Source organism: Nonlabens dokdonensis (genome assembly GCF_002162835.1).
Taxonomy (GTDB): Bacteria; Bacteroidota; Bacteroidia; order Flavobacteriales; family Flavobacteriaceae; genus Nonlabens; species Nonlabens dokdonensis_B.
In genome coordinates this window covers 1-42926 of the sequence record NZ_MAAX01000014.1, presented here as the reverse complement: position 1 = coordinate 42926, position 42926 = coordinate 1, and the positions used below count along the sequence as shown (strand labels likewise).

At 36.0% G+C, this 42926-nt stretch carries 40 protein-coding genes; 18 read left to right on the top strand and 22 right to left on the bottom strand.

The annotated features are described in order from the left end of the window. Window positions 1-648, bottom strand: a 648-nt coding sequence (locus tag A9Q93_RS00750; protein WP_303685466.1) for an HD domain-containing protein, incomplete at its 3' end; no start/stop codon positions are given. Between the two features lie 147 nt (window positions 649-795). Between A9Q93_RS00750 and A9Q93_RS00745 the strand changes: the two genes are divergently transcribed. The 4 genes from A9Q93_RS00745 (at window position 796) to A9Q93_RS00730 (ending at window position 3477) form a co-directional block, all read left to right on the top strand. Beyond that, entirely contained in the window at window positions 796-1302 is a 507-nt protein-coding gene (locus A9Q93_RS00745) for a GbsR/MarR family transcriptional regulator (protein ID WP_303685465.1), read from the top strand. A gap of 56 nt (window positions 1303-1358) precedes the next feature. Next, window positions 1359-1694, top strand: coding sequence for a hypothetical protein (locus A9Q93_RS00740; protein WP_303685464.1), 336 nt, complete (start codon window positions 1359-1361; stop codon window positions 1692-1694). A gap of 68 nt (window positions 1695-1762) precedes the next feature. Beyond that, window positions 1763-2590 carry a hypothetical protein gene (locus A9Q93_RS00735; protein WP_303685463.1) on the top strand — a complete coding sequence of 276 codons (828 nt, stop codon included), beginning with the start codon at window positions 1763-1765 and terminating at the stop codon, window positions 2588-2590. Continuing rightward, entirely contained in the window at window positions 2587-3477 is an 891-nt protein-coding gene (locus tag A9Q93_RS00730; RefSeq protein WP_303685462.1) for a TIGR01777 family oxidoreductase, read from the top strand. The genes A9Q93_RS00735 and A9Q93_RS00730 overlap by 4 nt, the downstream gene beginning before the upstream one ends. Here the strand turns inward: A9Q93_RS00730 and A9Q93_RS00725 are convergent. After that, the gene (locus A9Q93_RS00725; RefSeq protein ID WP_303685461.1) at window positions 3469-5133 is read right to left on the bottom strand and encodes a M1 family metallopeptidase; all 1665 of its coding nucleotides are present in this window, start codon (window positions 5131-5133) and stop codon (window positions 3469-3471) included. The genes A9Q93_RS00730 and A9Q93_RS00725 overlap by 9 nt on opposite strands. Window positions 5134-5175: 42 nt before the next feature. After that, a complete protein-coding gene (locus A9Q93_RS00720; RefSeq protein WP_303685460.1) occupies window positions 5176-6219 on the bottom strand; it encodes a glycoside hydrolase in 1044 nt (347 codons plus the stop codon). 378 nt (window positions 6220-6597) lie between these two features. Between A9Q93_RS00720 and A9Q93_RS00715 the strand changes: the two genes are divergently transcribed. From A9Q93_RS00715 to A9Q93_RS00705, 3 genes are all read left to right on the top strand, one after another. Next, on the top strand, window positions 6598-7938 hold the full coding sequence (locus A9Q93_RS00715; RefSeq protein ID WP_303685459.1) for an NAD(P)/FAD-dependent oxidoreductase: 1341 nt from the start codon (window positions 6598-6600) through the stop codon (window positions 7936-7938). Window positions 7939-7968: 30 nt separating this feature from the next. Then, window positions 7969-9597, top strand: coding sequence for a 4Fe-4S binding protein (locus A9Q93_RS00710; protein WP_303685458.1), 1629 nt, complete (start codon window positions 7969-7971; stop codon window positions 9595-9597). A gap of 85 nt (window positions 9598-9682) precedes the next feature. Next, entirely contained in the window at window positions 9683-10093 is a 411-nt protein-coding gene (locus A9Q93_RS00705; RefSeq protein WP_303685457.1) for a DUF1801 domain-containing protein, read from the top strand. A 3-nt stretch (window positions 10094-10096) separates the two neighbouring features. Here the strand turns inward: A9Q93_RS00705 and A9Q93_RS00700 are convergent, their stop codons facing one another. The 5 genes from A9Q93_RS00700 to A9Q93_RS00680 all read right to left on the bottom strand — a co-directional run bounded on the left by A9Q93_RS00700 (window position 10097) and on the right by A9Q93_RS00680 (window position 16313). Continuing rightward, on the bottom strand, window positions 10097-11080 hold the full coding sequence (locus tag A9Q93_RS00700; RefSeq protein WP_303685456.1) for a YpdA family putative bacillithiol disulfide reductase: 984 nt from the start codon (window positions 11078-11080) through the stop codon (window positions 10097-10099). A gap of 69 nt (window positions 11081-11149) precedes the next feature. Continuing rightward, window positions 11150-11584 carry a DUF4174 domain-containing protein gene (locus A9Q93_RS00695; protein WP_303685455.1) on the bottom strand — a complete coding sequence of 145 codons (435 nt, stop codon included), beginning with the start codon at window positions 11582-11584 and terminating at the stop codon, window positions 11150-11152. Window positions 11585-11715: 131 nt separating this feature from the next. Beyond that, window positions 11716-12579 (bottom strand): acetyl-CoA carboxylase, carboxyltransferase subunit beta, encoded by an 864-nt coding sequence (gene accD, locus A9Q93_RS00690; RefSeq protein WP_303685467.1) that lies wholly within the window; start codon window positions 12577-12579, stop codon window positions 11716-11718. Between the two features lie 56 nt (window positions 12580-12635). Continuing rightward, window positions 12636-13703, bottom strand: a complete 1068-nt coding sequence (gene fbaA / locus A9Q93_RS00685) for a class II fructose-bisphosphate aldolase (protein WP_303685454.1) — start codon at window positions 13701-13703, stop codon at window positions 12636-12638. Window positions 13704-13760: 57 nt separating this feature from the next. After that, window positions 13761-16313, bottom strand: a complete 2553-nt coding sequence (locus A9Q93_RS00680; protein WP_303685453.1) for a BamA/TamA family outer membrane protein — start codon at window positions 16311-16313, stop codon at window positions 13761-13763. Window positions 16314-16341: 28 nt separating this feature from the next. On the opposite strand from A9Q93_RS00680, the gene A9Q93_RS00675 reads away from it, so the two are divergent. Next, window positions 16342-17079: an RNA methyltransferase gene (locus A9Q93_RS00675; RefSeq protein ID WP_303685452.1), complete on the top strand. Its 738-nt coding sequence runs from the start codon at window positions 16342-16344 to the stop codon at window positions 17077-17079. Here the strand turns inward: A9Q93_RS00675 and A9Q93_RS00670 are convergent. Both A9Q93_RS00670 and ubiE read right to left on the bottom strand, forming a co-directional pair. After that, window positions 17066-17767: a porin family protein gene (locus A9Q93_RS00670; protein ID WP_303685451.1), complete on the bottom strand. Its 702-nt coding sequence runs from the start codon at window positions 17765-17767 to the stop codon at window positions 17066-17068. The genes A9Q93_RS00675 and A9Q93_RS00670 overlap by 14 nt on opposite strands. A 1-nt stretch (window position 17768) precedes the next feature. Continuing rightward, entirely contained in the window at window positions 17769-18503 is a 735-nt protein-coding gene (ubiE, locus tag A9Q93_RS00665) for a bifunctional demethylmenaquinone methyltransferase/2-methoxy-6-polyprenyl-1,4-benzoquinol methylase UbiE (RefSeq protein WP_303685450.1), read from the bottom strand. Window positions 18504-18665: 162 nt separating this feature from the next. Between ubiE and trkA the strand changes: the two genes are divergently transcribed. Next, window positions 18666-20015: a Trk system potassium transporter TrkA gene (trkA, locus tag A9Q93_RS00660; RefSeq protein WP_303685448.1), complete on the top strand. Its 1350-nt coding sequence runs from the start codon at window positions 18666-18668 to the stop codon at window positions 20013-20015. After that, window positions 20015-21511 (top strand): TrkH family potassium uptake protein, encoded by a 1497-nt coding sequence (locus A9Q93_RS00655; RefSeq protein ID WP_303685447.1) that lies wholly within the window; start codon window positions 20015-20017, stop codon window positions 21509-21511. The genes trkA and A9Q93_RS00655 overlap by 1 nt, the downstream gene beginning before the upstream one ends. A 131-nt stretch (window positions 21512-21642) precedes the next feature. On the opposite strand, the gene A9Q93_RS00650 is transcribed toward A9Q93_RS00655, so the two are convergent. Next, window positions 21643-22830: a pyridoxal phosphate-dependent aminotransferase gene (locus tag A9Q93_RS00650; protein WP_303685446.1), complete on the bottom strand. Its 1188-nt coding sequence runs from the start codon at window positions 22828-22830 to the stop codon at window positions 21643-21645. A 96-nt stretch (window positions 22831-22926) separates the two neighbouring features. On the opposite strand from A9Q93_RS00650, the gene rsmG reads away from it, so the two are divergent. Continuing rightward, on the top strand, window positions 22927-23568 hold the full coding sequence (gene rsmG, locus A9Q93_RS00645; protein ID WP_303685445.1) for a 16S rRNA (guanine(527)-N(7))-methyltransferase RsmG: 642 nt from the start codon (window positions 22927-22929) through the stop codon (window positions 23566-23568). A 56-nt stretch (window positions 23569-23624) separates the two neighbouring features. Here the strand turns inward: rsmG and pruA are convergent, their stop codons facing one another. The 3 genes from pruA to A9Q93_RS00630 form a co-directional block, all read right to left on the bottom strand. Next, entirely contained in the window at window positions 23625-25253 is a 1629-nt protein-coding gene (pruA, locus tag A9Q93_RS00640; RefSeq protein WP_303685444.1) for an L-glutamate gamma-semialdehyde dehydrogenase, read from the bottom strand. 139 nt (window positions 25254-25392) lie between these two features. Next, a complete protein-coding gene (gene apaG / locus A9Q93_RS00635) occupies window positions 25393-25779 on the bottom strand; it encodes a Co2+/Mg2+ efflux protein ApaG (RefSeq protein ID WP_303685443.1) in 387 nt (128 codons plus the stop codon). A gap of 3 nt (window positions 25780-25782) precedes the next feature. Beyond that, window positions 25783-26982, bottom strand: coding sequence for a DUF3667 domain-containing protein (locus A9Q93_RS00630; RefSeq protein ID WP_303685441.1), 1200 nt, complete (start codon window positions 26980-26982; stop codon window positions 25783-25785). Window positions 26983-27177: 195 nt separating this feature from the next. On the opposite strand from A9Q93_RS00630, the gene A9Q93_RS00625 reads away from it, so the two are divergent. Then, a complete protein-coding gene (locus tag A9Q93_RS00625) occupies window positions 27178-27801 on the top strand; it encodes a hypothetical protein (RefSeq protein WP_303685440.1) in 624 nt (207 codons plus the stop codon). 320 nt (window positions 27802-28121) lie between these two features. Here the strand turns inward: A9Q93_RS00625 and A9Q93_RS00620 are convergent, their stop codons facing one another. Continuing rightward, window positions 28122-29381 carry a DUF5103 domain-containing protein gene (locus tag A9Q93_RS00620; RefSeq protein ID WP_303685439.1) on the bottom strand — a complete coding sequence of 420 codons (1260 nt, stop codon included), beginning with the start codon at window positions 29379-29381 and terminating at the stop codon, window positions 28122-28124. A gap of 183 nt (window positions 29382-29564) precedes the next feature. Here A9Q93_RS00620 and A9Q93_RS00615 point away from each other — a divergent pair, with 183 nt between their 5' ends. Genes A9Q93_RS00615 through nqrF form a run of 6 tightly spaced genes read left to right on the top strand, consistent with a single transcriptional unit; the run spans window position 29565 to window position 35506 of the window. Then, window positions 29565-30908 (top strand): Na(+)-translocating NADH-quinone reductase subunit A, encoded by a 1344-nt coding sequence (locus tag A9Q93_RS00615; protein WP_303685437.1) that lies wholly within the window; start codon window positions 29565-29567, stop codon window positions 30906-30908. Window positions 30909-30911: 3 nt separating this feature from the next. Beyond that, a complete protein-coding gene (locus A9Q93_RS00610) occupies window positions 30912-32087 on the top strand; it encodes an NADH:ubiquinone reductase (Na(+)-transporting) subunit B (RefSeq protein WP_303685435.1) in 1176 nt (391 codons plus the stop codon). Between the two features lie 2 nt (window positions 32088-32089). Then, complete coding sequence (gene nqrC, locus A9Q93_RS00605) at window positions 32090-32815, top strand: NADH:ubiquinone reductase (Na(+)-transporting) subunit C (protein ID WP_303685434.1); 726 nt, start codon at window positions 32090-32092, stop codon at window positions 32813-32815. A gap of 40 nt (window positions 32816-32855) precedes the next feature. Further along, window positions 32856-33557 carry an NADH:ubiquinone reductase (Na(+)-transporting) subunit D gene (locus A9Q93_RS00600; protein ID WP_303685432.1) on the top strand — a complete coding sequence of 234 codons (702 nt, stop codon included), beginning with the start codon at window positions 32856-32858 and terminating at the stop codon, window positions 33555-33557. 17 nt (window positions 33558-33574) lie between these two features. Further along, the gene (gene nqrE / locus A9Q93_RS00595) at window positions 33575-34189 is read left to right on the top strand and encodes an NADH:ubiquinone reductase (Na(+)-transporting) subunit E (RefSeq protein WP_303685431.1); all 615 of its coding nucleotides are present in this window, start codon (window positions 33575-33577) and stop codon (window positions 34187-34189) included. Between the two features lie 15 nt (window positions 34190-34204). Further along, window positions 34205-35506 (top strand): NADH:ubiquinone reductase (Na(+)-transporting) subunit F, encoded by a 1302-nt coding sequence (gene nqrF / locus A9Q93_RS00590; protein ID WP_303685430.1) that lies wholly within the window; start codon window positions 34205-34207, stop codon window positions 35504-35506. Between the two features lie 464 nt (window positions 35507-35970). Here the strand turns inward: nqrF and A9Q93_RS00585 are convergent, their stop codons facing one another. From A9Q93_RS00585 to A9Q93_RS00555, 7 genes are all read right to left on the bottom strand, one after another. Then, the gene (locus tag A9Q93_RS00585; RefSeq protein ID WP_303685428.1) at window positions 35971-37287 is read right to left on the bottom strand and encodes a sugar MFS transporter; all 1317 of its coding nucleotides are present in this window, start codon (window positions 37285-37287) and stop codon (window positions 35971-35973) included. 37 nt (window positions 37288-37324) lie between these two features. Then, window positions 37325-38305 (bottom strand): isoaspartyl peptidase/L-asparaginase family protein, encoded by a 981-nt coding sequence (locus tag A9Q93_RS00580; RefSeq protein WP_303685426.1) that lies wholly within the window; start codon window positions 38303-38305, stop codon window positions 37325-37327. Window positions 38306-38418: 113 nt separating this feature from the next. Then, window positions 38419-38901, bottom strand: a complete 483-nt coding sequence (locus A9Q93_RS00575; RefSeq protein WP_303685425.1) for a hypothetical protein — start codon at window positions 38899-38901, stop codon at window positions 38419-38421. Window position 38902: 1 nt separating this feature from the next. After that, on the bottom strand, window positions 38903-39307 hold the full coding sequence (locus A9Q93_RS00570) for a RidA family protein (protein WP_303685424.1): 405 nt from the start codon (window positions 39305-39307) through the stop codon (window positions 38903-38905). A gap of 14 nt (window positions 39308-39321) precedes the next feature. Beyond that, on the bottom strand, window positions 39322-40716 hold the full coding sequence (locus A9Q93_RS00565) for an NAD(P)/FAD-dependent oxidoreductase (RefSeq protein ID WP_303685423.1): 1395 nt from the start codon (window positions 40714-40716) through the stop codon (window positions 39322-39324). A 115-nt stretch (window positions 40717-40831) separates the two neighbouring features. Beyond that, the gene (kynU, locus tag A9Q93_RS00560) at window positions 40832-42094 is read right to left on the bottom strand and encodes a kynureninase (protein WP_303685422.1); all 1263 of its coding nucleotides are present in this window, start codon (window positions 42092-42094) and stop codon (window positions 40832-40834) included. Then, window positions 42094-42777, bottom strand: coding sequence for a selenophosphate synthetase (locus A9Q93_RS00555; protein ID WP_303685421.1), 684 nt, complete (start codon window positions 42775-42777; stop codon window positions 42094-42096). The genes kynU and A9Q93_RS00555 overlap by 1 nt, the downstream gene beginning before the upstream one ends. Window positions 42778-42926 lie beyond the last annotated feature (149 nt).

Genomic DNA, 42926 nt, shown 5'->3' with positions numbered 1-42926 from the left:
CTCACCATTCCACTCGGCATAAAACTGATCTAAAAAGTCCTGCATAAAGTAGTGACGTTGCTGTGCAATTTTCTTCCCAGTTTCAGTATTCATTAAATCTTTGAGCAATAGCAGTTTCTCATAAAAATGATTGATAGTGGGCGCAGTGCTGTTTTTGTACTGTTCTTTAGTCATGTTTAAATCTGGAGCAATCTCAGGATCATAAATAGCTCTGTTTTTAAAACCTCCATAATTAAAAGTACGAGCAATTCCTATAGCACCTATCGCATCCAGTCTATCAGCATCTTGAACTACGTGCAGTTCTATGCTGGTAAAATCTTTGCTTTGATGACCACCTTTATAAGAAATGTACTTAATGATATTTTCTACATGGAGAATTAGATCTTCTGGAACTTCAAGAGATTCCAGAAACTCTCGTGCTACTTTTGGGCCAACGGTTTCATCACCATCGTGAAATTTAGAGTCGGCTATATCGTGTAAAAGTGCGCCTAATTCTACGATGGCACGATCGCACTTTTCGTTTTGCGCGATCAATTTGGCATTTTTCCATACACGTTCTATGTGGAACCAGTCGTGTCCACCTTCAGCATCTTTTAATTTGTCTTTTACAAATTCTACCGTTTTATCTATGATTTGTTGTTGGGTCATTGGGTAAAAATAGGAAGCTTTTCTGTTCCGCTTTCGCGAAAGCGGAATTAAATATAAACTTTAAGCTCTTACATGAAAATTGATCATAATTAGTACAAAACTTTCAATAATTATTGAAAGGTTAAAAAGTAGTTGTATATTTGACGTATGAAATTAGAAGAAGGTAGATCAAAATTTATTCAGGCTTGGGGTTCTTTAGGGAGCTCTTGGGGAATATCTAAGTCCATGGCGCAAATCCATGCACTGCTGCTTTCTCATCCTGATGGATTAAGTACGGACGAGATCATGAAAGAAGTACAACTTTCTAGAGGTAATGTAAATACCAACGTACGTGAGTTGATCAACTGGAGGCTGGTAAGAAAGGAAACCGTTCTAGGCGAACGCAAAGAGTTTTTTATAGCACTTCATGATGTACATTCTATTGCTCAAAACATTATGGAAGAGCGTAAAAGAAGAGAGCTGGAGCCAGTAAGACGTTTACTTAATGAATTAAAAGCTGCTAAATTTGAAGGAAACAAAGAAGAAATAGAACATTTTCAAACCTTACTTTCTGACCTATCAGACTTTGTAAGTCAGATGGAAAACTTAACCAACTTAATGACTAAAATAAATAGTAACAATTATATGAAAAAGCTGATCAAAGCGATCTCATAGCTTTTTTATTTGAATTAAACTTTCAGTTTTTATTGAAAGTTCTAAAAATATAAATTATGAAAAACCTATTTAACCTTAATGTGTTGCTTCTATTGATTTGGGTACTTACAATAATTATTGATCCTGTATACAGTTTTTTAGGTTTTGTAATTCATGGATTTATTCAAGTAGGAATGAGCCTAGTTATGATTTTTAATAATAATTACAAGAAAGAAATCAAACAGTTAAGCATTATACATTTCATTGGATCTATCGTAGCGTGTTGTCTCATTTTTACAATTGGCATTCATTTAAAAACAGGACTCTTTGTGATAGGCTTATTGATGGCAATCATTCTATTTTTCTTTTCCATTTACAGCACCTATAGATGTAAGCCACCAATTAATACTTAAGAATATCCCAAGTATAAGCCACATGAACAGCTAACGTTTCTTGTCCTAATTAATTAAATTCTAATACCATGATCGCAAACCACAAATTACTCATCGACCAGAATTGCCCCATGTGCAACATTTATGGCAAGACATTTAAGAAGTTCAACATGTTAGATAAAGAATCTATAACTCCATACCAAATAGTAGGCGAGGAGCTGACTTGTACGATCGATATGCATCGTGCGCAAAACGAGGTTGCTCTTCACGATACCGTTACTGGAAAAACAATGTACGGTCTGGATTCTATGATAGAAATATTTGCTCAAGGCAAAAACTGGATCAAAAAGCCGTTGCAGTTTCCGCTGATTTATCTTCCTTTAAAACAACTCTATAAATTCATTACCTATAATAGAAAAGTCATTGCAGGAAACGCACCTAGCCCAGCAGAAGATAGAGTTTGCGAGCCAGATTTCAACTACTTTTATCGCACGTTATTTATCGTGTTTACGGCTTTGTTTACAGGTTTGGTGCTCAACTCTTACACAAGTCACATCACCAGCTATTTTGGTTTTACAACACCATGGTTTGTAGAATATATAATCTGTTTTGGTCAGGTAGTCTGGCAAGGAACAATGATTTTACTTTGGTCTCGTAAAAACAGTTGGGATTATCTAGGAAACATGAGTGCCGTTTCCACTCTTGGAGGAATTATATTATTGCCTTTACTATTTTTGAATTCGTTTTTTGACTTTTCCGGAATCGTGTTTCTAGTCTACTTTATGGTTGTGGTGGGAATCATGTTATTAGAACATTTACGCCGCTGCGGTAATATGAATCTCGGTTATCTGCCTACAGTGTCTTGGTTATCTTTTCGCACCGTTGTTTTAGGTATCATCATAATCACATTCTCATGAAAAAGATCGTTATCGCTGGTGGAACCGGCTTTTTAGGAAATGCTCTTAAAGGTTATTTTGAGGCAAAAGGGTTTGTTGTGATCTCGCTTTCGCGAAAGCGGAACAAAGACACCACTTACTGGAACGGTAAAGATCTTGGAGAATGGACTAAGCATCTAGAAGATGCTGAGGTGTTAATCAATCTAGCGGGAAAATCAGTAGACTGTCGTTATACCGGTGAGAATAAAGCAGCGATTTTAAACTCACGTATTGACAGTACACGCGTATTGAATCGTGCCATGGAACAAGCTAATCAAAAGCCAAAAGTATTTCTTAATGCTAGTACAGCAACTATTTATGTACATGCTGAAACGACTATAAATACAGAAGAAACTGGCGTGATAGGAGATGATTTTTCTATGAATATTGCCAAATCATGGGAGAAAGAATTTTACGCAACTGAAATACCAGATGTGCGTAAAATTGCACTGCGTACTTCTATTGTTCTAGGTAAAAATGGTGGCGCTTTTCCAAAATTAAAAACCATCACAAGATTAGGAATGGGCGGCAAGCAAGGTCGTGGCGACCAATTTATAAGCTGGCTCCATATTCATGATTTTTGTAAAGCCATAGATTTTTTGATTAACTCTAAATTATCTGGATCTGTAAATATCACAGCGCCAAATCCTAAAACCAACAAAGATTTTATGCGTGATTTGCGGAAACAATTAAGTGTTCCTATAGGTATTTCGCAACCAGTCTGGTTACTTGAATTGGCTAGTGCCATCATAAAAACAGAAACCGAATTGCTGCTAAAAAGCAGGTATGTGTATCCGCAGCGATTGCTGGATGCTGGTTTTGAGTTTGAATATAAAACGGTTGAGGAATGTATGAAGGAGTTAATCTAATTTGTTCTGCCTATCATACTCCACATAAAAATCTTCAATAATATCAAATTCTGATTCCTTAGAAGGTAACTTCAGCTTTTGAATTGTAGTGGTAGGTGTGATCCATTTTTTTTCTCCATCGATCAGGATTTGAATTGGCATCTCAAAATTATCTACCACATTAGACCATCTGTACTGCATTTTATTTTTAATTAAGGCATACTCTAAAACTGGAATTCGCACATCTCTTAGGTATTGATCAAAAACCGGTTGAAGATCAAGTCCCATTTTATCAGCAATATAATTTTCTATTTGTGCAGTAGTGACTGTTTGGTGATAAAACTCTGAATTAAGACCACGCAAAATCTCTCTCCATTTCTCATCGTCATTCGTGATTTTTCTTAAGGTGTGTAAAAGATTTGCGCCTTTGTAATACATGTCGCCGGAACCTTCGTGATTTACATCGTACTGTCCTATAAGAGGTCGGTCATTTCTAATACTGCGACGTGTCCCAATAACATATGCAGAACTAGCTTCTTTACCGTAATAATAGTCTAAAAATAAACTTTCAGAATAGGCTGTGAAGCTTTCATGGATCCACATGTCAGCAATATCTTTATTAGTAATATTGTTAGCAAACCACTCGTGTCCTGCTTCATGAATGATGATAAAATCAAATTTTAAACCCCAACCGCTACCAGAAAGATCATTGCCTAAATAGCCTTTTACATATTTGTTACCATAAGTAACTGAGCTTTGGTGCTCCATTCCTAAATAAGGAACTTCTACTAGTTTAAAACTATCTTCATAAAAAGGATATGGACCGAACCAGTGCTCAAAAGCCTTCATCATTTTAGGTGCATCTTTGAAGTGTACCTTGGCTTTTTCTAGGTTGTCTTTAAGAACATAGTAATTCATATCTAGAGGTCCATTTTCTCCTTCATAAACCTCAGAGAAATTTGCATAATCACCTATGTTGATATTTACACCATAGTTGTTTATAGGGTTTTCTACCAGCCATACAAAAGTTTTGGTTCCGTCGTCTTTAGAAGATTCATCTGTTAAACGACCATTTGCAACTGCGGTTAATCCTTGCGGTATAGTTATAGCGATGGTCATTCCAGTTTCTGGCTCGTCGTACATATGATCCTTACAAGGCCACCATACGCTAGCACCTAAACCTTGATTAGAAGTAGCTATAAAATGTTTGCCATTGCTATCTTTCTTCCAAGAAAAACCGCCGTCCCATGGTGCATTTTTTGCCTGTCGTGGATTTCCCTCAAAAAATATCTGGATGCTGTTTTTTGCGCCTGGCTTTTGTTTTTTTTCTAGAGTTATAAAGTGAGCATTTCCTTCTCTAGTCACCGATAGCTCTTTGTTATCAGCTAATACTTTATTGATCTTCATAGGTTCTTGAAGATCGATTTGCATAACTTGCTGCGATTCCAGCACCTCATAAGTTACCGTATTAGAGCCTGAAATAAATTTCTTTTCTGGCTCTACCATAACATCAAGATCATAGCGTATTAGATTCCACCAGACACGTTCTGGAGTGATGGAACCTCTTAGAGAATCTTGTCTAGTAAATTCTTGTTTATTCTGTAGGAGTTGAGCTTCGGTAAACTGAATGGATGTGAAAACAGTTAATATGAAAAGGAAAATATGGAATTTCTTCATTTTTTAATTTTATTTATTGGTGGTAGGAGAAGTCTATTGCCACTAACTTGATTTAAGATATGCTTTAGTAACCGTTTGCTGTGCTTTTTTACCTTGTGGAGTGAACCGCTTTTCGTAGCCACGACGTCTGCTTTTTTCTGCATGGTGTTTCCAGATAAAGCCGCCTGCCATCCATTTTTCATTCCACACAGCATCATAGAGTCCTTGAAACAAAATACTTTGTGCTTCCTCATTTATGGCTCGATCTTCACCTGCGTTTTTCCAAGGTTCAAGACCAGCAAAATCTGCGCTTATATAACCGTATTCTGTAAATAGAATTTGTTTGTTCAGCTTTCGCGAAAGCGTGCTTAATTCTAACTTCCATTTTTTCCAAGAGGCTTTAATAGTCGCTATAGTTGGTGTTTTTTCTTCACTTACTGGGAAATAAGCATCTACTCCTATATAATCCAACTCATCCCAAAAGGATACATATTTATAACTATTCCAGTTTCCCGCATAGGTTAATTTACCTTTGTAAATTTTACGAATTTCTTGAATTAGTTTAGACCAATACTCTGGTCTAGATTTTACAAAGGAATCTAATTCTGTACCTATACAAAAGATACTTATATTTTCTTGAGCGGCGATATGAGCAAATCTCATGATATAATCAGTGTAGCTATCTTCTAGAGTTTTCCAAGCGGCTTCATCGTTCAATTTAATATTCCCTGTATAGGCACCACGACCTATCCATATTTGTGGTTTAAGAAGCACATTTATTTTTTGCGCTTTCATCAATTGACTTGTTACTGCAACACCATGTGGCTTCTCGCCCCACCAGCCTCTTTTTTCTTCATAATTTACTTGAGGTTCTTCTAGGCTTCTCATCCATGCATAAGGAATTATGGCGGCATAATTTGCGTTGTATTTTTTAATAGGAGAAATAGCATTGTAATCAATAGAGTCTCTTGTTGCTACAAGAGTGATGCCTTTGATTTTTGATAGATTAGGAACAGCTTCTATCTTTTGATTTTTAGCAACTTCTTTATTTTGCGAGTTGCAAGAAGTCAAGATCATTGCAAGTAGTAGAAAAAGGATTTTATTCATTGATTTATGGGTAGAAGAATTGAATTGCAAATCAGCTATTTTTAAGAAACATGGAGGTCAACTTATCTGATTCATAAAACTAATCAAATTTGCTCAATTTGATGTTTGTTTTAACGGTTTGGTATATAACGAGCAATTGTCTTGCCAGTTTGTTTCAGTATAGAGGTGTTTTTATAGTACTCGCTTTCGCGAAAGCGGAACACATATCAACTCCTTACTGCTTATAATGTGAACCATTATGTTTATACTTGTGGTAGCTGGTTTGAGAAATAAGATAACCTAAGGGAATAATGTATAGGAATAGATGATGTATTCACCTTTGCTTTTGAGTCAAAAATCAGTTCATTTGTCAATAGATAATTCATTAATCTTAACTCCATGGAACATATAGTCATTATAGGTAATGGGATCGCTGGTGTTACTGCTGCGAGACACATTAGAAAAAATTCTGATAAACGTATTACTATAGTTTCTGGCGAGACCGATTATTTTTTTTCACGTACAGCCCTCATGTACGTGTACATGGGGCATATGAAATTTGAGCATACCCAACCTTATGAAGACTGGTTCTGGAAGAAAAATAGAATCGAATTAAAAAATGCTTGGGTAGAAAAAGTTTCTGGAACAGATAAACAACTTCATTTTAAAAATGGAGAGACGATGGATTTTGATAAATTAATTATCGCAACTGGTAGTGTTCCTAATAAATTTGGCTGGCCAGGACAAGATCTAGAAGGTGTACAAGGATTATATCACAAACAAGATCTTGAAAAATTAGAACAAAACGCACCTAATAATGAAGTTTGTAAACGAGCCGTAATTGTAGGTGGCGGATTGATAGGAATCGAGATGGCAGAAATGTTGCACTCACGACATATTCCTGTAACCTTTTTAGTAAGAGAAGACAGTTTCTGGAATGGTGTTTTACCGGCTGGTGAAAGCGCGCTGGTGAATGAAGAGATTCTTGCAAATGGAATAGACCTAAGGTTAAGCACAAATCTTGAGGAAATTATAGATGATGAAAATGGGAGATGCAAAGCCGTAAAGATCAAAGAAACTGGTGAAATTATAGAATGCGACGTCGTAGGTCTTACTGCAGGAGTTACACCTAATATAAGTTTCCTTAAAGATTCTGATATTGAATTGGGTAAAGGAGTCAAAGTGAACCGAATGCTAGAAACGAGCGTGAACGATATTTATGCCATAGGTGATTGTGCAGAGCAACGTGAAGCGATAGGTAGAAGACGACCTATTGAGGCAGTCTGGTACACAGGACGCATGATGGGAGAAGTGCTTGCACAAACTATTTGTGGTAACCCTATGGAATATAATCCAGGGCACTGGTTCAATAGTGCTAAGTTTATAGATGTAGAGTATCAAACTTACGGTTGGGTAAGTGGTAGAAATAAACCAGAATTTGAGGAACATTTTCACTGGAGACACGATAGTGAAAGTATTTGTGTCACGATTGCTTACCATAAGGATACGGAAGAGTTTTTAGGAATAAACACCTTTGGAGTACGTATGCGTCATGAGATTTTTGACCGCTGGCTTACTGAAGGCAGAAAAGTAGATGAGGTCATGAAGTACCTCAAGGATGCTAATTTTGATCCAGAGTTTTATAAAGATTATGAAGATGCCATCATCTCACATTATAATCAGCAACGCGGTAAACAAATTAATCCTAAGAAAAAAAGCTGGAAACGCATTTTTGCATAATCATTTACAACCTTAAGAACAACAAGCTTTATGAAAGCATTACATAACATAGGATTAGTTATTTTCCTCATAGGTCTAGCTATTTTTACCGGTTCTATTTTTGCAGGATCTTTTAATCTCACCACTGAGGATATTAATAACTTCATGGATTCTAAAGGAATCGAAAATGAATTCTTGAAAAAGGAATTAAATGACGCGGTCGTTATAGATGAGACTATGAACATCTTTACTTTCTCAAGTAATGTAAGAGGAGCTTTAAAAAAGAATAACGATCATTTTAATGCGCTCATTGAAAAATATAATGCTGAGAAAAATTGGGAAGCAAAGGGACAGCAATATCAGTATCGTGTGAACACTAAAGAATTTAGAGCGATGAGCTTTTCTCTGGCTAAAGTTGCCGGGACTGGTTTCATAGTCGAAAATAAGGGCTTGATGTGGTTATTAACTTTCGGTTTAGGGATTCTAGGAGCCTTGCTGTACATATTACCTCAACTACAGTTGCTAGGTCGTGCAGGAATAAAGAACAACGGTATCTATCACTCGCCATCTACTAATCGCGGCTGGATTGCCTGGCTAGTATTTGTATATCTGGTTAGTTTTTACCTGCTGTTATATTTCTATGCAGACTATGTGGTGAACTGGACCTTTATTGTTGACCCTATAAGTAAAGCGCTCAATGGAGGAGAAGCCAGCCAGTGGTTTGTGTATGGATTTTTATATTGTGTGATCATGCTAGTCATGGCAGTTAGAATGTATATCAAATACCGTCATAATAAATACCAAGTCCTTAGAACAACATCTGTATTGTTTTTTCAGATTGTTTTTGCGTTTCTTATACCAGAAATCATGACCAGTTTAAGTATGCCTGGATATGATTTTAAAAATGCATTTCCTTTAGATTATGATTTTTTCTTTTCTTGGAATTTGAATAGTCTTATGGAAAGTGGTGCTATTGGAATTTTCATATTGGCTTGGGGAATTGCCCTGACTTTAATTGTTGTTCCAGTAATGGTTTATTTTTTTGGTAAACGATGGTACTGTAGTTGGGTTTGTGGCTGTGGTGGACTAGCCGAAACTCTAGGAGATCCCTACCGTCAGCATTCTAGTAAAAAACTGATCGCATGGCAGTTAGAAAGATGGCTCGTGCATTCTGTTTTAGTTTTCTCTCTAGTAATGACTTTGGTGGTTTTGTATTGTTATTTCACAGGAGCCTCTTCATTGATAGGGATTCCTGCAGAGTGGATTAAAGACGCGTATAGTTTATTGATAGGCGCTTGGTTTGCAGGAGTAATAGGTACTGGATTCTATCCTATTTTTGGAAACAGAGTATGGTGTCGTTTTGGTTGTCCGCTGGCGGCATATTTAGGACTAGTACAACGTTTTAAATCGCGCTTTAGAATTACAACTAATGGTGGGCAATGTATTTCTTGCGGTAATTGTTCTACTTATTGCGAGATGGGAATTGACGTGAGAGCTTATGCTCAAAAAGGGGAGAACATCATCAGGTCCAGTTGTGTAGGTTGTGGAATTTGTAGTGCTGTTTGCCCACGTGGAGTTCTTAAACTCGAGAATGGTCCAGAAGATGGACGTATCAACCCTACCGAAATACTTCTAGGAAACGATGTTGATTTGATGGAATTATTAAATAAGAATAAGTAGGATAAGTGTTTCGCTTTCGCGAAAGCGAGAAACTAACGATTCCTAGAGTTTATACTGATACCTTGAACCTTGACAAATTTAAAAAATGGCAAATAAAACACAACCAAGCGATGAATCTGTAGAAGACTATTTACAAACAGTGGAACCCCAACAAAAAAGAGCAGATTGTTTTCGACTTCTTGAAATAATGGAAGATGTAATGGGTGAAAAAGCGCGATTGTGGGGTAACATGATAGGAGTAGGTGAGTACCATTACAAATATGATACTGGTAGAGAAGGTGACTTTTTTATTATAGGTTTTGCGCCTAGATCAAAAAACATCAGTATTTATGCAACGGCTTATAATGAAGAGTTAGATAAGAAAAAGGCAGAATTAGGCAAAGTCAAGCTGGGCAAATCATGTATTTATATCAATAAACTGAGTGATATTAGTGAAGATCTATTACAAGAAGTATTAGAAGAAAGTGTGCGCATTAATAAAGAGCGCTATCCCTAGTATTTAAAAAGCTGTCTTTTTAGATCTCTCAACTATAGTTTCTATAGCTTGACTAGCATGCACGCGACTATTTTCAATAAACCATTTATGAGTTTCTTGTCCACCGCATATCACACCTGCTAGAAAGACGCCATCAACATTAGTTTCCATCGTTTCAGAATTATAACTTGGAATTCTTTTATCACCTTCTAATTTTATGCCTATTTTCTCTAAAAAAGTGAAATTAGGTTGATAGCCAGTCAGTGCAACTACAAAGTCATTTGGTATTTTCTGTACTTTATTTGAAGTCTTTATGATGATATGCTCCTCTAAGATTTCTTTTATTTCACTATTGAAGCAAGCTTTTATGGAGCCTTCTTTAATGCGGTTTTCTATATCTGGTTTTACCCAGTATTTTACTCGTTCTCCTATAGATGATCCTCTTATGATCATAGTTACATTACCACCTTTGCGATAAATTTCTAAAGCTGCATCTACGGCACTATTACTTGCTCCTATAACAGCTACATTTTGAAATGCATAAAGATGAGGATCATCATAATAGTGTGTTACCTTATTCAAGCTTTCTCCCTTGATGTTCATTTTATTAGGGATATCATAAAAGCCTGTAGCAATAATAATATTCTTAGAGTGGTACTGATTTTTATCAGTTTGGATCTTAAAGTTTTTCAACTTATCAATAGCTATGACCTTTTCAAAAAGGTTAATTTGTAGACTATTTGAGGTAGCGATCCTGCGGTAGTATTCTAAAGCTTCTTGTTTGCTGGGTTTTGCTTCTTTAGATATAAAAGGAATACTATCTAATTCTAATTTTTCACTAGTAGAGAAAAATTGCATGTTTGCAGGATAATTGTAAAGAGAGTTTACCAAAGGACCTTTTTCTATCACTAAATATGAAAGACCGTTCTTCTTTGCTTGTAGTGCACAATTGATACCTATAGGTCCAGCACCTATAATAATTACGTCAAATAGTTTTGAATTTTTCATTGACCACAAAGGTAATTACCGGCTTGTAATTAAGCTCTTAAGGAAAGATTAATGCTTGAACTAGATTTACTACTTACGATTCAACTCGCTTCTTCTCATAGGCATCCCGTCAATTATTGCAAACAGTTCTTCTGAGTTGATCGCTGCATTGCGTTCTTCTTTTACACTACCATCAAGACCGATGAGAACTACTTTAAAAGGTTTCTTATTTTTATTGTAAGTAGAATAGAGCTTAGAATTTTTAATCCAATTTGCTTCTTGATTTGTCGTAATGTCAAGAAGTCTATATTTATCTGGTAAAACTGTATATACTATTAATTTACGCTCTGTGTAGCCTTCAAAAGAATCGTTGATAACTTGCAATTGATTAGAATACTCTTCATTAGAATTATTTTCTTCACTTATCACTAGTAGAATCCTGTTTTCCCAGCGATGTTTTTCAAGAGTTTGAGAAGATGTCATGAGTGAAATAATTGAGAATAAAACAAGTAAAGAAAATTTCATGCTTTAATTTAACTAAATGAAGGCCTGTCCATTATTAATTTATGGTTAAAATGTGAGCTGATATTGATCAATAAAAAACCGCTTTCAAATCAAGAGACTTGAAAGCGGTTTATACTGTTATTATAACTTGTTTAAGCGACTACTTCTACTTTTCTATTTAATATTAAGTTGAGGTAAAGATTCACTTTCTTTTTCAATTCATGTCTAGGACAGATAAAGTCTAAGAACCCTTTTTCAAGTAAAAACTCTGCCGTTTGAAAGCCTTCTGGAAGTTCTTTACCTGTTGTGTCTCTTACAACGCGTGGTCCTGCAAAAGCAATTAAAGCTCCCGGCTCACCTATGTTGATATCTCCTAACATAGCAAAAGATGCAGTTGTTCCTCCAGTGGTAGGGTCTGTACACAATGAAATGTAAGGAATACCAGCGTCACTTAATTGTGCTAATTTAGAACTTGTCTTAGCGAGTTGCATTAAGGATAATGCAGCCTCCATCATACGCGCTCCTCCAGATTTAGAAATTATCATGAAAGGAATATTATTCTTCAAAGAATAGTCTGCAGCACGAGCTATTTTTTCTCCTACCACACTTCCCATAGAGCCTCCGATAAATGCAAAATCCATACAGGCTACAACAAGGTCGTTTCCAGCAGATTTTCCTACGGCGGTGCGCACAGCATCCTTGAGTCCTGTTTTCTTTTGAGCAGCATCTACACGATCTGTGTACTTTTTAGTATCCTCAAATTTCAATGGATCTTTAGATACCATATTAGCATTAAGTTCTTTGTATTTATTATCGTCAAATAATATTTCAAAATACTCAGCACTACCTATTCTTACATGGTACCCATCTTCTGGACTAACATAAAAGTTGTTTTTAAGCTGCTCTGAGTCTACTATTTTTCCAGTAGGTGATTTATACCATAAACCTTTAGGCGTGTCCTTCTTTGCTTCAGTAGGTGTGGTAATTCCTTTCTTATCTCTCTTAAACCAAGCCATATCGTTTTCCATAAAAAAGCATTTAAACGATAGAACATTTAAATGCCAGGGTTAATTTATAAAGTATTGATGTTGTTTAAATCTTCAAAAGCTTGTTTTAATCTTGCTTTAAAAGACTCTTCTCCTACACGCAACCATTTACGAGGATCGTAGTATTTTTTATTAGGTGAGTCTGCTCCTGTAGGATTTCCTATTTGTGATAATAAAAAGTCATTATTGTCATCCATATAGGTCTTGATACCATTTGCAAAAGCCCATTGAAGATCAGTATCGATATTCATTTTTACTACTCCATAACCTATAGCCTCTCTAATTTCTTCTAGAGTAGATCCTGAACCACCGTGAAATACAAAATCTATGTGGTTGTGCTCTACGTTATATTTTTTTGAAATATACTCTTGAGAATTCTTTAAAATTTTAGGAGTAAGTTTTACGTTACCTGGTTTATAAACACCATGTACGTTACCAAAGGCTGCAGCGATAGTAAACTTATCACTAACTTTTTTAAGCTCTTCATAAGCATACGCTACTTCTTCTGGTTGCGTGTACAACTTAGACTCATCTACATCACTATTGTCAACACCATCTTCTTCTCCACCAGTTATTCCTAATTCAATTTCTAGAGTCATATCCATTTTGGACATTCTTTCTAGGTATCTTTTACAAATTTCAATATTCTCTTCTAACGGCTCCTCACTAAGATCGATCATGTGAGAAGAATATAAACTTTTACCGCTTTCGCGAAAGCGTGCTTCACTAGCATCTAATAAACCATCAATCCAAGGAAGTAATTTTTTGGCACAGTGGTCAGTATGTAGGATAACACTTGCTCCATAAGCTTCGGCTAACCTATGAACATGCTCAGCACCTGCAATACCACCTAAGATCGCCGCTCGTTGATTATCATTACTCAATCCTTTTCCTGCGTTAAAAACAGATCCTCCGTTAGAATATTGAATAATCACTGGAGAATTTAACTCTGCAGCTGTTTCCATTACCGCGTTTACAGTGTTAGAACCAACAACGTTTACCGCTGGTAACGCATAGCCATTAGCTTTGGCATGATTGAAAATCTCTTGAACTTGGTCGCCGGTAGCAACTCCTGGTTTTATATTGTGACTCATAATTTTTAATCTTATACAGGCAAAAATAAGCAAAATTTAATGCCTACCTTAAGGATATTAAAAAGGATAATTAATACCTACATTAAGAACAGATCTAGAGATTTTAAATTCTTTAAACCATCTTCTACCTTCTTCTAAGGCGGGATTATAGGTTTTAAATCCCATATCAAATCTTAAAACAAAGAATCCAAAGTCGTACCTCAATCCAGCACCTGTTCCTAAAGCAAGAAATTCCAGATCTTCTATTCCATCAAAAATTGCGTCGGGATCATCCTCGCTGTCAAGTACATTGTAAATATTACCTACGTCTGCAAATACAGCTCCTTTAAATGCACCAGATATAGGGAATCTATACTCTGCATTAAAAGCTAGTTTCATATTTGCTTCATTAAAATCATTTAAACCACCTGTTTTTCCTGGTCCTAATTCATAAGCCTGCCAGGCGCGGTTGTCGTTAGGGCCACCAGCAAAGAATGATCTAATGAACGGTATGTTATCTGAGTTTCCATAGGGAATTGCAATGCCACCAAATGCTCTTATAGCAAACACATGATTATTTACATACTGCCAGTGTTTTATGTAGTCGATTTCAGTTTTTATATACTGACTATATTCTACTCCAAAAACACGACGCCTGTTATTACTATTTTTATCGATCCCTACTAAGCTGGATATTCCTGAAAGCACATTTCCTGCAGACTCTATTCTGAAATTAAATCTAGAAAAATCATCATCATAAATTCCTTCTCGATTATTACGTGTCCAGTTATAGCTTGATGAAATGATAAGATTGTTTTGTGAAAGTCTGTCGCGTCGTTCGCGCACGTTTCTTAAGGTCTCCCGTTGATCTGGTGTAGCTCCTAGATTGCCTGCAATAGCATCATTAATAAAGGTGTTTGTTCCTGTCGGGATGCTTAAGTTGCCATCCTCATTTACATAGGTAGGGTTATTAATATTTAAATCTCTCGCTACATCGTTTACACTACTATAACTACTTTGGTAAACATTGAAAAAGTTTCCGGGATCTAGGTTGCGTACGTACTGAGCGTTAACTAAGTCTACACGAGTGCTTTTAATCGCAGTCTGTCTCCAGTTATAGGTTAATGCTCCATTTAAACTCTGTTTATCCAGTCCTATATTAGTCTGACTAAAGTAACCTACTGAGAAGTTAGTAGAAGGAGACATGTATTTGGGGATTAAATTATCTACATCAAATGGTAAGAATAACCTTGGAAAACTCAATCGAGCATCTGCTCCTAGTTCTTGAAGATCAAAGAACCTAGTGTCTCCATTTGCTGCATTAGTGCTAGCTCCTATATTTCCTCTAAAGGATATGTCGAGCAGCTCGCTACCTCTAAATAAGTTTCTTATTAATAAAGACGTATTTAAACCTACACCTATTGCTTGAATATTACTATGAGTGGTCTCTACTCCATAAGTGAATTCAAATTTTTTCTTTGAAGTAAGTAATACATTGGCAATAAGATTTGTACCTGTAGTATCTCTAGGATCTACCACATAGTTAATAGTAGGATAGAGAAAACTTTGTAATTCTGTAATTCTGCGATAGGTTCTATCCCTATCTATATCTCTGTAAATATCTCCTTTATGGAAGAAAATGGCATCAGTAAGCGAGGCTCTTTTGTATTTGCGTTTACCAAATCTTAGGATATTATAATCCTCATATTTGAGCGTGTCTGGTCTTTGAGTGCTACTTGCATTTTGATAATCTGGAATAATATTAACTTCACTTATTTTATGAATTTTATAAGGGATGCTATAAGTGGAGTCTGCAATTTTGAACTCTCGGTCTTTAATAATTAAAGTAATATTTGCTTTTTGATTTGTGTTTACCGTATCACCTTCAAATCTAATATTGTCTTTTTCCATATAGAAAGCTCCGTGATTTCTGAAATGAGAATTTAAACGGTCTCTCTCTGCATTGATATCTGGAGTAAAATATTGCTCTCCTTTTTTTAAAATACTTTCTGACTTGACTAATTGATACAAGGAATCTATTACAGGTGTCGCTATTTGAGTTGAAATACTATCTATTTTATAGGGCTGCCCGCGATCTACTAGGTATTCAACTTTAGCTCTTTTAGGTCTATCACTGTCTATAATATTGTGATCTACTTTTGTGTTGAACCATCCTTGATTCCAGTACCAAGCTCTAAGTTTTTCTTTTGATTTGTCAATTGCCACCTTATCAATTAGACTAGGTGGTTCTCCGGTTCTCTTGAGCCATTTATTAAAGTTAACTAATCCCTGCCCGAAAGCTATAGTCTGTTTTTCAGAAAGTATAGCGTTTCTTCTTTTTAGACCTTCTGGATTTTCTTGCATCCATTTTAAATAAATAGAATCACGATTAGGTCTAGCGAGGTTGTAAATATGAAGTCTTAATGGTATGTTGAGAAGCTTCTGATTAGGTTGAAGAGTAGGTAAAGTTTGCACTCTAGGATCTATAGGAGCGGCACTATCGACAAGAATAGTATTTTTAGTTAAAAGTTTTTTACCATCAGGCACTCGCTTGATAGCACTGCAAGAAACTAATAGAATTATAAGCAAGATAATTAATCCTATTTTTGCATGAAGTCCTGTTTTTTCCATAGTACAATATTCAAAAATACGATTATAAATGATTACAAAAAGCAAGTTAAAGCTTATCAAATCTCTAAGCAGAAAAAAATATCGAGAAGAGCACCAGCTTTTTGTAGTCGAAGGTTACAAATCCATTAGAGAGTTGATCAATTCTGGGATTTATACAGAAGTTTTACTAGTCACAGAAGGTAATCATAAACTCGACGATTTTGATCCAGAGGTAATAAGTGTTAAGGAAATGAATAACATTTCAAATTACACCACGGCGCCAGGTTATTTAGCAGTTTTTAAAATGATTCCTAAAACCGATATTCCAGACCAAGGTAAGATTTTAGTCCTAGATGATGTTAAGGATCCAGGAAATTTAGGTACCATCATCCGATTAGCAGACTGGTTTAATATACAGCACATTATTTGTAGTGAAGAAACAGTAGATATGTATAATACAAAGTGTGTACAAGCCAGCATGGCGTCTTTATCAAGGGTACAAATTCATTATACAGAATTAGCTACATTCCTTAATAATACGTCGCTGCCTATTTTTGTCACGGCCATGGATGGTGAAAATGTATATGAAACGACCTTACCTCAAGATGCGATAATTATCATGGGAAATGAGTCTCACGGAATAAGCAATGAGATTCAAAAATTAGGTAAAGCTATAAGTATCCCTCAATACGGTACCATTCAGAAAACAGAGAGTTTAAATGTCGCTACAGCTACTTCTCTTATTTTAGGAGAATGGTTGCGTACTACTACAATTACTGAAAAGTAAAGTTGATAAATACTCCTCTAGATTGCATACTGGTAATATTTCCAGTCCATGGGCTATTAGGGTCTGCATCTCTCACTAGTTCGTCACCCATTGCAAACACACCTCTAATGGAAGGAGAAAATTTAAAATAAAACAAGTATAGATCTATTCCTATACCTAGCTCATAATTAAAAACATTTGCAGTTTGTCTAAATTGACCAGCGCTGTTATCATCAGGATTATCAGAATTACTTGATAAATTGCTGGACCAGGAAGCTCCTGCTACTACAAATGGTTTCCAGTTGTTATTTCTTTTAGTAGAGAATTTAACAAGCAAAGGAACATGGATGTAAGTAGAGGTGACTTCTCTGTTCCTTTCGGTCTCGGTCATTAATGATGGATTTGGAAAAGTCAGGTTTCTAGTGGCAAATACAATTCCTGGTTCTAGTCTCAAATTAAAATAGTCATTTAAACGTACATCGCCCACTAGTCCTACATTAAACCCTGCAGTAGTCTCTGTGATGATATCTTCTGTGACCTCGTCATAATCAAATTTGTAATCATAAGAGTTAAACCCTAGATAATAACCCCAAGTCAATCGTTTTTGATCAAAGTTTTCTAAATTTCTAATTTTTTCTTTTGAAAATAATTGAGCACCAGCGGTTTGAAATCCTAATACTACAACTATGATGACAAGTATGTGTCTCATATTATGCTTTTACTGCTTTATAAATGGTAGATGCACCATGAAATTGTAATTCATTTTCTACTTCTTTAAACCCTACTTTCTTTAAAATATTGTTGAAGCGTTCTCCGTAAGGGAACTTTGAAGCACTCTTTGATAAATAGCCATAAGCGATTTTATCTTTTGAAAAAAGCTTACCAAGAGTAGGAACTATCAATCCTGAGTATAGATAATATCCTTGTTTAAAAGGAAACTTAGTCGGGATACTTGTTTCTAGGACTACTAGAATACCACCAGGTTTCAGCACTCTTAAGATTTCAGAAAGTCCCTTTTCTAGATCTTCAAAATTACGCACTCCATAAGATACTGTTACGGCGTCTATAGATGCATCATCAAAGTTTAAGTTTTCTGAATCGCCCAGTACCATTTCTATACGGCTATCAAGATTTTCTTCCTTTACTTTTATCTTTCCCACTTCTAGCATACCGCTTGAAATATCTAGACCTATAAGCTTTGAAGCATTAGTTTGCTGTGCCATTTTAATCACCAGATCACCAGTACCAGTAGCAATATCCATAATAACGTCAGGATCCTGAGCAGCTACCATTTTAACAACGTTGTCCCGCCATTTTTGATCCAGTCCCAAAGAAATCATTCTATTGAGGCCATCATATTCACCACTTATAGTGTCAAACATTTTTGTGACTTGTTCTTTCTTTCCAGAATTTTCTTCTTTGTAGGGCTTTACTTCTTCTGACACAATCTTAATTTTAGAGTAGCAAAGATAATGCAGAGCGTTGAGCTTATTGCTATTCCGCTTTCGCGAAAGCGAGATTATCACACTCATAATCGTTAAAAACTTCACATTTTTTATAAAATAGACTCCATTCCAGTATCTTTGAAGTACTACACAAACGATTATATGAAAATCCTTATTGCAGGAGCTGGAGAAGTAGGTTTTCACCTTGCTAAATTGCTGTCTTACGAGTCTCAAGATATTACACTCATTGATCCTATACAGGAGAACTTGCATTATGCTGATACACACTTAGATATTAGGGTGTTGCGTGGTGATTCTACCTCTATTAAAATTTTACAAGATGCACGCATAGATCAAGCAGATCTTGTGATTGCGGTAACGAGTAGCGAGACCACAAACATTACTATTTCTGTACTAGCAAAACAACTAGGGGCAAAACGTACTATTGCACGTATTACAAATACAGAGTTTCTTGAACATCAAGATGCGATAGGATTTTCTGGCTTTGGGATAGATGAATTGATATCTCCAGAAGCGCTGGCTAGTAAGGAAATTGAATTACTCCTCAATCAGAGTGCATTTAACGACAGTTACGAGTTTGAGGATGGAGCACTAACTATGGTAGGTGTAAACTTGCAACGCACGGCTCAGTTTGTAGGTAAAACAGTGCAACAAGCAGGAGAAATTTTTCCTGGAATTCATTTTATGCCTATTGCTATACAGCGTTTTGGTACTCAATACACTTTGATACCTCGTGGAGATACACAGTTTAAAGAAGGTGATCAAGTATACTTTATTACAACGGCCGGTGGCGTTGAAGAACTATATAAACTTACAGGAAAGACTAAGCATGTCATGCGTAACGTCATGATTTTGGGTGGTAGTAACATAGGAAAGCAAAGCGCGATGCAGCTTTCCAAAGCTGGCGTAAACGTGAAACTTATTGAAAAAGACGCCAAAAAAGCTTTTGATCTAGCAGACTCACTTCCTCAGGTACTTGTTTTAAACGGTGATGGTAGAAATGTTGAGTTATTAGAAGAAGAAAACATTCATGAAATGGATGCCTTTATAGCAGTAACGGGCAATAGTGAGACTAATATTATTTCTTGCCTAATGGCAAAAAGTAAAAGCGTTAAAAAGACGATCTCTTTAGTAGAGAACATGGATTACTTCCAGTTATCGCATAGTATAGGAATAGATACTTTAATCAATAAAAAATTACTGGCGGCAAATAATATCTTTAGATATGTGCGTAAAGGAGAGGTAGTCGCTATGACAAAGCTGAACAACATGAATGCAGAGCTGCTGGAATTTATTGTGAAACCAGAGAGTGAAGTTTGTGGTAAAACGGTTGCAAATGCTGGAGTCCCAAGAAGCGCCATTATAGGTGGAGTTATTAGAGAAGGAGAAGGAAATATAGTATTAGGAAGCTTTACCATACAAGCTGGTGATCGAGTAGTAGTATGTTGTTTACCGCGATCTATTTCTAAAGTAGAAAAACTCTTCTTATAATGACTAGACTCAATTATAAGATTATAGTATACATCATGGGACTATTATTAGTCTTTAATGGTGGTTTTATGTCACTATCTGCCGTAGTGAGTGCTATTTATGGAGAAAGTGAAGGGTTGCAAATTCTTGCTGCCGCAGGTGTTGCTATCTCATTGGGTGGCGTTGTTATGTACTTTACACGCAAGCATGTTAAGGAATTAAGTAAGAAAGAAGGTTACCTAATTGTAACGTTAGGCTGGTTAATTATGGCTTTTGCTGGTACTATGCCTTATACTTTTACAGGAGCAATTTCTAATTATACAGATGCCTTTTTTGAAACCATGAGTGGATTTACCACGACAGGAGCTAGTATCATGAATGATATTGAGATCATGCCTAAAGGTATTCTGTTTTGGCGTAGTCTTACGCACTGGATAGGAGGAATGGGAATTATTGTTCTTGCGGTAGCAATCTTGCCTCTATTAGGAATAGGAGGAATGCAGCTTTTTGCCGCCGAAGCTCCAGGACCTAGTAACGATAAATTACATCCTCGTATTACAGACACTGCTAAAAGGCTCTGGTTGATCTATGTAGGCTTCACAGGATTAGAAACACTATTGCTTAAAATCGCTGGAATGGGTTGGTTTGACGCGATTAACCATGCGTTGAGTACGCTTTCTACTGGCGGTTTTTCTACTAAGAATGCAAGTACAGCTTTCTGGAATGATAATCCTGCAATCCAGTGGATTATCGTAATTTTTATGTTTATTGCAGGAACAAACTTTGTCTTGAGCTATTTTGCTTTTAAAGGCAGGTTTTCTAAAATATTAAAAGATACCGAGTTTAAATGGTATGCTAGTTTTGTTTTTGGATTTTCTATTATAGGCGGGCTGTTAATTTACTTTCAAGCAGATCCATCTGTTTCTTCTATTAATCATCCTATGGTGCTGGGTGAGTTTGAAAGTGCATTTAGACACAGTACGTTTCAAGTACTTGCAGTAATAACTACAACAGGTTTTGTCACTGCAGATTATACGTTGTGGACACCTTTTTTAACCATTATGTTTTTTGGTTTATTCTTTTTAGGAGGTAGTGCAGGATCTACTTCTGGTGGAGTAAAGGTTATGCGCCATATAATCTTAATACGTAATGGTATCATGGAGTTTAAGAGAACGCTGCACCCTAATGCTATTTTGCCAGTGCGCTATAATGGTCGTGCTTTACAAAGCGGTATTGTATTTAATGTGCTAGGTTTCTTTATTCTCTATATGCTTTCATTTATTGTAGGAGCGACAGTTCTTGCCGCATTAGGTTTGGATTTTGAAACTGCCATAGGTGGCGCTTTAAGTAGCTTAGGAAACGTGGGGCCAGCCTTTGGTAATCTTTCTCCTGTAGATAATTTTGCTGGATTACCACCTTTAGGAAAATGGTGGTGTAGTTTCTTGATGTTGATAGGAAGACTGGAGCTGTTTACCGTATTGATATTATTGACGCCTTTCTTTTGGAGGAATAGGTGATAGCCAGTTGATGAAAGAATAAAGTTCTATAACATTATTAAAAGTGATATGATTATGTTTGATAGGATGATAAACATTAAAAAGGGAAGCTTAATAAAGCTTCCCTTTTTGAGTAAAATCGATTCATATTTTTAAGAAAGCACCTCTTTAATCCTCTTCATCGCTTCTTTAATTTGCTCTGTACTAGCAGCATAAGAAATACGTATACAATTAGGTGCGCCAAAGGCATCACCAGTAACGGTAGCGACTAGCGCTTCTTCTAATAAGAGTAAAGAAAAGTCTGTCGCATTTTCAATTTTTTGACCTTTAATCGTTTTTCCAAAAAAGGCCGAAACATCTGGGAACACATAAAAAGCACCTTCTGGAGAATCTGTTTTAAAGCCTTCGATTTCAGAAAGAAGTTGGAGAATTAAATCACGACGCTCTGCAAAAGCATCGATCATGTACTTTATTTTTGAAACTGGTGCTTCTAAAGCTGTGATAACCGCTCGTTGGGCGATACAATTCGTACCGCTAGTGATTTGTCCTTGCATCTTGTTACAAGCTCTAGCAATCCATGTAGGAGCGCCTATATATCCTACTCGCCATCCTGTCATTGCAAATGCTTTGCTCACACCATTAATTGTTACTGTACGATCGTACATAGATGGAATAGAAGCCATGCTGGCATGTTTACCCACATAATTTATGTGCTCATAAATTTCGTCACTTACTACAATGATATCCGGATAGTCTGCAAGAACATCTGCAAAGGCTTGTAATTCTTCCTGACTGTATAAACTACCACTAGGATTATTAGGTGATGAGAAGAGCATCATCTTAGTTTTAGGCGTGATGGCAGCTCTCAGTTGTTCTGGAGTTATTTTAAAATTTTGCTCTACGCCAGCTCTTACTTCTACTGGAGTTCCTTCGGCAAGTTCTACAATAGCAGCATAGCTCACCCAGTAAGGTGCTGGCAAAATACACTCATCTCCTTTGTTTAATAAAACCATTGCAACATTTGCAATAGATTGTTTGGCACCTGTAGAAACTACAATCTGACTGCGATCGTAGGTCAGGTTGTTGTCTCTTTTAAATTTATGGATAATGGCATCCTTTAATTCTACATAACCGTCTACTGGAGTATAGCTGTTATAATTCTCATTAATCGCTCTAATAGCAGCTTCTTTGACAAAATCTGGCGTGTTAAAGTCTGGTTCTCCTAGACTAAGTCCTATAATGTCTTTACCTTGCTCTCTTAGCTCGCGAGCCTTTGCGGCCATTGCTAGAGTTGCACTTGTAGGTAAGTTATTGATGCGATCAGATAGTTGAGAATTCATAATAGTTGTATTGTTTTACAAAAATATCATAACACTTGAATTAACAATCGTCTTAGTCGATAATTAATATTTTATTTTTGCACAAATTATAAAACAGTGCATCAAATCATAAAAGAACATTTTCCGCATATCACAGATCATCAATTAGAGCAATTTTCTAAACTAGGTGATTTGTACAAAGAATGGAATGCTCAAATTAATGTGATCTCTAGAAAAGATATCGATCAATTATATACAAGACACATTTTACATTCATTAGGTATTGTTACTGTATTACGCTTTCGCGAAAGCGCACCTAATAAAAGTGGCGGGACTAGAGTGCTAGACGTAGGAACTGGTGGCGGTTTTCCAGGAATACCTCTTGCGATCATGTTTCCTAAAACAAGTTTTCACTTGATCGATGCGATAGGTAAAAAGATAAAAGTTGTAGACGCCGTTGTAGAAGCATTGGGTCTTGAAAACGTTACTACAGAGCATGGTCGTGCAGAAAAAGTAAAAGGACGCTTTGATTTTGTAGTCTCTCGAGCAGTGACTAATATGCCTGATTTTGTACGATGGGTAAAGAATAAAGTGAGGAAAGATAGTTTTCACACTTTAAAAAACGGAATTCTTTATCTTAAGGGTGGCGATCTTACTGAGGAACTAGCAGCTTTTCCGAAGGCAACTATTTATGAACTGCAAGATGTTTTTGAAGATCCGTTCTTTGAAACCAAAAAGGTAGTACACTTACCGTTATAACTACAAAAAAAAAGCCACATCGATAGATGTGGCTTTTTTATTATGATAAACTATAATTACTCTCCTAAAAACGGATATCTGTAATCTGTAGGTGTTACAAAAGTTTCTTTAATCATACGAGGTGAAACCCATCTCAACAAGTTCAATTTAGAACCTGCTTTATCATTTGTTCCTGAAGCACGTGCACCACCGAAAGGTTGTTGACCTACCACTGCTCCAGTACATTTATCATTGATATAGAAGTTACCAGCGCAATTTTCTAATGCTGTAGTAGCTTGAGACACTGCATAGCGATCTTGACCTAAAATAGCACCTGTTAAGGCGTACTCACTTGTGGTATCGACTAAGTGAAGCATTTCTTCATATTGATCATCTTCATATACGTAAATAGTAATTACTGGGCCGAACAATTCGGTTTCCATAGTTACGTACTTAGGATCTGTAGTAACGATAACCGTAGGGTCCACAAACCATCCTTTTGATTTATCGTAATTACCACCTATTACAACGTCTGCATTTGAGTCGCTTTTTGCACCGTCAATATATTTTGCAAGTTTATCAAATGAGCCTTCATGAATTACGGCAGTGATAAAATTACTCATGTCCTCTGGAGATCCCATTTTAAAGCTCTCTACGTCACGACGTATTAATTTCTCTACTTCTGGCCACATGCTCTTAGGTATGTAAGCTCTAGAAGCTGCGCTACATTTTTGACCTTGAAATTCAAATGCACCTCTCACTATAGCGGTACTTACTTGCTCTGGTATAGCGCTGCTATGAGCAACGATAAAATCTTTACCACCAGTTTCTCCTACAATCTTAGGATAGGTTTTATAGGTGTTGATGTTTTCGCCTATTTTAGTCCACAGGCCTTTGAATACAGAAGTGGAGCCTGTAAAATGCACACCAGCAAAATCTGGATGTGACATTACTTCGTCAGTCATCATCACAGGATCTGCGTTAACCATATTTATTACACCATCTGGTACACCTGCTTCTTTAAAAACTTCTACAATGACTTGAGCGCTTAACATTTGATGGTCACTAGGTTTCCATACACAAACATTACCCATTAAGGCTGCACTAGATGGCAAGTTGCCAGCAATGGCAGTAAAGTTAAAAGGAGAGATGCAGTATACAAAACCTTCTAATGGACGGTATTCTAATCTATTCCATGCGCCAGAGGTAGATTCAGGCTGCTCTGCATAAATCTCTGTCATGTATTGCACGTTGAATCTTAAAAAATCCACAAGCTCACAAGCAGAATCGATTTCTGCCTGAAATATAGTCTTAGATTGATTGATCATAGTTGCCGCGTTAATGCGTGCGCGGTATGGTCCAGCAACCAGCTCTGCAGCTTTCAAGAATATTCCAGCTCTTTGTTCCCATGGCATTTGGGACCATTTTTTGCGAGCTTCAAGAGCAGTTTCAATAGCTTCTTGTACTTCTTTTTTACTACCTCTGTGGTATTTACCTACTATGTGTTTATGATCGTGTGGTGGTCTTATGGGAGCAGTATCTCCAGTTTTTACTTCTTTTCCATTAATGTAAAGAGGTACTTCAGTGTCAGTATTCCACAATTCTTTGTAAGCTGCTAGCACTTGGTCTCTTTCTACAGTTCCTGGAGCATATGTTTTAATAGGCTCATTTACAGCAACTGGAACTTTGAAAAATCCTTTTCCCATGATCGTAATTTGTATTTATAATTTGCGTGTGAAATTACAAATATTCTATCGTATCCTAATAGAGAAGATGGTAAAGAAATCTTAATAAGAAATAGGTGCTGGTTTTTATCTCGCTTTCGCGAAAGCGAGAACCTTAAAATCAATTCAAGGCAAAAGGAGCACTCAACTTAAATGTAGGAACAACAACTCTAAATTGATTAGAAGTAGCAAAGTTGACCATATTGTAAAAGCCGCTCATGTTTCCAAAAGGTGATGACAAGAGACAGCCGCTTTGATATGTGTGAGAATCTCCTGGCTTGAGAACAGGTTTTTTACCTATAACACCTTCTCCATCTACATGCTCTATGCGGCTCAAACTATCTTTTATGCGCCAGTGTCTAGAGGTAAGCTGGACAGAATCTTTACTTTGATTTTCAATAGTTATAGTATAAGCAAAGGCAAATTGCATTTTATAATTTTTATAAAATGTACCTTCAAAACTGGTCTTAACAGTTATCTTAATACCTCTTGTAATTTGCTGTAACATATTCTAATAAAGTGCTATACCCACCAAAAGTAGTAAACTTATTCCTGTTATAAGTCCTATAACAAATATAAAACTTACTAATAAAAATTTAATGATTGTTTTAAATCGCTTCTGTGAGTAAAAATTACGTAAAGCTTTGTAGAAATAAAAAGGTCCTATAAACCAAAAGAAAACCTGCGCTAGATTTACATATCCTAAAGTGATCCATTTAATAATAAATAATAAGATCATACTTAGAAATACAAATGTCAAAGTATTGAAGGCAAAAATCAAATGCTCCATATAAGTAAAATCTCTTCTGAGATAAAGTAGCCATAAGAACAAAGTTAAAATAGGAGTAAATAGAAATAGAAAAATGGGCAGTTTAGGAAGGATAATGTCTCCTAGAATGGAAGGATCTTCACCTATTTTGTTCATTAAAATTACTTTATCATAAATGGCTCTATTGTATTTGGAGTTTTGGTGTTCCATCTTTTCTAGAGCTGTTGAAGTATCAGCAATTTTATACTCGTCGTAAAAATCTGAATAGTAGTCTGTTTGCGTAAAGAAGCGCTGTGTGGTGCTAAGGCTGTCTAGCTTTGTTTGTGAGATCTTCTGGAGTGTGTTCTTGCTCGTTGCGCTTGCTACCGATGTTTTAAGACTATCGTTTTTTAATCTACTTTCTTGCTCTTTTCTTAATTTGCTAGCTACCATTTTACCTGCAAAAGAGCTGTTCTCTATCTCTTTTAATTCTTCGTCTGTGAGTGTAATTTCTTCTTTGTCATCTTGCATTTTTATAGAAATTAAACCGTTTTCTATATCGACCTCTGCCTCCTGATCGTCATTTTTATTCAGTACTTTTTCCACTTGTTCTTCGGTAAAATACCTAAAAAATTCTTGAGCTTGTACCATCAAAAAGAACACAATACAAACGCTTAGAAAAAACCGAAAAGGATTTGCATAGCTTAATCTTTTACCACTTATAAATTGCTTGCTTACAAAACCAGGTTTGAATAATAGATGTGTAATCGTACGCCAGATACGACTGTCATAAGAAAAGATGTTAGAGAAGAACTCTCCAAAGAAATCTTTGAGCGCAAGCTGCTTTTTAGAATTGAGCTGTCCACATTGATGGCAGTACTTGTCTTCTACGTCGAGTGGAGTGCCGCAATTAAGACATTCTTCACCTCTATATTTAATAAGCGATCTGGTGGTAGGTTTCATTTATTTGTAGCAGTTAAATAAATGTAATTAAGGTGTTTGGAATCCTAAACACTAAATTATACAAATTTTAAAGTTTTTGCTTATCAAGAATAAAATGCTGTTAAACATAATGATTTATTTGATAATAACGTTTTTTTTTTGATTTAAAAAATCTTTGCAAGGATAAAATAATATTAATCATTTAAAATTTTATGTATGAGAATTAAAAAGAAATATTTTCCGATAATACTTTTGATTTTATGTTTTATAATAAATGCCTGTTCAAAAGAAGGAATAGAAAACTATCAAACGGAAGAAAGTCAAAATTTTATTTCCAAAATTAGCGCCAATGCCATATTAGATGATGGGAGGTTCCTTAGTTTAATAGAAAAAAACGATCGACTTTTGAATAAGAATTACAATTTGGAATTATTAAATCAGTTAGTTGCAGAAGAAAATGATGATGTAGAATTATTAGGTCAATCTCTTGGTTTTGAAACGACATCGGAGTTTATAAATTTTCAAAATGAATTTGTACAAGATTTAAATTACCTTCAAGATACCTATAATATAAAGGAAATAAGTGAGATAGAATTAGTCGATTTAATACATCAAACTGGTTATTATAATTCTCAAGTAGAATCTGACCCTTTTTGTGATAGGGAACGAAGAAATTGCTTAGTGCAAGCTTCGGCAGCTTACACTTTAGAAGCTGTTGGTTGTTCTGCATTAAATCTGACTTTGTTTGGTGGTGTTGTTTGTTATGGAGTTATAACCGCTTTGTATTTATCTGAAGTAGATGACTGCGACATACAATATCAAAGATGTGGGGCGTCTTAAAAGTTTTTACTATGATTTTAGATAAAAGAAACCGACACGCATTAGCATATTTTTTAATTCTAGTAATAGGAATATCATTGTTTGAAATTAACTTTCTAGTAGATACTTTTGTTAACAGAATGATATTTTATGGACTAATGTTTATTGCAGGTTTGAGCATGTTAATATATCACCGTAAAAACCTAAAAAGAAATGTTCTAATAGTTCAATTTTCTTTTGTGATATTGATTATAGCGATAGTGTCATGGACATATTTATAAAAATTAAGATACTTTGAAATAATTTCTAAGTATCTTTTTTATTTAATTGAAACATTCGAATTAATTCGTAATATTCTGAGAGTTTGCTTCTCCTATTCCTATTAGTTGATCGTAACGACCACCTAACTCTCTATAATAAGCAAGAACCGAATATTGATTTTCTGTTTGCCATTTATTACCGCTTATAAAACCTGGGTCTTGCGTGCCGTCTTCATAGATAACTTGGTAACGGTAGTTGTAAAACCCTTGCTTTAATAAGATTATAGCTTCATATTTACCAGATTTAGGATTAAAAACAGCTTCATTTTCTTCCTGTAGCTGGAATGCATTATAATTACCCATAATGTATACTTGAGCATCTGGTGGCAATTGAATTCCTTGTGTATCGAGTGCAAAGTGAATATTTACATATTCTGCCTGGACGTCGTTATCTTCATTATCAATAGTGGTGACTAGAAAGTTCCCGTTAATATCTGGGTTAAAAGTGTATTCTAGATCTTTGCGTGGTCCGTCAACAAATAAGTAGGCTTCATAAAGATCTTTCTTACGTACAAAATCTATGTTCACATTAGGTGATCTGAAGTCTCGATTTTCAAAATTTAAAAATTCGTTTCCGGCCCAGAAAGATGTCTTTTCATCATATCTGTAAACTTGTTTATTTCCTAGGTTGAATTGTGGTTTTATATCTGTAATAACTGTATTCAAATCACTGTTTTGAATGATAGCCACTTTGAGCTGATCGTTAGGATTTATGAAGTTAATCTCTCCAGAATCTACAAAGAACTGAACACGCTGTTGAGAATTTACAAACTGTAGATCTCGAGCTCTTTTAATTTCTACACCTACCACAGCTTTCTCGTCTAGTACCATGAACTTTCTTGAGAACACAAGCTCGCGATCATCATTATATATGTGTATCATGTAATTGCCACTTACTTTAAATCCTTGTGTAAATTGATTTGGGATTCTTAGATCGTAATGTGAATAAGGTTGAATCGTGGTAAAGGAATTGCGATAATTAAATATGCGCATATCATCAATACCTTGTAAAAATTCATTTTTAAATAATTGACTAGGGTTCCAGTCGTAGTCATAATGTTCAAACTGGTAGTAATAATCAGCCTCGTCGCCTATAACATCGTCAAAACTTATTTCAAATCCTTCACCTAAAGTAAATATAGGAAGCATGTTCTCTGGAGGTTTGTTAAAAGTAACCGATTTAATATAATCAGGATCGTTAACCAGCTCATCCATGGTTTGAGAATAGCCATAAAAAAAACTAAAAAGAACTGTAATTGATAATAAAATATACGACTTCATATAGGATTGCAATAAAGGATAAATATAACTTAAAGTTAGTTGATAATTACGCTTTCGCGAAAGCGGTGCCAAAACTAATTAAAAGATCTATTTAGAGAGAGTCTAAATAATTATTTAAGTTACATTTCAGATCATTATATCGTAAATTTGCAGACTTTTATAAAAGACTAAATATAACATCCTATGTCAAAGGACATTAAGATTAGAAAAGGGCTTGATCTTAAGCTCAAAGGAGAAGCTAGCAATACTATTGTAACAGCTTCAAAGTCTTCCATTTATGCTATAAAACCTGCTGATTTTCACGCTGTTGTACCTAAGTTGATACTTAAGGAAGGAGCGGCTGTTAAAGCTGGTGAACCGCTTTTTTATTCAAAGTACGATGAAAAAGTAAAATTTGTAGCTCCTGTAAGTGGAACGATTTCTGAAATTTTACGTGGTGCCAAAAGACGTATACTAGAAGTGAAAATTACAGCAGATGGAAATTCTGATGCGATTTCTCATGGCAAAGTAGATGTGGCTACAGCCTCTGCAGATCAGATTAAATCACTGTTACTAGAAGGTGGATGCTGGCCTTTTATTATTCAGCGTCCGTATAGCGTTATTGCCAGTTCTGAGGATACACCTAAGTCTATTTTTATATCTGCTTATGCAACAGCTCCATTAGCTGGTGATCCTGAAGTTTTTCTTGCAGATAAGAAAGATGCGTTTCAAGCAGGTATTACAGCTTTAAGTAAGCTTACCTCTGGAAAAGTACACCTTTGCGTAGGTAAAGGTTCTTCTTTAAAGGATGTAAAAAATGCAGATGTTCATACTGTAAAAGGACCGCATCCTGCAGGGAATACTGGCGTTCAAATACATAAGATAGATCCCATTAATATGGGAGAGCGTGTATGGACAGTAGGTGCAGAAGATGTTGCCATTATAGGTAACTTGTTTCTAACTGGTGAGTTTAAACCAGAACGAACTGTTGCGCTAGTAGGAACAGATGCAAAAGAAGCTGATCGCCAATATTACAAAACGATTATAGGTGCTAATGTAAGTAGTATAATCGGTGAGGTGGATACAGATAATACTAGAATCATCTCGGGAGATGTGCTTACTGGTGATAAGTTAGAAAACAACCAGTTTTTGAATTTTTATCATAATACACTTACTCTTATTCCAGAAGGGAATGAGTATGCTTTACTAGGGTGGTTACCGTTTACACGTAATAAGGTGCCATCTAACGCTGGAACTTCTTTTTCTAAGTTGTTAGGAGGTAAAAGAGAAGTTGATACCAACTTAAATGGTGAAGATCGTGCACTAGTAGTAACTGGTGAAATGGAAGAAGTAATGCCTATGGATATTTATCCATTACAGCTTATCAAGGCTTGCATGGCAGGAAATATAGAAAGAATGGAAAATCTTGGGATTTATGAAGTAGCTCCTGAAGATTTTGCTCTTATTGATTTTACTAATACGTCTAAACTAGAGGCACAAGAAGTGATACGTCTAGGTTTAGATTTAATGTTAACAGAAGTAGGATAGACTATGAAATGGGTTAGAAACAAATTAGACCAAGCGAGAAAGCCGTTTGAACCTGGGCAAAAATTTGAAAAATTTGCACCAGCGATAAATGCTTTCGACACTTTTTTATTTACTCCTAATCACACCACTAAAAAAGGTGCCCACATTAGAGATGTGGTGGATTTAAAGCGTACAATGATTACAGTTGTACTTGCTTTAATACCAGCACTACTTTTTGGTATGTGGAATACAGGTGCTCAATACTTGTATCAAGAAATGGGACTAGCTAATGTAACTGATGTTCCTTTTTGGGATGCTTTTATTGAAGGTGCTATTTTAGTAACGCCTTTAATTATTGTAAGTTATGTAGTGGGATTAACGATCGAGTTTATTTTTGCAATATACAGAGGTCATGAGGTTAATGAGGGATACTTAGTTACAGGGCTTTTAATACCGATGATTTTTCCGGTAGATATTCCATTATGGATGCTTGCGATCTCAGTTGCTTTCGCTGTATTAATTGGTAAAGAGGCATTCGGTGGTACCGGAATGAATATTTTAAATCCAGCTCTTACCGCACGTGCATTTGCATTCTTTGCATACCCTTTATATATGTCTGGTAACGCTATATGGGTGCATCAAGGTGCAACTGATAGCATTTCTGGAGAAACGATTTTAGGAACACTTGCACAAGGTAAATCTGTTGCTTATAGCTTTTTTGACGCAGCAGCTGGTTTTATTCCAGGTTCTGTATCTGAGACTTCAACTATCGCTGTGCTTATAGGTGCAGCAGTCTTAATGCTTACTAAAGTAGGAAGTTGGAGAATTATAGTAGGTGGATTTGCCGGTGCGGCAGTAATGGGATTGATTTTCAATGCTTTTGGTTTGAATGCTTTAATGCAATTTGACTGGTATATGCATCTTGTGGTAGGAGGATTAGCCTTCGGTCTTGTCTTTATGGCTACAGACCCAGTAAGTGCCGCTCAAACAATGAAAGGGAAATGGATCTATGGTTTTCTTTGTGGATTCTTTGGTGTTATGATACGAGTATTCAATCCAGCATATCCAGAGGGAATCATGTTAGCAATATTATTGATGAACGTATTTGCTCCTACTATTGATCATTACGTGATTCAAGGAAATGTATCAAAACGTAAAAAACGCCTTGCAAAAGCTAAGGCAAAACTTCAAACAGCTTAGAAATGGATAGAAATTCAAATGCTTATACATTTTTATTTGTCGTACTACTTATTGCAGTAGTGGCAAGTGCTCTTGCGTTAACTGCGACAGCTTTACAGCCAGAGCAGGCAGAAAATGTTAAGAATGAAAAGATGCAAAACATTCTTGGTACCGTAGGTATCGAGGTGGCAAGAGATAGTGCTCAAATCCCGTTTGACAAATATATAGTTGAGCGTATAGCACTAGACAGTAAAGGACAAGAACGTAATGATGTAGATGCTTTTACCGTTGATCTTAAAAAAGAACTTAAGAAAGATGTAGAAGAACAAGCTTTTCCTCTTTACGTTGCTGATATTGAAGGAGCAAAGTACTATATCGTTCCTTTGAGAGGTAAAGGTTTATGGGATGCAATTTGGGGTTATATAGCTTTAAAAGATGATGTGAATACCATCAAAGGAGCTGTGTTTGATCATAAAGCAGAGACTCCTGGTTTAGGTGCAGAAATTACTCAAACTTGGTTCAGAAAGAGATTTGATGACGAAAAAATCTTTGATGATGCTGGTAATTTTATCGGAGTATCTGTAGCAAAAGGTTATCAAGGTGGTGATAACAAAGATGATAATGCAATAGATGCTATCTCTGGAGCTACTATTACTGGTGATGGAGTTACTGATATGATATCAGAGCGTTTGATAAATTACCTTCCTTATTTTAAAAATAATACTAACGTAAAAGTGGCTTCTAATTAATTAGTTCCGCTTTCGCGAAAGCGATATAAATCCAACCGTAATGGCTGAAAATAAAAATATTAATAAGAAAGAAGATTTGATTCTTTTCTTGTCAGACACCGATGAGAGAGAAGGTCTTTTAGGAAAGAAGAATAGAAAACTACTTGCTGATCCTTTTACGGACAACAATCCAATTACAGTTCAAGTTTTAGGTATTTGTAGTGCACTTGCAATTACAGTGCAATTGAAACCTGCTATCGTAATGTCCATAGCTGTAATGGCGGTAATGGCATTTTCTAACATGATCATCTCAATGTTGCGTAATTTGATTCCTTCTAGGATTAGAATTATTGTTCAATTAGTGGTTGTAGCAGCGTTAGTAATTTTAGTTGATCAAATTCTTAGAGCTTACGCTTATGATGTTTCTAAAGAACTATCTGTTTTTGTAGGATTAATTATTACTAACTGTATTGTGATGGGACGTCTTGAGGCATTTGCTTTAGGAAATGGTGTGTATAAATCATTTCTTGATGGTATAGGTAATGCGGCAGGATATGCATTTATCTTAATTCTAGTTGCTTTCTTTAGAGAATTATTAGGAGCAGGTAAATTACTTGGTATGGAGGTAATACCTCAATCATTTTATGATGCAGGATATGTAAATAATGGTCTTATGTTATTATCGCCTATGGCGTTAATTACAGTTGGTATCATTATTTGGATACAGCGCAGCCGCAACAGAACTTTAATTGAACAAAATTAATCTAAGAAATAGAAAACATGGATTTAATTAATCTCTTCGTTAAAAGTATTTTCATAGAGAACATGGTTTTTGCCTACTTCTTAGGTATGTGTTCTTATCTAGCAGTATCAAAATCTGTTAAAACAGCAGTAGGTTTAGGTGCAGCTGTGGTTTTTGTATTAGGAATTACAGTGCCTATTAACTGGTTACTCGATACGTATTTACTAAAGCCTGGTGCTTTAACTTGGTTAGATGCAGAGTATGCAAACATTGATTTATCATTTTTAAGTTTTATCATGTTCATTGCTGTAATTGCAAGTATGGTACAATTAGTAGAAATGGTTGTTGAAAGATTTGCACCGGCTTTATATGGAGCTTTGGGTATATTCTTACCACTTATCGCTGTAAACTGTGCCATTTTAGGTGGATCTTTATTTATGCAACAAAAAGATTTCTCTGGTATAGGAGAGTCTGCAGTATATGGTGTAGGTAGTGGTATAGGTTTCTTCCTAGCCATTCTTGCTATCGCTGCTATACGTGAAAAAATCACTTATTCAAATGTACCTGCTCCATTACGTGGATTAGGAATTACATTTATTATTACTGGACTTATGGCATTTGGTTTCATGAGTTTTATGGGAATAGAAATTTAAAAAGAAAACATCAATATGGATTCTAACTTATTTACGATATTAGCGAGTGTAGTTATATTTCTTACACTTATTTTACTTCTTGTTTCCTTACTTTTAGGAGCAAAGTCTAAGTTGTTGCCTTCTGGACCAGTTACAATTAATGTAAATGGTGAAAAGGATATTACAACTGGATCTGGTGGTACATTACTGGGTACTCTAGGAGATAACAAATTATTCTTACCATCTGCTTGTGGTGGTGGTGGAACTTGTGTGCAATGTAAATGTATTGTTGCTGAAGGTGGAGGAACAATTCTTCCTACTGAAGAACCTCATTTTACTAGAAAAGAAATTGCCGAAGGATGGCGATTAGGTTGCCAGGTGAAGGTAAAGCAAGACATGAAAATCGAAATTCCTGAAGAGGTATTTGGAATCAAAAAATGGGAAGCAGAAGTAGTGCGTAATTATAACGTAGCCTCTTTTATTAAAGAATTTGTAGTACGTCTTCCAGAAGACATGCATTATGAAGCTGGTGGTTATATTCAAATTGAAATTCCTAAGTGTGAAGTTCGTTTTGAAGATATGGATATCACTGCTCACCCAGAAGAACATGAAACTCCAGATAAATTCCAAGAAGAATGGGATAAGTTCAACTTATGGCCACTTGTGATGAAAAATGGGGAGACAGTAGAGAGAGCATATTCTATGGCCTCTTTCCCAGCTGAAGGTCGTGAGATCATGTTAAACGTGCGTATTGCTACGCCGCCATGGGATAGAGCAAAGAATGGATGGATGGATGTGAATCCTGGTGTCGCAAGTTCTTATATCTTTAATCAGAAGCCAGGCGACAAGGTTGTCGTTTCTGGACCTTATGGTGAATTCTTTATTAACCACTCTGATGCAGAAATGCTTTATGTAGGTGGTGGAGCAGGAATGGCACCTATGCGTTCTCACTTATATGAGCTATTTAAGACTTTGAAAACAGATCGTAAGGTTACTTACTGGTACGGTGGTCGATCTAAAAGAGAGTTGTTCTATATCGAGCACTTCCGTGAACTAGAACGAGAATTTCCTAATTTCAAATTCTTTATGGCACTTTCAGAGCCTATGGAAGAAGATAATTGGAAAGTAAAAGAAGATATTAACGACGAGTCTGGTGATGGATTTGTAGGATTTATTCACCAAGTTGTTATCGACCAATATTTAACAAAACATGACGCGCCTGAAGATCTTGAGGTATACTTCTGTGGTCCGCCGTTAATGAATAACGCTGTTGGTAAAATGGCTGAAGACTTTGGTGTAGATCCTGAAAACATACGTTTTGATGATTTTGGAGGTTGATTTCTTCAAATTCTAATTTTAAATAAAAAAGCTCCAACTGTTAAGATGGAGCTTTTTTATTTGTGTAAAATATACTGTACTCAACAATTGATTCAGTGTTGATGTAATTGTAAAGTATAAGATGATTTTCAAATCTCATTACTTTCAATCAAAACTTCCTTTATTCAGTGAAGCCTTTTCAGTTTATTAATTATAATCCACCAAAGATTATGTCTTAAATGCTAGTAGAACCTTTAGTTTAAATATTGAAAATAGCACTCTTAGAGTTGATATATGTTCTGTTAAAATAGAGATCATCTTTAGTCGAATTATAAATTATTCGGAAGTTTGCGATTTTCTTATAATTTCTCCATAGGCTTAATAATCGCCTTATAAACGTTTTGAATATCGCTTTCGCGAAAGCGGAATTAATCAAATTTAAATTCAAACTAACAGAAGAGTCAGAAAATTTATATTCTGATTGTTTATAATTGAGCTCTTGAATGATTACGATAAGCAAAATAAGCGATGTATCCATAACAAAGAGTGAGTATAGTAAGCGCTACTTTAAATCCAGAATAGTCCACGATAAAACCGAAAATAGGTAAGATCACGCCACCACCTACGATTGCCATACAAAGCAATCCTGAAATTTTAGGTTTTAAATCACCTTGTCCATCAAGTGTTGTTGTAAAAATGGTTGGAAACATGATGGAATTAAAAAGTCCTACGGCAAGTAGCGACCACATGGAAACTAATCCAGTTGTAGAAACACTTACTAGAATTAAGGAAACAGCTGTGAGACCAAATACAGTTAAGATGATAGTAGGTTTAAATATTTTAGTTAGATAAGAACCTATAAAACGACCTATCATTGCGCCTAACCAGTAAAAGGTGACAAAAGCACCTACGATTCCTTTGCCATCTATATCTGTGGTTGTACCACCGAATAGTTCAATAATAGAAAAAGATAGATTCTTAAGGACAGGTGTTTCTCTTATTATAGAATCAAGATTCATTTCCATAAAATAGGTCACAGCAGCCGTACCGATGGTAACCTCGGCACCTACATAGAAGAAGATTCCTAATATCCCTAACCAAACCGATTTTTTACTTAACGCTTTTTTATAAGTTCCAGTGTTTTCACTTTCAAGGATCTTAGGCAGCTTAATAAACAAGAAGGTAATTCCTAAAAGAAAAATGAGAAAAGAAAACAATAAAAAAGGAGATTGCACAGCAGCTGCTTCTTGAATATAATAAGCATCTTTCTCTGCTGTCGACAAAGCATTTATTTCATCACCAGTTAAGATCTTATCGCTTAATAAGTAAGCGGCACCTACTAAAGGTGCAATGGTGGCACCAAAAGAATTAAATGCCTGTGATAAGTTAAGACGGCTGCTTGCTTTTTCTTCCGGTCCAAGTACAGCAACATATGGATTTGCGGCTACTTGTAAAATGGTAATTCCACCGGCTAAAGTAAAAAAGGCAAGTAGAAATACACCAAAAAGACGAAACTCTGAGGCAGGATAAAATAAAAGACAACCTACAGACATAGTGATTAGGCCTATAACAACACCTCTTTGATATCCAACTTTAGAGATTAAGCCACCTGCTGGAATGGAAAACACAAAATAAGCCACAAAAAAAGCCGACTGTAAAAATGCAATCATTCCATAACTTAATTCAAAAACCTCGCGTAACCTTGGGACAAGACTATCTACAAGTACAGTTATAAAACCCCATAAAAAGAACAGAACAGTTATAATTATAAAGGCTGTGGTGTAATTTTTTTTTGTTTCCATTAATGATGGTTGTTGGTAGGTTGATTTATAGCAATCACTATATTTTTAAATGCGCTGCAGATTCGATTCTTGTATTCGTAGAATTTTTATACTCCATTCTAGCAAAACCTGGATGGATGCAATAGCTTCCTGTTTCACCAGCTTTATTCATAGCAATATAGGCTACTTGAAAGTTTTCTATGTTTTTATTTTTTACGGTAATTCTTTGCAATGCTTCTTCACAAGCTTGTTGTGGAGATTTTCCCTGCCGCATTAGTTCGACAATAAGAAAGCTACCTACATTTTTCATGATTTCTTCTCCCATTCCAGTTGCTGCAGCGCCACCTATTTCATTATCTATAAATAATCCGGCACCTATAATAGGAGAATCACCTACACGGCCTTTCATTTTATAAGAAAGTCCTGAGGTAGTACATGCTCCAGCAATATCGCCGTTTTGATCCATACACAGCATTCCTATTGTATCATGGTTTTCAATGTTGATAATAGGTTTGTATTCGCTGTCTTTTAACCATTCTCGATACGCTTTTTCAGATGAATCCGTGAGCAAGTCTTCTTTTTCAAAACCATATTTATAGGCTAATTCCTCTGCTCCATCAGCCGCTAACATCACATGCGGAGTTTCTTCCATCACTATTTTTGCAAGTGCGGCAACATTTGTAATATTTTCTACACAAACTACCGCACCACAATCTCCATTAGAATCCATGACACATGCGTCAAGAGTTACATTTCCTTCTCGATCTGGTGCGCCACCTTTTCCTACTGTGGTGTTTTTAAGGTTTTCTTCTTCTACAGCAACTCCTTTTATGGCTGCGTCTAATGCATTCATCCCTTCATCAAGAGCTTTTCCTGCTGCATTATTTGCATTTGCAAATGCCCAAGTACATATCGCAATAGGTTGTTTTTTATCAGTCATTATTTTTTTCGGTTTTTCCACACAAGCAAGTAATGTCGCCCCAAGAGAAAGAGCAACTCCAGCTTGTGTGCTTTTAATGATGAATTTACGTCGGTTCATTTAATGATTCAATTTTCTGAAAAAAAATTCTAAAGTTCATCTTAACTCTAATCGACACTGAACAAATACATAGTATTTAATTTAACTATTAAATTCATTTGTAATCTTTTGTATTAAAAATTATTTTCTTCTTGAAAATCTAGGTAAGCCGCTTCACTTTGAAAAAAGAATATCATAAATTCATCGAAGCTTAGCTTTGTATATCTATGACCCATATCTTTTCGAATGAGTTTTAATAATTCATAGTACAATGTCATATGATCAAGCGATTTCGAATCTTTAGTAATTTCAAGAGTCCATTTACTATATTGTCTAAAAACATCATCAGGTGCATATACGAACATATCTTTTTTTATTTCTAAAAGTCTTTTAACTAAGTCTCTTTCAGAAATCTTTTTAGTAATTTTTCCTGATGCGGTTATATCAAATAGAAGATGTATAATACTAGAGTATAGGTTGTACTTCTGTACAGATAACTGATTTTCAATATCTTTAATTTTATCTTTTTGATGTCGAACTCTCCAAAGTAAATAAGTACTTATAGTTCCTAAGATAAATATTAAGATTTCCGTGATTTTTATATTTTCGAAATCCATATCATACAGGCTTATAAGCCATCGCCTTGATTTCAATCAATAAATGCGGATGTGGCAATTGATGCACAGCAACGGTAGTTCTGGTAGGTCCATCGTAGTCAAAAAACTCACCGTAAGTTTCATTATAACCGCCAAAATCATTCATGTTTACTAAAAAAGTGGTTACATCTACGACATCTTTAATAGAAGCACCTTCCGTTTGTAGGATAGCATCAATGTTTTCTAGAACTGCTGTGGTTTGTGCTTTGATATCAAGATTAGTCGTTCCCATCTCGTCCACTTCTACACCTGCAAAAGTGTTGTCTTTTCTACGACTGCTGGTTCCTGATACAAATAGAAAATCGCCCACGCGCTTTATGTGTGGATATTTTCCTCTTGGTTTTGCTTTGTCTTTTAATACTGCCATGTTGTTATTTTAAATTATCCTCGCAGCCACAACACCTCTTCGGTCTTTTGCTGGATGGATTTTAATAAATCGTTTAAATCGTCGTCTACTTTTATTTGGTCGTTTTCTAGCAACCATAAAATGGCTTTGTCCTGCGCTCGTCCTTTTAGCATGGCTGTCTCATAGCTTATTCCTTCCTCAGGGAAAGTTACGAGTGAGTATTTAGATTGGTATTCGGCTTTCGCGAAAGCTGCTTCTAAACGCATCTCGATTTGCCTTTTCAACTGGAAATTAGGATTTGCAACGCTATCTCTCATCTCCACAAAATTGTCCAAAGCCAAATTTGCGATAGCATCAGCATCTGGTTTTCTTATTTTAGAAAATGCTTGAAATGCGTCTGACCAAGTTTCATTTTTATCAATCATCTCATCAAAAACCACTACGTCTTCAAAACTCGCATTCATACCTTGACCATAAAATGGTACAATCGCATGTGCGGCATCACCCATGATCAGACTTGTGCCATAAGCAGTCCATGGAGAACAACGTACGGTTCCTAGCGGTGGCGCTGGATTTGTATGGTATTGCTCCACCAAGTCTGGGATGTGTTCCATCACGTCCTTAAAGTATGTCGTAAAGAATTCTGTTATTTCTTGGTCTGTTTTTATTTTGTTGAATGCTGGTCCATCACCATCATATTGCATAAATAAGGTAAGCGTGAAACTACCATCTAGGTTAGGTAAGGCAATCAACATAAAACCACCACGTGGCCAGATGTGTAAAAAGTTTTTCTCAATACGCCATTTGCCATCTTCAGTAGGCGGAATGTTCAATTCTTTATAACCGTGCGGTAACCAATTCATACTATGCGAAAACAAAAAGTCTCGCTGTTTCATCATCGCTTTGCGTACTACAGAACCAGCGCCGTCAGTTCCTAGAACGATATCTGCTTTCCATTCTTTCTCAGTATCAGTTTCAGAATCGTGGTAGGTGACTGAGGCATTTTTTAAATCTACTGCGGTAACAGCATCATCAAAGTCTATTTGAACATCTTCGTACTTATCGGCTTCATCGAGTAACAACTTGTTGAGCTCTTCACGCGAAATAGAATTGATATATTCGCCATCACGACCGCTATAATTAGAGGCAAACGTGTTTCCTTCTACATCATGTATTAATCGACCATGCATAGGAATACACAGTTCGCGAACTTTTTCTTCTAATCCTACCAGTTTTAAACCAGCTAGTCCACGATCAGACAGTGCAAGGTTGATAGAACGTCCACCATCGACAACTGCTTTGCGCATGTCTGGTCGTTTCTCAAGTATATCTACATGATAGCCTCGTTGTGCCAGTCGCAGTCCAAGCAGTGAACCACAGAGCCCAGCGCCGGTGATGAGGATATTTGTTTTTTTATTGGTTGTATTCATTAAGAAAGTTTCATTTATTGGAACATCGTCTTCGACATGCTCAGACTGACATATTAATTTTCAAAGATTCGTGTCACACTCAGCCTGTCGAAGTGCGATTTCACAGAACTAATTATTATAATTCCGACTTCAACACCTCCACAAATCTCCAACAATCCTCATAATTATTATACAGTGGCACCGGTGCGATACGAATCACATCAGGTTCTCGCCAGTCTGCAATGACTCCTTTTGCCGTAATGGCTTCAAATAAGGACTTATCGGCATTTTTAACAGCTAGGGATAATTGACAACCACGATCTTTAGGATCGCTAGGTGTAATTATAGAAATGCGATCACCATCTAATTCATTTAGGAGGTATTCTAAATAGTTAGTTAGCTGGATGGACTTCTGTCTCAGGTTATCAAATCCTGCTTTAGCAAATAGATCTAAACTTGCTCTTATGGCTACCATACTTAATATAGGTGGATTGGAAAGTTGCCAGCCTTCTGCACCGTGCATGGGTTCAAAGTCGTCACGCATTTTAAATCGTGTGTCTTTATTGTGTCCCCACCAACCGGTAAATCTTGGTAAGTCTGAATTGTTTGCGTGACGTTCATGTACAAAACAACCACCTAAACTACCAGGACCTGAATTCATGTACTTATACGTACACCACACGGCAAAGTCGGCTCCAGAGTTATGCAATTGTAAGTCTACATTACCAGCACCATGCGCACAGTCAAAACCTACCATGGCTCCAGCAGCATGGCCTAACTCTGTAATTTTTTTTAAGTCAAAAAACTGACCTGTATAATAGTTGACAGCACCTACCATAATTAGAGCAATGGTATCGCCTTGTTCTTTAAGTATTGATTCTAAATCTTCTAATCTTGGTGTATGCTCGCCAGTTCTAGGTGACCACTCGATAATATTTTCTTTATCGTCATGACCATGAAATTTTACTTGCGATGCAACGGCATAGCGGTCGCTAGGAAAAGCATCTGCCTCGATGATGATTTTAGTGCGTTTGCCTTGCGGTTGGTAAAAGCTCACCATCATTAAGTGCAAGTTTGTGGTAAGCGTGTTCATTATCACCACTTCGTGCGGTTTTGCGCCTACAACTTGTGCGGTTGTCTCTGTAAGAAACTCATGATAAGGCATCCAAGGATTCTCAGCATGAAAGTGGCCTTCTACACCAAGTTTTGCCCAATCTTCTAGTTCTTGATTTAAGAATTCTTTAGTCTGGCGTGGTTGCAAACCTAAGGAGTTACCACATAAATAAATGGAGTCTGTGCCATCGGTATGTTTTGGTATATGGAAGCTTACGCGAAAGCGAGATAAAGAATCACTCTTATCTAATTCTAATGCAAAATTATGGTCGGTCTTAAAATTCATTACTTCTTTTTAGTAATTTCTATATCGGTAAAATTAATATTAGTGGATCCATCTGCAGTTTTATGAGTCGTAGCAAATGTCAATCCTTTTATAGTTTTGAAATCTTCAAACGTAGTCGCCATTCCTATAGTTGTATCATTCTGACGGCGGTAAGCCCATTCTCTAACTTTATAGTCTTTATCATAATACATATCGTACGCATCGCCAGGAGTATAGCCACCATCGCCGGTATATAGTATAGTCACTTTATCTAGGGTGTTCTTAGAAATAGGAGCAACTTGAGATTTCTCCTCAGTAATGCTAGTTCCTTGATCCCATATCAATTTATATTCTGGTAGTAACCAGTATATATCATTTATAAAACCACGATCTGTACTTAATTGAATGCTATCAAGTGTTGCTTTACGATTATAATTTACAGTATCTTCTCGAGCGATTAACTGTACAGCATTTGTATTAGGGTTCCATGACCAGTGGCGAGTCATTACTGTAGATCCATTTTTGTCTACATTAAAACTGAACTTGATCTCTTCAATATCAGACCAGTTGTCAATTCCAGCTTCGGCAGCGATTTTTTGAGCAGTAGTGAGTTCTTTTACTTGAACTGTTTCTAGTGGTTTTTGATCATTCTTACAGCTTGCTATAAATACGAGGCAAATAAAGGCTATTACAGCTTTTTTCATGATGTTTTCTTATTTGGTTTAAAAATACAAATTCTATAGCGTTATGAAATGGTAAAGCTTTGTGAATAATCCATAACGAGAATGGGTTAAATCGTAATTTTGCAAAATGAAAGTGAAGCTAGTCGAAAAGAATAAGATGAGTAAAGGTC

Excerpts from the sequence above, each read along its gene's own strand:
- A9Q93_RS00745 (WP_303685465.1), top strand. The coding sequence starts at position 796 with ATGAAATTAGAAGAAGGTAGATCAAAATTTATTCAGGCTTGGGGTTCT.
- A9Q93_RS00740 (WP_303685464.1), top strand. The coding sequence starts at position 1,359 with ATGAAAAACCTATTTAACCTTAATGTGTTGCTTCTATTGATTTGGGTA.
- A9Q93_RS00735 (WP_303685463.1), top strand. The coding sequence starts at position 1,763 with ATGATCGCAAACCACAAATTACTCATCGACCAGAATTGCCCCATGTGC.
- A9Q93_RS00730 (WP_303685462.1), top strand. The coding sequence starts at position 2,587 with ATGAAAAAGATCGTTATCGCTGGTGGAACCGGCTTTTTAGGAAATGCT.
- A9Q93_RS00725 (WP_303685461.1), bottom strand. The coding sequence starts at position 5,133 with ATGAAGAAATTCCATATTTTCCTTTTCATATTAACTGTTTTCACATCC.
- A9Q93_RS00720 (WP_303685460.1), bottom strand. The coding sequence starts at position 6,219 with ATGAATAAAATCCTTTTTCTACTACTTGCAATGATCTTGACTTCTTGC.
- A9Q93_RS00715 (WP_303685459.1), top strand. The coding sequence starts at position 6,598 with ATGGAACATATAGTCATTATAGGTAATGGGATCGCTGGTGTTACTGCT.
- A9Q93_RS00710 (WP_303685458.1), top strand. The coding sequence starts at position 7,969 with ATGAAAGCATTACATAACATAGGATTAGTTATTTTCCTCATAGGTCTA.
- A9Q93_RS00705 (WP_303685457.1), top strand. The coding sequence starts at position 9,683 with ATGGCAAATAAAACACAACCAAGCGATGAATCTGTAGAAGACTATTTA.
- A9Q93_RS00700 (WP_303685456.1), bottom strand. The coding sequence starts at position 11,080 with ATGAAAAATTCAAAACTATTTGACGTAATTATTATAGGTGCTGGACCT.
- A9Q93_RS00695 (WP_303685455.1), bottom strand. The coding sequence starts at position 11,584 with ATGAAATTTTCTTTACTTGTTTTATTCTCAATTATTTCACTCATGACA.
- accD (WP_303685467.1), bottom strand. The coding sequence starts at position 12,579 with ATGGCTTGGTTTAAGAGAGATAAGAAAGGAATTACCACACCTACTGAA.
- fbaA (WP_303685454.1), bottom strand. The coding sequence starts at position 13,703 with ATGAGTCACAATATAAAACCAGGAGTTGCTACCGGCGACCAAGTTCAA.
- A9Q93_RS00680 (WP_303685453.1), bottom strand. The coding sequence starts at position 16,313 with ATGGAAAAAACAGGACTTCATGCAAAAATAGGATTAATTATCTTGCTT.
- A9Q93_RS00675 (WP_303685452.1), top strand. The coding sequence starts at position 16,342 with ATGATTACAAAAAGCAAGTTAAAGCTTATCAAATCTCTAAGCAGAAAA.
- A9Q93_RS00670 (WP_303685451.1), bottom strand. The coding sequence starts at position 17,767 with ATGAGACACATACTTGTCATCATAGTTGTAGTATTAGGATTTCAAACC.
- trkA (WP_303685448.1), top strand. The coding sequence starts at position 18,666 with ATGAAAATCCTTATTGCAGGAGCTGGAGAAGTAGGTTTTCACCTTGCT.
- A9Q93_RS00655 (WP_303685447.1), top strand. The coding sequence starts at position 20,015 with ATGACTAGACTCAATTATAAGATTATAGTATACATCATGGGACTATTA.
- A9Q93_RS00650 (WP_303685446.1), bottom strand. The coding sequence starts at position 22,830 with ATGAATTCTCAACTATCTGATCGCATCAATAACTTACCTACAAGTGCA.
- pruA (WP_303685444.1), bottom strand. The coding sequence starts at position 25,253 with ATGGGAAAAGGATTTTTCAAAGTTCCAGTTGCTGTAAATGAGCCTATT.
- apaG (WP_303685443.1), bottom strand. The coding sequence starts at position 25,779 with ATGTTACAGCAAATTACAAGAGGTATTAAGATAACTGTTAAGACCAGT.
- A9Q93_RS00630 (WP_303685441.1), bottom strand. The coding sequence starts at position 26,982 with ATGAAACCTACCACCAGATCGCTTATTAAATATAGAGGTGAAGAATGT.
- A9Q93_RS00625 (WP_303685440.1), top strand. The coding sequence starts at position 27,178 with ATGAGAATTAAAAAGAAATATTTTCCGATAATACTTTTGATTTTATGT.
- A9Q93_RS00620 (WP_303685439.1), bottom strand. The coding sequence starts at position 29,381 with ATGAAGTCGTATATTTTATTATCAATTACAGTTCTTTTTAGTTTTTTT.
- A9Q93_RS00615 (WP_303685437.1), top strand. The coding sequence starts at position 29,565 with ATGTCAAAGGACATTAAGATTAGAAAAGGGCTTGATCTTAAGCTCAAA.
- A9Q93_RS00610 (WP_303685435.1), top strand. The coding sequence starts at position 30,912 with ATGAAATGGGTTAGAAACAAATTAGACCAAGCGAGAAAGCCGTTTGAA.
- nqrC (WP_303685434.1), top strand. The coding sequence starts at position 32,090 with ATGGATAGAAATTCAAATGCTTATACATTTTTATTTGTCGTACTACTT.
- A9Q93_RS00600 (WP_303685432.1), top strand. The coding sequence starts at position 32,856 with ATGGCTGAAAATAAAAATATTAATAAGAAAGAAGATTTGATTCTTTTC.
- nqrE (WP_303685431.1), top strand. The coding sequence starts at position 33,575 with ATGGATTTAATTAATCTCTTCGTTAAAAGTATTTTCATAGAGAACATG.
- nqrF (WP_303685430.1), top strand. The coding sequence starts at position 34,205 with ATGGATTCTAACTTATTTACGATATTAGCGAGTGTAGTTATATTTCTT.
- A9Q93_RS00585 (WP_303685428.1), bottom strand. The coding sequence starts at position 37,287 with ATGGAAACAAAAAAAAATTACACCACAGCCTTTATAATTATAACTGTT.
- A9Q93_RS00580 (WP_303685426.1), bottom strand. The coding sequence starts at position 38,305 with ATGAACCGACGTAAATTCATCATTAAAAGCACACAAGCTGGAGTTGCT.
- A9Q93_RS00575 (WP_303685425.1), bottom strand. The coding sequence starts at position 38,901 with ATGGATTTCGAAAATATAAAAATCACGGAAATCTTAATATTTATCTTA.
- A9Q93_RS00570 (WP_303685424.1), bottom strand. The coding sequence starts at position 39,307 with ATGGCAGTATTAAAAGACAAAGCAAAACCAAGAGGAAAATATCCACAC.
- A9Q93_RS00565 (WP_303685423.1), bottom strand. The coding sequence starts at position 40,716 with ATGAATACAACCAATAAAAAAACAAATATCCTCATCACCGGCGCTGGG.
- kynU (WP_303685422.1), bottom strand. The coding sequence starts at position 42,094 with ATGAATTTTAAGACCGACCATAATTTTGCATTAGAATTAGATAAGAGT.
- A9Q93_RS00555 (WP_303685421.1), bottom strand. The coding sequence starts at position 42,777 with ATGAAAAAAGCTGTAATAGCCTTTATTTGCCTCGTATTTATAGCAAGC.